The sequence below is a fragment of the Rhizobium sp. BK591 genome, assembly GCF_014195045.1.
Classification (GTDB): domain Bacteria; phylum Pseudomonadota; class Alphaproteobacteria; order Rhizobiales; family Rhizobiaceae; genus Rhizobium; species Rhizobium anhuiense.
This window is the reverse complement of the sequence record NZ_JACIAZ010000011.1, coordinates 1-57,461: the sequence shown is the minus strand read 5'-3', so window position 1 is coordinate 57,461 and position 57,461 is coordinate 1. Positions and strand designations below refer to the sequence as shown.

49 protein-coding genes and 2 pseudogenes are annotated in these 57,461 nt (G+C 58.1%); 32 read left to right on the top strand and 19 right to left on the bottom strand.

Annotation, left to right across the window (positions count from 1 at the left end):
* Window positions 1–640: 640 nt before the first annotated feature.
* Together FHX10_RS33185 and FHX10_RS33180 are read right to left on the bottom strand one after the other, a co-directional pair.
* Window positions 641–1,498: a class I SAM-dependent methyltransferase gene (locus tag FHX10_RS33185; protein ID WP_246781296.1), complete on the bottom strand. Its 858-nt coding sequence runs from the start codon at window positions 1,496–1,498 to the stop codon at window positions 641–643.
* 481 nt (window positions 1,499–1,979) lie between these two features.
* Window positions 1,980–3,989, bottom strand: coding sequence for a ParB/RepB/Spo0J family partition protein (locus tag FHX10_RS33180; protein ID WP_312862942.1), 2,010 nt, complete (start codon window positions 3,987–3,989; stop codon window positions 1,980–1,982).
* Between the two features lie 389 nt (window positions 3,990–4,378).
* Between FHX10_RS33180 and FHX10_RS33175 the strand changes: the two genes are divergently transcribed.
* The 3 genes and pseudogenes from FHX10_RS33175 (at window position 4,379) to FHX10_RS33165 (ending at window position 6,503) form a co-directional block, all read left to right on the top strand.
* On the top strand, window positions 4,379–4,972 hold the full coding sequence (locus FHX10_RS33175; RefSeq protein ID WP_112411173.1) for a DUF6088 family protein: 594 nt from the start codon (window positions 4,379–4,381) through the stop codon (window positions 4,970–4,972).
* Window positions 4,965–5,833: pseudogene (locus tag FHX10_RS33170) on the top strand (nucleotidyl transferase AbiEii/AbiGii toxin family protein). The gene FHX10_RS33175 and the pseudogene FHX10_RS33170 overlap by 8 nt, the downstream one beginning before the upstream one ends.
* Before the next feature lie 253 nt (window positions 5,834–6,086).
* A complete protein-coding gene (locus tag FHX10_RS33165) occupies window positions 6,087–6,503 on the top strand; it encodes a RidA family protein (RefSeq protein ID WP_162701041.1) in 417 nt (138 codons plus the stop codon).
* 196 nt (window positions 6,504–6,699) lie between these two features.
* Here the strand turns inward: FHX10_RS33165 and ligD are convergent, their stop codons facing one another.
* Window positions 6,700–7,743 (bottom strand): non-homologous end-joining DNA ligase, encoded by a 1,044-nt coding sequence (ligD, locus tag FHX10_RS33160; protein ID WP_113231923.1) that lies wholly within the window; start codon window positions 7,741–7,743, stop codon window positions 6,700–6,702.
* Window positions 7,744–8,001: 258 nt separating this feature from the next.
* Here ligD and FHX10_RS33155 point away from each other — a divergent pair, with 258 nt between their 5' ends.
* From FHX10_RS33155 to FHX10_RS33145, 3 genes are all read left to right on the top strand, one after another.
* Window positions 8,002–8,220, top strand: a complete 219-nt coding sequence (locus FHX10_RS33155; RefSeq protein ID WP_112411176.1) for a hypothetical protein — start codon at window positions 8,002–8,004, stop codon at window positions 8,218–8,220.
* Window positions 8,213–8,800 (top strand): hypothetical protein, encoded by a 588-nt coding sequence (locus FHX10_RS33150; protein WP_113231924.1) that lies wholly within the window; start codon window positions 8,213–8,215, stop codon window positions 8,798–8,800. Before FHX10_RS33155 ends, FHX10_RS33150 begins: the two co-directional genes overlap by 8 nt.
* Window positions 8,801–8,936: 136 nt before the next feature.
* The gene (locus FHX10_RS33145) at window positions 8,937–9,140 is read left to right on the top strand and encodes a CsbD family protein (RefSeq protein WP_112411178.1); all 204 of its coding nucleotides are present in this window, start codon (window positions 8,937–8,939) and stop codon (window positions 9,138–9,140) included.
* Between the two features lie 70 nt (window positions 9,141–9,210).
* Here FHX10_RS33145 and FHX10_RS33140 read toward each other — a convergent pair whose 3' ends face one another.
* Genes FHX10_RS33140 through FHX10_RS33130 form a run of 3 tightly spaced genes read right to left on the bottom strand, consistent with a single transcriptional unit; the run spans window position 9,211 to window position 14,655 of the window.
* Complete coding sequence (locus FHX10_RS33140; protein ID WP_113231925.1) at window positions 9,211–12,471, bottom strand: error-prone DNA polymerase; 3,261 nt, start codon at window positions 12,469–12,471, stop codon at window positions 9,211–9,213.
* Complete coding sequence (locus FHX10_RS33135; RefSeq protein ID WP_184390735.1) at window positions 12,468–13,982, bottom strand: Y-family DNA polymerase; 1,515 nt, start codon at window positions 13,980–13,982, stop codon at window positions 12,468–12,470. The genes FHX10_RS33140 and FHX10_RS33135 overlap by 4 nt, the downstream gene beginning before the upstream one ends.
* On the bottom strand, window positions 13,897–14,655 hold the full coding sequence (locus FHX10_RS33130; protein WP_113231988.1) for an ImuA family protein: 759 nt from the start codon (window positions 14,653–14,655) through the stop codon (window positions 13,897–13,899). The genes FHX10_RS33135 and FHX10_RS33130 overlap by 86 nt, the downstream gene beginning before the upstream one ends.
* 293 nt (window positions 14,656–14,948) lie before the next feature.
* Here FHX10_RS33130 and FHX10_RS33125 point away from each other — a divergent pair, with 293 nt between their 5' ends.
* Entirely contained in the window at window positions 14,949–15,722 is a 774-nt protein-coding gene (locus FHX10_RS33125; RefSeq protein ID WP_113231927.1) for an SOS response-associated peptidase, read from the top strand.
* A 263-nt stretch (window positions 15,723–15,985) separates the two neighbouring features.
* Window positions 15,986–17,200 carry an SIR2 family protein gene (locus tag FHX10_RS33120; protein WP_312862941.1) on the top strand — a complete coding sequence of 405 codons (1,215 nt, stop codon included), beginning with the start codon at window positions 15,986–15,988 and terminating at the stop codon, window positions 17,198–17,200.
* 190 nt (window positions 17,201–17,390) lie between these two features.
* Here the strand turns inward: FHX10_RS33120 and FHX10_RS33115 are convergent, their stop codons facing one another.
* Together FHX10_RS33115 and FHX10_RS33110 are read right to left on the bottom strand one after the other, a co-directional pair.
* Window positions 17,391–18,290 carry a hypothetical protein gene (locus FHX10_RS33115; protein WP_113231928.1) on the bottom strand — a complete coding sequence of 300 codons (900 nt, stop codon included), beginning with the start codon at window positions 18,288–18,290 and terminating at the stop codon, window positions 17,391–17,393.
* 99 nt (window positions 18,291–18,389) lie between these two features.
* Complete coding sequence (locus tag FHX10_RS33110) at window positions 18,390–19,640, bottom strand: restriction endonuclease (RefSeq protein WP_113231929.1); 1,251 nt, start codon at window positions 19,638–19,640, stop codon at window positions 18,390–18,392.
* A gap of 170 nt (window positions 19,641–19,810) precedes the next feature.
* On the opposite strand from FHX10_RS33110, the gene FHX10_RS33105 reads away from it, so the two are divergent.
* From FHX10_RS33105 to FHX10_RS33085, 5 genes are read left to right on the top strand one after another with little or no spacing between them, the layout of a single operon-like run.
* A complete protein-coding gene (locus FHX10_RS33105) occupies window positions 19,811–20,890 on the top strand; it encodes a hypothetical protein (RefSeq protein WP_162738154.1) in 1,080 nt (359 codons plus the stop codon).
* Between the two features lie 27 nt (window positions 20,891–20,917).
* Window positions 20,918–22,600: an N-6 DNA methylase gene (locus tag FHX10_RS33100; RefSeq protein WP_113231990.1), complete on the top strand. Its 1,683-nt coding sequence runs from the start codon at window positions 20,918–20,920 to the stop codon at window positions 22,598–22,600.
* Window positions 22,536–24,797, top strand: a complete 2,262-nt coding sequence (locus FHX10_RS33095) for a sensor histidine kinase (protein WP_162738155.1) — start codon at window positions 22,536–22,538, stop codon at window positions 24,795–24,797. Before FHX10_RS33100 ends, FHX10_RS33095 begins: the two co-directional genes overlap by 65 nt.
* The gene (locus FHX10_RS33090; protein WP_113231932.1) at window positions 24,790–25,908 is read left to right on the top strand and encodes a hypothetical protein; all 1,119 of its coding nucleotides are present in this window, start codon (window positions 24,790–24,792) and stop codon (window positions 25,906–25,908) included. Before FHX10_RS33095 ends, FHX10_RS33090 begins: the two co-directional genes overlap by 8 nt.
* A gap of 2 nt (window positions 25,909–25,910) precedes the next feature.
* Window positions 25,911–26,636 (top strand): hypothetical protein, encoded by a 726-nt coding sequence (locus FHX10_RS33085; RefSeq protein ID WP_113231933.1) that lies wholly within the window; start codon window positions 25,911–25,913, stop codon window positions 26,634–26,636.
* Window positions 26,637–26,815: 179 nt separating this feature from the next.
* Here the strand turns inward: FHX10_RS33085 and FHX10_RS33080 are convergent, their stop codons facing one another.
* The gene (locus tag FHX10_RS33080; RefSeq protein ID WP_162738156.1) at window positions 26,816–27,454 is read right to left on the bottom strand and encodes a hypothetical protein; all 639 of its coding nucleotides are present in this window, start codon (window positions 27,452–27,454) and stop codon (window positions 26,816–26,818) included.
* Between the two features lie 224 nt (window positions 27,455–27,678).
* Here FHX10_RS33080 and FHX10_RS33075 point away from each other — a divergent pair, with 224 nt between their 5' ends.
* Window positions 27,679–29,229: a hypothetical protein gene (locus FHX10_RS33075; protein ID WP_184390732.1), complete on the top strand. Its 1,551-nt coding sequence runs from the start codon at window positions 27,679–27,681 to the stop codon at window positions 29,227–29,229.
* Window positions 29,216–29,461 carry a DUF6429 family protein gene (locus FHX10_RS33070; protein ID WP_184390730.1) on the top strand — a complete coding sequence of 82 codons (246 nt, stop codon included), beginning with the start codon at window positions 29,216–29,218 and terminating at the stop codon, window positions 29,459–29,461. The genes FHX10_RS33075 and FHX10_RS33070 overlap by 14 nt, the downstream gene beginning before the upstream one ends.
* Here FHX10_RS33070 and tnpC read toward each other — a convergent pair.
* The 3 genes from tnpC to tnpA are packed head-to-tail and all read right to left on the bottom strand — an operon-like array spanning window position 29,430 to window position 31,896.
* Window positions 29,430–31,073, bottom strand: coding sequence for an IS66 family transposase (gene tnpC, locus FHX10_RS33065; RefSeq protein ID WP_184390728.1), 1,644 nt, complete (start codon window positions 31,071–31,073; stop codon window positions 29,430–29,432). The genes FHX10_RS33070 and tnpC overlap by 32 nt on opposite strands.
* Before the next feature lie 47 nt (window positions 31,074–31,120).
* Complete coding sequence (gene tnpB, locus FHX10_RS33060) at window positions 31,121–31,471, bottom strand: IS66 family insertion sequence element accessory protein TnpB (RefSeq protein ID WP_184390725.1); 351 nt, start codon at window positions 31,469–31,471, stop codon at window positions 31,121–31,123.
* Entirely contained in the window at window positions 31,468–31,896 is a 429-nt protein-coding gene (gene tnpA / locus FHX10_RS33055) for an IS66-like element accessory protein TnpA (RefSeq protein WP_184390723.1), read from the bottom strand. The genes tnpB and tnpA overlap by 4 nt, the downstream gene beginning before the upstream one ends.
* Before the next feature lie 81 nt (window positions 31,897–31,977).
* Here tnpA and FHX10_RS33050 point away from each other — a divergent pair, with 81 nt between their 5' ends.
* The gene (locus tag FHX10_RS33050) at window positions 31,978–32,163 is read left to right on the top strand and encodes a hypothetical protein (RefSeq protein ID WP_184390721.1); all 186 of its coding nucleotides are present in this window, start codon (window positions 31,978–31,980) and stop codon (window positions 32,161–32,163) included.
* Window positions 32,164–32,175: 12 nt separating this feature from the next.
* On the opposite strand, the gene FHX10_RS33045 is transcribed toward FHX10_RS33050, so the two are convergent.
* Entirely contained in the window at window positions 32,176–36,543 is a 4,368-nt protein-coding gene (locus FHX10_RS33045) for an NACHT domain-containing protein (protein ID WP_113231936.1), read from the bottom strand.
* 622 nt (window positions 36,544–37,165) lie between these two features.
* Here FHX10_RS33045 and FHX10_RS33040 point away from each other — a divergent pair.
* Entirely contained in the window at window positions 37,166–37,453 is a 288-nt protein-coding gene (locus FHX10_RS33040; RefSeq protein WP_113231937.1) for a hypothetical protein, read from the top strand.
* Complete coding sequence (locus tag FHX10_RS33035) at window positions 37,453–38,607, top strand: site-specific integrase (protein WP_113231938.1); 1,155 nt, start codon at window positions 37,453–37,455, stop codon at window positions 38,605–38,607. The genes FHX10_RS33040 and FHX10_RS33035 overlap by 1 nt, the downstream gene beginning before the upstream one ends.
* Window positions 38,608–38,682: 75 nt before the next feature.
* Here FHX10_RS33035 and FHX10_RS33030 read toward each other — a convergent pair whose 3' ends face one another.
* Both FHX10_RS33030 and FHX10_RS33025 read right to left on the bottom strand, forming a co-directional pair.
* On the bottom strand, window positions 38,683–39,711 hold the full coding sequence (locus tag FHX10_RS33030; protein WP_162738158.1) for a potassium channel family protein: 1,029 nt from the start codon (window positions 39,709–39,711) through the stop codon (window positions 38,683–38,685).
* Between the two features lie 85 nt (window positions 39,712–39,796).
* Entirely contained in the window at window positions 39,797–40,456 is a 660-nt protein-coding gene (locus tag FHX10_RS33025) for a hypothetical protein (protein WP_162738159.1), read from the bottom strand.
* A 381-nt stretch (window positions 40,457–40,837) separates the two neighbouring features.
* On the opposite strand from FHX10_RS33025, the gene fic reads away from it, so the two are divergent.
* Together fic and FHX10_RS35395 are read left to right on the top strand one after the other, a co-directional pair.
* Complete coding sequence (gene fic, locus FHX10_RS33020) at window positions 40,838–41,929, top strand: protein adenylyltransferase Fic (RefSeq protein ID WP_113231991.1); 1,092 nt, start codon at window positions 40,838–40,840, stop codon at window positions 41,927–41,929.
* 8 nt (window positions 41,930–41,937) lie between these two features.
* Window positions 41,938–42,078: pseudogene (locus FHX10_RS35395) on the top strand (recombinase family protein); the annotation flags it as partial.
* On the opposite strand, the gene repC reads toward FHX10_RS35395, so the two are convergent.
* The 3 genes from repC to repA form a co-directional block, all read right to left on the bottom strand.
* Complete coding sequence (repC, locus tag FHX10_RS33015; protein WP_113231940.1) at window positions 42,079–43,398, bottom strand: plasmid replication protein RepC; 1,320 nt, start codon at window positions 43,396–43,398, stop codon at window positions 42,079–42,081.
* Window positions 43,399–43,609: 211 nt separating this feature from the next.
* On the bottom strand, window positions 43,610–44,623 hold the full coding sequence (gene repB, locus FHX10_RS33010; protein ID WP_113231992.1) for a plasmid partitioning protein RepB: 1,014 nt from the start codon (window positions 44,621–44,623) through the stop codon (window positions 43,610–43,612).
* A gap of 226 nt (window positions 44,624–44,849) precedes the next feature.
* A complete protein-coding gene (gene repA, locus FHX10_RS33005) occupies window positions 44,850–46,049 on the bottom strand; it encodes a plasmid partitioning protein RepA (RefSeq protein WP_210294525.1) in 1,200 nt (399 codons plus the stop codon).
* Between the two features lie 378 nt (window positions 46,050–46,427).
* Between repA and traI the strand changes: the two genes are divergently transcribed.
* Genes traI through trbI form a run of 12 tightly spaced genes read left to right on the top strand, consistent with a single transcriptional unit; the run spans window position 46,428 to window position 56,715 of the window.
* Window positions 46,428–47,063 carry an acyl-homoserine-lactone synthase TraI gene (traI, locus tag FHX10_RS33000; protein WP_113231941.1) on the top strand — a complete coding sequence of 212 codons (636 nt, stop codon included), beginning with the start codon at window positions 46,428–46,430 and terminating at the stop codon, window positions 47,061–47,063.
* Window positions 47,060–48,031 carry a P-type conjugative transfer ATPase TrbB gene (gene trbB / locus FHX10_RS32995; protein ID WP_113231942.1) on the top strand — a complete coding sequence of 324 codons (972 nt, stop codon included), beginning with the start codon at window positions 47,060–47,062 and terminating at the stop codon, window positions 48,029–48,031. Before traI ends, trbB begins: the two co-directional genes overlap by 4 nt.
* Entirely contained in the window at window positions 48,021–48,422 is a 402-nt protein-coding gene (gene trbC, locus FHX10_RS32990; RefSeq protein ID WP_113231943.1) for a conjugal transfer pilin TrbC, read from the top strand. The genes trbB and trbC overlap by 11 nt, the downstream gene beginning before the upstream one ends.
* A complete protein-coding gene (locus FHX10_RS32985) occupies window positions 48,415–48,714 on the top strand; it encodes a conjugal transfer protein TrbD (RefSeq protein WP_113231944.1) in 300 nt (99 codons plus the stop codon). Before trbC ends, FHX10_RS32985 begins: the two co-directional genes overlap by 8 nt.
* A gap of 10 nt (window positions 48,715–48,724) precedes the next feature.
* The gene (locus FHX10_RS32980; RefSeq protein ID WP_184390719.1) at window positions 48,725–51,196 is read left to right on the top strand and encodes a conjugal transfer protein TrbE; all 2,472 of its coding nucleotides are present in this window, start codon (window positions 48,725–48,727) and stop codon (window positions 51,194–51,196) included.
* On the top strand, window positions 51,168–51,977 hold the full coding sequence (gene trbJ / locus FHX10_RS32975) for a P-type conjugative transfer protein TrbJ (RefSeq protein WP_113231946.1): 810 nt from the start codon (window positions 51,168–51,170) through the stop codon (window positions 51,975–51,977). The genes FHX10_RS32980 and trbJ overlap by 29 nt, the downstream gene beginning before the upstream one ends.
* Window positions 51,974–52,198 carry an entry exclusion protein TrbK gene (gene trbK, locus FHX10_RS32970; RefSeq protein WP_112400476.1) on the top strand — a complete coding sequence of 75 codons (225 nt, stop codon included), beginning with the start codon at window positions 51,974–51,976 and terminating at the stop codon, window positions 52,196–52,198. Before trbJ ends, trbK begins: the two co-directional genes overlap by 4 nt.
* A complete protein-coding gene (gene trbL / locus FHX10_RS32965; protein ID WP_112400475.1) occupies window positions 52,192–53,385 on the top strand; it encodes a P-type conjugative transfer protein TrbL in 1,194 nt (397 codons plus the stop codon). Before trbK ends, trbL begins: the two co-directional genes overlap by 7 nt.
* Window positions 53,386–53,402: 17 nt before the next feature.
* Window positions 53,403–54,065 carry a conjugal transfer protein TrbF gene (locus FHX10_RS32960; protein WP_113231947.1) on the top strand — a complete coding sequence of 221 codons (663 nt, stop codon included), beginning with the start codon at window positions 53,403–53,405 and terminating at the stop codon, window positions 54,063–54,065.
* 17 nt (window positions 54,066–54,082) lie between these two features.
* Window positions 54,083–54,937, top strand: a complete 855-nt coding sequence (gene trbG / locus FHX10_RS32955; RefSeq protein ID WP_113231994.1) for a P-type conjugative transfer protein TrbG — start codon at window positions 54,083–54,085, stop codon at window positions 54,935–54,937.
* Window positions 54,937–55,398: a conjugal transfer protein TrbH gene (trbH, locus tag FHX10_RS32950; protein WP_112400473.1), complete on the top strand. Its 462-nt coding sequence runs from the start codon at window positions 54,937–54,939 to the stop codon at window positions 55,396–55,398. Before trbG ends, trbH begins: the two co-directional genes overlap by 1 nt.
* A gap of 12 nt (window positions 55,399–55,410) precedes the next feature.
* Window positions 55,411–56,715: an IncP-type conjugal transfer protein TrbI gene (gene trbI / locus FHX10_RS32945; RefSeq protein ID WP_113231948.1), complete on the top strand. Its 1,305-nt coding sequence runs from the start codon at window positions 55,411–55,413 to the stop codon at window positions 56,713–56,715.
* Window positions 56,716–56,810: 95 nt separating this feature from the next.
* Here the strand turns inward: trbI and FHX10_RS32940 are convergent.
* On the bottom strand, window positions 56,811–57,461 hold a 651-nt coding region (locus FHX10_RS32940), incomplete at its 5' end, for an ABC transporter substrate-binding protein (protein WP_184390716.1).

Sequence of the window (57,461 nt, the reverse complement as noted above, 5' to 3'; positions counted from 1 at the left end):
CTCGGGCGAAGCCTCCCCGGTCTTTCCGGGGAATGGCCTCTGACATTCCCCTGGACAGAGAGGGGAGGGCGAAAGCCTGCCCCACGGCGGCGAACTGGACTGTCAAGCGGCGTGGAGCGGAAGGCGGAGCATCTTCACGGGTCCGCTCCGCGGACTGGTGCGGAAGATGGACCGGCTTCACGGGCCGCTTGACCGACCTGGGCGGCGATGTCATGGGGCGAACGAATGGAAGCGGCCCGGAACGGGCCTCTGATCGGCTGCGCCAGCAGCCCGATAGACGAGCAATCGTCAAATGATCGCTCGCGGGCAAGCGTAATCCTGAAAAATGGAGAGCATCGGAGAAATCAGCATGGCGCCGGCCGTTGGCCGGGATTTCGGGAATTCTCGACGCGCAAGGAGCGGATCAAGGGCAGCCGCAGGAGCTTCAACATCGTGGCCCGAAGGGGAAGCGGGACCGACTGCCTCCGCTCCTTGCGCTCCGTTTTTCATGGGCGGGCGGGGAGTTCCGAGGGGTGGGGCGCCAGGGGCACCCCTCGCCCTGTCCCGCGTCGCTTCGATAGCGGCTCGGGCCAGGCAAGCGGCGGAATCGACATTGACATGGCGAGGGCCGGATATGGCCTCCGCCTCGCAATGGTCCGGATTAGAAAAGCCTGAACTGACTGGTCTTTTCGACATCAAAGGAAGGTGCTTTTGGCTCGGCGGATTGCGCACGATCATATTTGGGTGCTACGGCGTTTGACATCGGTGGAGCCCCCTTCCCTTCCCGCTCGACTCCGCAGAGCTTCGCATTCCAGCCGCCCATGACGTGCGCCAATGTATGCCACTCCTCGTGGAACGTCATTGCCAGGCTGTCGCCGACGAGAACCGTTGCAGGGATATGCAAAAGCGAAAACTGGATATACGCCATGTGAACCGCGCGGCGATCGATATCCACGGCGGTGACATGAAGGTGCCGCTGGTAGTTAAAGCCGGCGTCCCGTATGGCCTCTGCCAGCGCGACGATCATAGCGCCGCTTCCAACGGCGGGCTCCTGCGCGATCAGGAAGCCGCGTCTTTCCATGGCCCTGCTGACCTCCTCCTTGCCGCCAGCAACCATGAGTGCCATCATTCGGCAAACGGTGTAGGGTGTGAAGAACTGCCCGCGCGCCTTGTTGTGTAGCTCGAGCGCATGGAACGTCTCCCCGAGGATATCCTGCGGCGCGCCCTCCATCGCCATCGTGACTTCCGCGAGGATGTGCGCAAAGGTCTCAATGGTCTGGCGGTCATAGTTTCGGAGGATTTCGAGATAGCGCGCTTCGCGCCTCTCGAAATGCATGAGATCGACGGCATTGCTCATCGAAATAGCCGCGCATTCACACCAGTCGGAATAGACCGAATAAAGGTCGTGCTTGTAACGGCAGGTCTCGAAAAGTTTGACGATGGTATTGAGGCGGCAATTGTTCATGGGATGGCCTTGAAAGCTTAAGTTGATCCGTGAAGCGGCTTGCTGGTCCTGCAAAGGCAGGGCGCCGCTCCTGCCTTCCGGGGCCGCGAGAGTGGTGGGTTGGAAGGGGAAAACGGACTTCGCGGGGAACCGCCTGCACGGAGCAATGGCGTTGCGGAGGAAGGTGGGCGGAAGGCTGTTTGGGGGAGAGAAGGGCGAAGCCCTCGGCCCCCTGCCCTTCGAAATTGCGACGGAAGGCGTCCGTCAGCGCCCGCCGAGGCTTGACGCCGCGGCGGGCGCTCTCTGCGCTAACGTTCGCGCTCTGCGATATGCTTGATGAAGCTTGGCGGCAGGTCGAAAGCCTTGAGGGCGGCGTTCAAAGTATCCTGTACATCGCTCCAGCTTCATCACCGGCGAGGTAGGCGCGGATGAGCTTGCAGCAGATTTCAGTGGCAAGCGCCGGGTCAGGAGTTTGATCGAATATCGGATTTATCGATTGCAAGGGAGGAACCGGCCGCGCTAGCGTAGCGCGACCGGCTGGCTGGCAAGGGCGGGACTATTCCGCCGCCACGGGCAGGGATCGCGCATCGGCCTCGACTTCGCCGTTCGGATCGACAGCAATCCGAACCGGCGCCGGGAGCCAACCCGAACCCTTGATCTTCCGTTCTGCGATAAGCACAGCCTCGGCTTTCTTGGATGCCGAAGAGATCGCAAGGACGGCTTCCGGTCCCTTCGCTTCCAGAACAGCCTGCTCGATCCCGCGACGATTGACGTGGTTGAAATAGCTGTCGGCGGTCGTCTCGAACCAGTTCGTCATATCGACCTTGAGGGCACGGCCAAGCTGGTTTGCCTGCTCGATACCGTTCCGCCGGTCGGTGAATTTTACCTGCACCGCGTTGACGGCATGGGCGGCAGCGTAAGCCAACAGCGACAGAAGCTCCTCGCGGCTCTGCCCAAGGCACCAGTCGAATAGATCGGCGGGATTGCCGGGAATTTTGTGCCCGTAGTTCTCCTGCATGCTCTCGAAGGCCACGCATGCCGCGCAATCTTCCGGCTGCTTGATCCATTTGCCCATGCGCTCATGAGTGAGCGACACCTGCAGTGCACTCTGCTCGGACGCGTAGCCGCCGTAGCTGATGCGCAGCAGCATGGCGTGAACCACGGCGGCCAAGGCCACATCGGGATTGTTCGCCAGTTCCACACGCAAGGCGGCGGTCTTCTTCGCGGTCAGAACCTCGATCAAGGATTGGGAGGGCGTGAACGTCGGAATGCTCTCGCCTGCTTCGACGGCTCCAGTATTGGCATCGTCCGTTGCGTTATCGCTGTCGTCGTCCTGTGCTTCCCCAGCTTCATTGCCGTCCCTGACGATGCCAAGCGCGGTTTCCGGTTTGCCATAGCGGTTGATGAACACCACAACGCCGCTGCGCGCCATGTCGTCGGACCGATAAATCTCCTTCTTTGCGGAGATTTCGTCCAGACGTTTGTCGATGTCAGCGATACGCTGATCTGCGCTCTCGTCTGCAGCATCGTTGTCGATCAGTTCGACGAGATCGTCGTGTTCATCAACAAGCGCGTCATATTCGGCCTGATCCTCGGCAGAAAGCTCCACGTCTTCCGGGTAGATGCGTGGTCTGTCGAAAATCCAGTCCGGACGTTCGAAGGCAGTCTCCACCCATTTCCAACCCTGCTCGCGATAAGGCGCTGCAACCTCTTCCAAACGGTCCGAGACGAGCCTGTCGAGCAAGGCAACATCAAGGGTGTAACCGCCGCCCTGCTCATCGAAGAGATCGCGGCGCACCGCTCCGCCCGCCTGTTCATAGGCATCCAGCCCGCCGATCAGCAGGACGCGCCTGTCGGTGCTCGCAACTTCGCCAGTTACCAGATTGGACTTGATCCGGTACGCCTGCCGATCCCATTGAGGCAGGTTTTCCCAGACCTGTTCCTGCCGTTCATGGTCGTCGGAAACTGTGAAGGCGGAAAGCTGCTCAAAGGTCATCTTTCCCTCACGGTGAAGTTCAAGCAGCTTGGGGGATACCTTGGCCAGTGCCAGACGGCGGCGCACGATGATTTCGCTCACGCTGAAATGGGCGGCAATATCGGCGATGGACTTGCCCTCCGCCGCCATGACCGAGAACGCCTCGAACTGGTCGACCGGGTGCATGTCCTCGCGAAAGATGTTTTCCGAAAGGCTGATTTCGGTCGCCTGCGAGCCATCGCGGACCTTGCATTCGACCGGGTGGTCCTTTGCGATCTTCCCCTGCTCCATCAGCATCAGCAGCGCCCGCCGGCGGCGTTCGCCGGCCGTCACAAAATAACGCCCGCGCTTGCCGCCGGCCCGCACGACGAGGTTTTGCAGAACCCCTTCTGCATCAATGTTGGCGGCAAGCTCGGCCAGTTTCGCAGAGCTGTATGTCTTGCGGACGTTCTTGGGGTCGGCGTCCAGCTTGTTCAGTTCAATGATGATAGTCGTCGTCATGGCTTCGATCTCCTGAGTTCGCGTTGCTTCGGGTTGTTTAGAACCCGCTGTGGCGAAGCCTTCTTCCTTTGGTCCGAAGGACGTGCTCACACGTCCTCGGGACGAAGGGAGGGGGCGGAAGCCCGCTCCCGGTAGGGCGAAGATCCGGTCATGGGTCGGACGGGGGAAAAAATCGGAAGGTTCGGCGCGAAGCGGTGAAAGCCTATTTTTTCGACGGCCGACAGCGCCCTCGGGCGCGCTTGCCCATTGGCCTGATCTTCGCCCTATCGTAAGAGCGGCAATGTGATGGAAGAGAAGCGCCTCCGCCTCGAAGCGGATGCTCCCTGCAGATGTGAGCACGCCGGCGTGCTCCCGATCTCTCGCGCAGTCCAGCCTGGGAACCGGGTGTGAGCGGCTGCATAGGTTCTCTTAGGCAGCACTGACTGGCTGACTTGCAGAGTGTCAGAAACTTGCATATATTTCTGACAGGAGAAAAGCCAATGCAACGACTGACATCTCAAATTCTTAGCTATGCCGAGCAATTGCCGGAGGGTACGGCTCTGTCCGCAAAAAGCCTGCTGCATCTCGGAAACCGGGCTGCGGTAGACCAGGCTCTGTCGCGGCTGCATGAGCGGGGAGAACTGGTCAGGGCCGGGCGTGGTATCTACATGAAGGCCATCAAAAGCCGGTTCGGGAGCAGGCCGCCCACTGTCGAGCAGGCTGTCGAGGCAGTCGCACACCAGCGGGGCGAGGTCATCGTTTCGAATGGAGCGGCGGCGGCCAACGCCCTTGGGCTCACGACGCAGGTTCCGGTTCGCTCCATCTATTTGACCTCTGGCCGCAGCCGGACAATGAGTGTCGGAAGCCAAAAGGTTGAGTTCAAGCACGTCCCTCGCTGGCAGTTGTCGCTCGCCGGCCGGCCGGCCGGCGTCGCCGTGCGCGCGCTTGCCTGGCTGGGGCCGGAGAAAGCAGAAGAGGCTCTTTCGAGCATCAAGCGGAAACTGCCGCCCGAGGCGTTCAACGAGCTTGTCGCTGCAGCACCTCAGTTTCCGACTTGGCTCGCACGAAGTGTCGGAAAAGCAGTCCATGGCTGATCAGTTCTTCGAATTATCGATCGACGACAGGCGTGAGGTTCTCGCCATTGCATCAGACCGATCGAGGCGCCCCACCTCACCTACGATATTCGCGCGCTTGCCCCTGATCTTGTTGGGGACAACGAAGAAGCACTCCCGAAAACCCGTAGCGAGGAAAAGCGCTGGTCGAGCGAGGTGCGACGACGACTACCGATCTGGGTAACCGACACGGTTGCACTGATCATCGGCGTTGAACTTGAGAAGCAATCGCTGCCCGCAGAGATTCGGATCGATGGCGACAGGCTTTACATCGACTATCAGGCCATCAGTTCAGGATCTGGTTATGTCGCGCCCAGCGTCATGTTGGAGTTCGGAGCCCGTTCAACTGGAGAGCCAGCCAGCCTTCGAGATATCGCCTTTGACGCGGCCGGTCTCGTTGAGGGGGTCGAGTTCCCGACGGCTAGCCCGAAAGTGATGCATGCCGAACGGACTTTCTGGGAAAAGGCAACTGCGATCCATGTCTTTTGCCTGCAAGAGCGGCTGCGGGGCGATCGCTTTTCGCGTCATTGGCATGACATTGTACGCCTCGACGACATTGGCCTGGCAGACAGCGCAATCTCCGACCGCGAACTCGCAAACGCGGTCGCGAAGCATAAGTCGATGTTTTTCGCGGAGAAAGCCGCCGACCGATCGCCGATTGACTACGAGACAGCGGTAAACGGCAAGCTGCTGCTAACGCCGGCCGGTGAAGGACAGAAAGCCCTCAGGGAGGACTACGCCAGGATGGTGGACGACGGTCTTCTTTTCGATGACGCCGAAACGTTTGACGAGTTGCTCGAGCGATGTGCTGCCATCTGCAAAAAGGCAAACGCCGCAGCCTAGCAAATACTCGAGGAATTTTCGAATGGCAGAGCGGGGGTCGTTTGCGAGAGGGGGCGCAATCCTACGATAGCGATAGCCGTATGCGGAACGTTGATTGCGACATGGATTTTGAAACAGAAACTCCCTCGCCTGAATGGTATTTCCACCTGTATCACAAACCACCGTTTGCGATAAACTGATAGAGATTTCTAGCATTTGCATAAACGTACGATTCTATCCCGTCCCGCAAGTGACCAAAAATTTTGAGGGTTTGATGACTGATAAAGGAAGTGCAATCCAACGTCTAAACCCGCCGGAACTGGGGTCACCACCGGGTTATTCGCAGGTAGTGGATGTCAAGGCGAGCCGGCTAATCTTCATCGCAGGTCAGACTGCACTCGACCGAGACGGCGCATTGGTTGGCAAAGACGACTTCACCGCCCAAGCCGATCAAGTTTTTCACAACCTGAGTGAGGCCCTCAAGGCTGTCGGCTGCGATGCAAGCCACCTTGTGAAAATGACAGTCTTTCTCCGAGACGTAGGTGATCTCGGCGCATATCGCGAGAGCCGCAACCGGTTCTTCACCACGGTAACGCCTCCAGCAGCGCCTGCTGTCACTTTGGTTGAAGTTTCAAAGCTCTATGGGGCAGACTTTTTGATCGAGATCGAAGGCATCGCCGCCGTCGCCTGATCTGCTGGCCATGTTTTTCCGTTTAGATCGAAACACGTAAATCTCTCACCAGCGAATATCATCTGCCAACGCCCTAGCGTAGGATTCCCTCCCGCAAACGCCCCCGAGTGCGCCATGTCGAGAGAAGAGTTCTTCGCATTGGTATGGTGGACAGACCGCCATGCAGCGCTGGCGAACCTCATGTTGATCGCGCGCCTCATCGCGGTAGACGATAGACCTCGGCATTGTCCTGCCGCTCCCGGAGGCCCTTGTACGAAGCGTGACGCAGTTTGCCGTCATCGGTCCAGGCGCGATACTCGATCTCGGCGATCAGTGTTGGCTGAGCCCAGACGACGCCGCGCTGTTTCAGCGCGATCGGGGCCTGTGATGCCTTGAGTTTGTCCAGATTTCTGCGCAGCCTCGTGGCATCGCGCTCATTGAAGCCCGTTCCGACGTTGCCGACGTAGATGAGATCATGACCTCTATAGGCAGCGAGAAACAAATTGCGGATGCCACCGTGCGCAACAGCGAAAGGCTCATAGCCGACGATGAAAAAGCTGTCGCTCAGGACGCATTTCACCTTGATCCAGTCACCGGTACGACCGGAGCGATAAGGCTGCTCACGGTTCTTGGCGATGATGCCCTCCAGACCATAGGCACATGCGGCAGCGAGAAGTTCCTCACCATCGGCTTCGACCGCCTCGGAGAGTTTTATGACGCCGGCATGATCGGGGAGAAGCCCGTCTAGGATCTGCCGGCGCTCGGCGAGATCCAGCTTCATAAGGTCGTGTCCATCGAAATAAAGCAGATCGAAAGCATAGAAGATCGCCTCATCCGCCCGGCGATGCCCGCCCCTTCCCCCAAGGGCACGCTGAAGAGCGCCGAAGCTCGACTTGCCATCGTCGTCCAAGACCACTGCTTCTCCGTCGAGAATCATCGTCGTGGCGAAGTCGGCGGCCTCCTTGGCGATTGTCGGAAAGCGATCGGTCCAATCGTGCCCTCCACGCGTGAGTATGCGCACGCGCCCGGGTTCAACATGGACCGCGAGCCGATAACCATCCCACTTTATCTCATAGAGCCACTGCGGCCCTTTCGGAACTTCCGACTTCAGAAGCGCTAGCGCCGGCTGGATCCGCTCCGGCATTGGATCGAGCGGCAATTGCGGTTGGTCTGGATCACGAGCTTTGCGCGCCCGGCTTCGCAGCGGCATTTCCGAGGCGGTGAGAAGGGGTTTGGATGACTTACGCGGGGACTTCGTCATGGAAAACAGTGCAACAGAGAAAGCTTGGCGAGTCGAGTCTTTCCTCACTCTGGCAACTCAGCCACTGCGGCTGGTAAGCCGGAATCGCAGGCGTTCCTCTCCAGCTCCCAACGGAATGGATGGGCTCTTGACTCAATCCAAAATGAGAACATAATAAGAACATACTGACAGAAGCGATCGCCGGTCGCGCAGTTCCATATCGACAACTCAGCAGTTCGAACCCCCGTGATTTCAGGGGTGCAGGAGACGTATTGCCTCATGATAGCCGCAGCCACTCAAACAGATGAACCGCAATTCGATCAGGTCGCATCGGCGCTCGACCTATTCGATGGCGACGCCCGCGCCACGATCGGCGCTCTGCTCGCCGAGCTGCAGTTCGTCCGCAAACAACTGGCCCTCTGCGAGGCTGGAATGAGCGTCGGCTTTACCCGCGGCTGGGTTCCAAGTTTCGAAAGCGAAGGAGGAAGCAATGTTTGAATATTCGAGAGATCCACGACCGAGAGACGGCGTTCTCACCATAAGCCAGGACGAAGCGCAGGCGCTTTATGATTTCGTCGGCTATTTGGGCCGGCATGCCTTCGATACGTTCGGAGACGATCGGCCCGGCTTCCGTGGCAAGTCGCCAGACATGCTTCGCCATCTCGACCGAATGCGCGATCTGCTGGCAAACGTCATGGACTACCCGACCTTGGACGAAGAACTTTGCTGGGATGAGCCGAAGCCGCTCGCGACGGACGAGGTTCATGGCTTGCTGCTGACGGAGATCGGCAATCGGCCCGGCATACGGTTTCTCGAGATCGCGGTTTACTGGAATGACGACCACAGATGCTTCGGGACGCTTCAGCTTGCCGTCGATGACGAGGCCGGCGAAACCTGCGGTCTGTTCGAGGTCGAGGATCTTGCCGGCGAGCAGGTCAGTTGCGGTCCCGGCTGGTCCCAATCCGGCGCCGATCTCGACGAGACGATCCGCATGTTCATCAATGCCTTTCCCATGCAGCAACTGGAAGCGCGCAACGAAGATTGCATCAACGAAATGCTCGCCGCGAAAGTCGCCTGACTGTTAGCCATAGATGACGCAGGTACATCCGAAATCCATCTGGAAGATACGACGTGGTGCGGTGACCGACGCTTGGAACTGAACAATTCGCATCTTTGAGCATTGATCCTTGGTAATCCAAAAAGGAGAAATTGCCATGGATTGGAATCGCGTCGAAGGCAACTGGAAGCAGGTTAAGGGCAAGGTCAAGGAGCAGTGGGGTAAGCTTACCGACGACGACCTTGATCAAATCGCCGGCAAGCGAGATCAGCTCGAAGGTAAGATCCAGGAGCGCTACGGCCTTGCAAGGGACCGCGCCAAATCCGACGTGGACGATTGGTATGGCCGTCAGACCTGGTAAGAAGTTGAACGGGCCGGCCTAGCCGGTCCTTTCGCGAGGATCGCGACTTAGCTCAAAGGCCATCTCGTGATCACTGAAAATTCCGACTTCTCACCTTCAACCTATCAATAAGCCGATCCGGCTCATAAATCTCCCGCACCTTCATCACAGCCCTCTCCCGAGAGTCTGGACTGCCAGGCGTCCCATGGGCAAACTCATCGCCACGACCGGTCGGTAGCCTGAAGGCCTCATCGCGATCGGCAAGGCCGGAAAGATTGGATGTGAGATCGAAGAGCTGCTGAGCAACGAGATGCACGACGTCCCCTTCCCGCTGGATGCGGCCATTGATCGCCATCATCGAGGATCCGAGCACGACGCGCCGGCGGCGCTCGAACAGGCTGGGCCAGACGACGACATTGGCCGGCCCGGTCTCATCCTCGACGGTCAGGAACATGACGCCCTTGGCCGAGCCAGGCTTCTGGCGCACGAGCACGAGACCTGCCGTCATCAGCCAACGGCCGTCACGAGATGACATCGCCTCCTCGCAGGTGACGATGTTGCGGGCGGTGAGATCCTTGCGCAGGAAGGCGAGCGGATGTTGGCGAAGGGTCAGGCCGGTATGACTGTAGTCCTGGATGACGTTGTGGCCTTCGGTCATCTGGCGAAGGCGAACTTGCGGTTCCTGCTGCTCGGCGATCGTCTTCTGCTCGCGTTCGGCTGCCGCGGCGAAGAGCGGCAAGGGCTCGTCACGGAGCGCCTTGATCGCCCAGAGCGCATCGCGGCGCTGCAAATCGAGGGAGGGCAGAAACGCATCCGCCTCGGCAAGCTCGACCAGGGATGCGGCCGGCACGCCGGATCGCCGCCAGAGATCATCGACGCTATCGAATGGCTGGTCGGCCCGCGCGGCAATGATGCGAGCGGCATCGATCTCAGCCAAACCATAGACCATGCGCATGCCAAGGCGAACGGCATGCCGGTCGCTGCCTTCGACCGGCTCCAACGTACAGTCCCAGCGCGAGCGATTGATGCAGACGGGCCGCACCTCGACGCCATGCTTGCGGGCATCGCCGACGATCTGGGCTGGGGCGTAAAAGCCCATCGGCTGGGAGTTCAGGAGTGCCGCACAGAAGGCATCGGGATAGTGGCATTTCACGTAAGCTGATGCATAGGCGATCAGGGCGAAGCTGGCGGCATGGCTTTCGGGAAAGCCATAGGAGCCAAAACCTTCGAGCTGCGAGAAGGTCTTTTCGGCGAAGTCCGGCGTATAGCCGTTGCGGACCATGCCGGAGACGAGCTTGGCCTTGAACTTCGAGACACCACCGGTGAACTTGAAGGTCGCCATCGACTTGCGCAGCTGATCGGCCTCACCGCCCGTAAAGCCGGCGCAGACCATCGCCACCTTCATGGCGCTCTCCTGAAAGAGCGGCACGCCGAGCGTCTTGCCGAGCACGGCCTCAAGCTCCGGGGTCGGATAGTCCACAGCCTCCTTGCCCTCGCGCCGGCGCAGATAGGGATGGACCATGTCGCCCTGGATCGGGCCGGGGCGGACGATCGCAACCTGGATGACGAGGTCATAGAAGGTGCGCGGCTTCATGCGCGGGAGCATGGACATCTGGGCGCGGCTTTCGATCTGGAAGGTGCCGAGCGTATCGGCCTTGCGGATCATCGCATAGGTCGCGGGATCCTCCTGCTCGATGCCGGCAAGATCGATCGGCCTGCCCTTATGCTCTTCGATCAGCCGGAAGGCTTTGCTCATGCAGGTCAGCATGCCGAGCGCCAAGACGTCGACCTTCATGAACTTCAATGCCTCGACATCGTCCTTGTCCCATTCGATCACCTGCCGGTCGGCCATGGATGCCGGCTCGATCGGCACGAGATCGTCGAGGCGGTCGTGGGTGAGCACGAAGCCGCCGGGATGCTGGCCGAGATGGCGCGGCGCGCCCATCAGCTGCTGCGCCAGCTTCAAGGTCAGAGCAAGCCTGCGATCCCCAGGATTGAGGTTGAGCTCGCGCAAGCCGCGATCGGTTACCAGTTCCTCAGACCACGACCACATGCCCGACGACAGCGACTTGATCACGTCCTCTGGCAGGCCGAGCGCCTTGCCGACATCGCGGATCGCCCCCTTGGCACGGTAGCGCGTCACCGTCGCGCAGAGGGCCGCCTTGTCATGGCCGTAGGTCTTATAGATCCATTGGATCACCTCCTCGCGCCGCTCGTGCTCGAAGTCGACATCGATATCAGGCGGCTCGTCGCGCTCCTGGCTGACGAAACGCTCGAAGAGCAGGTTGTTGGTCTCGGGGTCGATGGAGGTAATGCCAAGAATATAGCAGACGGCGGAATTGGCGGCGGACCCCCGTCCCTGGCATAAGATGCCCTGGCTGCGGGCATAGCGGACGATCGAAAACACCGTCAGGAAATAGGGGGCGTAGTTCATGGTGCGGATGAGGTCGAGCTCGTGCCGGATCACCTTCAGCACCGATGGCGGCAAGCCCTCGGGATAGCGGTTCGGAATGCATTCCCACACATAATGCTCGAGCGATTCCTGCGCGTTCTTGCCGGGAACGATCGCTTCCTCCGGATATTGGTAGGTCAGCTCCTCCAGCGAGAACTTGCAGCGCTCGACGATCTCCAGCGTACGGGCGAATGCTTCGGGATAACGCGGAAAGAGACGCGCCATTTCTTCCGGAGGTTTGAGATAGCGGTCGGCATGCCGCTCGCGTTCGAAGCCGATATCGTCGATCGTGGTGTTGTTGCGAATGCAGGTGACGATATCCTGCAGCTGCCGGCGCGACGGCTCGTGGAAGAGAACGTCATTGGTGAGGACCGTCTTCACCTTGAAGCGGGCGGCAAGATTGGAGAGCTCGTGCAGCCGCAGCTGGTCGTTCGGCCGCCGGCGCAGGCAGAGCGACAGATAGGCACGATCGCAAAAAATCTCCGCCATTTTCCGGAGCTGAAGAGCACAAGTCTCGTCGGCAAGATCCGGCACCAGGATGCCGATCAGGCCCTCGGCATAAAGAGCGACGTCGTCGAGATGCAGGATACAGTTCGCCTTGCCGCCACGGCTCTTGCCGAGCGTGAGCAGCCGGGTCAGGCGGGAATAGGCGGCACGATCCGTAGGATAGACGAGGATCGACATGCCGTCGGCAAGATCGAGACGGCAGCCGACGACAAGGCGAAGCCCGGTTGCGCGCGAGGCTTCGAGCGCCCGGACGATACCAGCCAGCGAATTGCGGTCGACGATCCCGAGCGCGCTGATGCCGAGTTCCTTGGCCGTCGCGAACAGCTCATCGGCTGATGACGCGCCGCGCAGGAAGGAAAAATGGGTGGTAACCTGCAGCTCGGCGTAGCTCATGCGAAGATCCCGTGGCAGAACCAGCGATGCGAGCCGGTGGCGGCATAAACGCCGTCACCACTGCGATAGATCCACAAGCGCTCGCCGCTCTCGTCCTCGATCACGAAATAATCCCGGACCGCATCGAATTCGGAATTTTTGGTCCACCATTCCCCGAAGATGCGCTCCGGCCCATCGGCGCGTTTGATCCGCCGGCGCTTGCCGCGCCAGGTGACGGAGACGGGCGGATGATCCGGCAGAAGTGCGATGACGTCGATGGGTTCCGGCCGCGCCATGAGCCGCACCGGACGCGGCCAGTGATGCACCCAGCTTTCCGTGACGTCCGGGGCCGCGGCGGCAATCCGCCGGACGCTGCGTTCGGGGACATCGGAGGCGACTGGCGCGATGCGATAAACGCGCTGTCCGCGATTGCCGAAGGTATCGATCAAAGGCGTGATGTCCTGATCTTTCCCGTCGACCAGCGACGATCGCTGCTCCTCACCAAGCGGTTCGGTCATGACGGCAACGAGCGTCAGCTTCTCGATGCCAAAGCCGGGCTCGATCTTTTCCGTTCGATCGCGAAACAGTTTGGTGAGCCAGGCGACATCGCGGGCCGGCTTGGCGGTGCCGGCGCGGATCGCCTGCCTGCTGCCGTCGACCTTTTCGACGATCAGGTCGGTCCGACGAACACCAAGCCCCTTGCGCTGGAGTTCGGCGACCAGCCGGACGATGAGCCGGCCGACATATTTGTCGATCGTCTCGGCAGCACCAATCGGTTCGGCGAATGCCCTGACGACCTCGATCCAGTCCGGCGCCCGGATCGGATCGATCGGCTCGGATTTTTGACCGAACATCTGGTCGAGACGCCGGCCGATCTCGGGACCGAAGCGCAACGCCAATGGCGCCCGCGGCGTTGCAGACAACTCGCCGATGGTTTTGAAACCGAGTGTACGAAGACTGGCGACGATCTCCGCCGATAGCCGCAACCGCGAGATCGGCAGCCGCTCGACGGCACGGGCGGTCTCTCCCGGCGGAATGATGACGACCTCGCGACGAGTGGCGCGAGCACAGGCATGGGCCGCACCCCAGGTGTCGGTGATCGCCGCATGGACGGTCAGCCCCCTCGCCCGGAAACGGTTGACGATCCCGGTGAGCATTGGAAGCTCGCCGCCCTGCAGATGATCGGCTCCTTCCGTATCCATGACGATGCCATCCGTGCCGTCGACGGCGACGATCGGGGAATATTGCGTCAAAGCCCAGAGAGCGATCCGTTCGAGTGCCTCGGCATCGGCTGAGGGATCGGCATCGACGAACTGCAGACCGTGGACTATGGCCTGCGCCTTGGCGGCCGGCATGCCCACGCGAATGCCCGCTTCCCTGGCCTTTGTATCGGCCGCTTCAATCCAGCGCTTGGAGCCGCTCCTGGCGATCAGGACCAGCGGCCTGTCAGGCGATAATTCTGCTTTTTGGTCCATCCGCCTGACCCGCTCGATCGGCAGGTCCGGCAGATAGATGGATACGACCCGTGGCATCGCACGCTCCCACGATAAACTCAGCGCACTCACCCGCCTTCACTCTCATCAGCTCCAGCAGCCATCGCGGCCGCCCGACACCTGGAACCGGCAAGTCCTCCGATGGCAGGACGCTCACCCGCCACCGCGTCGTCGACGCCGTCGGCTGCCCGAAATCCGAGGCCTCGACCTGTCGGCGCCAGCGCCGGACCACCAGACCCATGGTTCCGGTCTGTTCCGCCGCCAGCTGCAGACGGCGGGAGGAAACCATCGGCAGCCGGACGATCTCGCCGATAACGGCGCCAAGGCGGCCAAAGGCTAGCGCCTCTTCCATCGAGGCGAGAACGTCCTCTTCGCGGTCAGCCTCGACGAAGATGACCCGATCGGAATGCAGACCAGCCTGCGCCAATGCCGGAAAGAACAGGTCCGGCCGTGTCAGGCACCAGACGATCCTGCCCCTGGTCCGTGCCGCAATGCCGGCGGCAAAGAGCGCAGCCGCTGCCCCATCGACGACCCCTGCTCCGCCGCTCGCGAACTCGTGCACGGCGCCATAGGCAAGTCCTCCACCCGGCAACGCGGCGTCGATCTCGGGCACGCCAAAGGCCAGGCAGCCGCTCTTCCTGCCTGCGCTGCCTTCCAGCAACGCGATGCGGTCTTTCAGATCGGAGATCACCCTGTTACGGGCAGCAGTCATCATTCACGGGTCCTTGCAAGGCCATGTTGGTGTCGACGTGATGTCGGTCAAGTGTATATGTTCACTAAATGTTCCATCTCGATTTGCAAGTCAAGCAACCCAAAATAGGAATATTATCCCTCTATTTTAGTGGACTTTAAGATTCGCATTGGGAATCATGGACATGACTTCGGCGGGGCACGGACGAAGCTTTGGAAAAAGTTTCGAAGCCGATCCGCCGGCAGCCACCGATTGGCACTCCGGCGCTTCATCGGCTACCATGTTGGCTTGCTTCAAGGGGAGATGGAGCGTCTATGTGCAATCTTTACCGCATGGAAGACAAGGACTGGGTGAACAAGTGGGCTCAGGATGCCGAGAGCCTGATCAACCTCATGCCCGCCTATCAGATGAACCCGGATCAGATGGGGCCGATCGTCCGCAACACCGCTGATGGAGGCAAGCAGCTCGTCCATGCCCGCTGGGGTCTTCCCTCCCCGCGGTTTGCGCTGGAGAAAGCGGCCAAAGCCAGGGCGGAGAAGCTTGCGGCCAAGGGCAAACCCTTCGATCTTGAAGAACTGATCCGCATGGAGCCCGACCGCGGCACAACCAATGTCCGCAATCTCAAGCTTCCGCACTGGCGGCGCTGGTTCGGTGTCGAGAACCGCTGTCTCGTTCCCGTCACCAGCTTTGCCGAACCGGATCCGGCAAGCCAGGAGGCAGGCGGCAATGTGCCGAACGCCTGGTTCGCGCGCGATGGCAGCAAGCCGCTGATGTTCTTTGCCGGCATCCATGTGCCGCAATGGACCTCGGTCCGCAAGGTCAAGGACGGGTTCACGACCGACGATCTCTACGGGTTTCTGACCACCGATCCGAACAATCTCGTCAAACCCATTCATGGCAAGGCTATGCCGGTGCTCTTGCTGACAAAGGAAGAGACCGATGCCTGGATGAGAGCGCCTTGGGATGAGGCCAAGGATCTTGCACGGCCATTGCCGGATGATGCGTTGATCGTCACGGCGCGCGAACCCTATGGGTCGACCATCGTCACCAACGAAGGTGAGCTGGTCAGCCAGCCGCAGCTATTCTAATTCGCTCGGCAAGTGCATCTGGCATTACGGATGGCCTGCCGCATGATTCCACGAAGACATCGCTCGTTACCACGAGCTATCCCTCGCGCCGATTTTGCTCCGACGGAGATCCTGGGCTTGGATGTGGGAAAGCGTTGGCAATGAAGGCTAAAGCCGAACCATCCGCAAATCTTTGAAAGCCGCCGCATTTCAATTTCGTTGTAAGTTACCTTGCATTGAAACAGCCTCACGAGCGACAATAGTGAACACAAGGAGAGTTGCGCGTGGCACGCAAGAAACGGCTGCTGATGATTTTGGGCGCTGGCAGTTCGGTGGCTTGCGGAATGCCCAGCGTCGCTGAGATCAACACGTTGATGGCTAGTTGGGCACGCGAATTTGCCGAGACTTGGCAATTTACCAATTTTTATGATCGAGTTTGGCGTGCGCTCGAGCGTCATCTCGCGTCCGGCTTCCAATCCGCCCGGCAATCGCCCAATTTCGAGCGAGCGCTTGGCGATCTACTCGCACTCATGCACTGGGTCCGGCCCTCGCCCGAAGGCAGCGCGCTCGCGACGCTGTTTGAGCAGACCCAGCCGCCGCCTAACCTGTCGTTCATCAATTCCGATCGCTATGGTCCCTATATCGAGGTCAAGACCATGATCGCCCATCTCGCGGCAAGGCTCGCGTGCGAGATGCGTAAGCGTTGCATAGCGATGCCAACAGATCTGCGAGCGTTGGAACAATGGCGTGCGATGCTGCGAGCGTTGCGAGGTCGCTTCGATGTTGCTATCTACAACCTCAACTACGACACGGTAGCTCTATCCGGCTGGCCCGACGCATTCACGGGGTTTGATATCGATGGACGGTTCGATCCGGCCGCCGTCTATCGCCGGGACTGGGAAGGTATTTTTCACCTTCATGGTAGCGTCCATTTTTCGCTCGCCAACTCATTGGGCGACCACATCGTCTGGCGCAACGATCTGAAGGGCGCTTTTCTCGATAGTAACGATCGCTTTGCCGACTACGGCAGCGACGGCAAGGACTTCCTCCCGACGACATTAATTGCGGGTGGATTCAAGCTCGATCAGCTCCTGACCGAGCCCTTCCAGGCCTATCGGGCAGCGCTGACCCGCGACATCGCCCTTGCCGACGCCATCATGATCGGCGGTTATGGCTTTGGCGATACCCATGTGAACCGTGCACTGTGCTGTGCACTCGCTCTCTCCCGCGCGCGTCCGCCAGTGCTCGTACTCGACTGGGCTGGTCCGCAGACTGAGCCAATGGACGTCCGGCAGGACGCTTGGGCTCGTGAACTGAGGCAAGCGCTCTTTGCATCGAGCCCTTTTGTTGGCGCAGGTACGAGCGTGATCGAAATGCCCGCCGTACTCGCTGAGCAGGGTCGGTGCGAGGTCTCCAGTGCGCATCGCGTCGCGATCTGGTATGGAGGGTTTGGTGATGCGGCACCGCTAATCGATCGGCTAACTCATTGGTTGCATTAGGGCGGTGGTGAGGATCAACGGTGTTGTCTCGGCGAACCGCCGCTCTGATCCGTTGAATGGAAGTCCCGGTACCGGTCGCGTGCGGACAAAAAATCTGCCGAGAAGCAGAAATAGCCAGAACGACTGCATTCTCAACCGGCAAGCGACAGCCAGATATACCACTGGCGCGGGGTTTCCTTATGCGCCACGGTTATAAACCCTTGTCGTGCTGAGCCTCCAAATCTTCAAAAAACCGCTTCACCTCGGCATCGCGCATTGAACTCTCGAGTGATTGCGCCATCCTTTCGAACAGCGTCCCCATCTTGCGAAGATAGTCCTGATCAATGTCGGTATGTTTGTTCCCGTCCTTGTCATTGCCGTTTCGGTGGACGCAATCGTGACGCTTATTGACCGACTTCATAAGTAAGGAGCGGTCGATCTTGTCGTGCGGGAGGATCGCCCTTCCAAAGGCTGTTTCACAGATCCAGTTCACGAGAGTTAGGCTGTGGAACGACAGTCCTTGTAGCGTGGTCTTGACCATCTCTCGCACGATGTCCGGCTTGTCGAGGACGGTCTCGAGGCTGATCTGCTTGTCCTTCAGGCCATCGAGCTTCAACATGCGTCGCTGCACTTCCGGGTCGCCAAGCGCGGCCCCGATGATCGCGTCGGAGAAGTAGGCCTCCCCGATCGAGTAGAGCGTGCCGAAAAGCATGCGATTCCGGCTGCTGGCGCCGCTAGCTTCACCTATCGCGCTTACATTGGCTCGCCACTCTTGCATCGCATCCAGGAAGATGCCATACGCTCCCGGTTCTGGTAGCGGCTCATCCCAGTCATCGTCAGAAATGTCAAGCATGCTCACTGAAACTTTGACATCGTGATGCTGTTCGAGCTGACCGGAATAAAATCCACCCTTCTTCCGAAGCCGGACTGTCCATTCGTGGTCTGTCTCGGGGTTGAGGCACGATACCTCCTCGATATGGTCATCCTCGTCCCCGGGAAATTCAAGAAAAGCTGCGGACGGATGACCGCACACGGGACAAAGAAAACCGACCTCGACGTGAACTGGCTCCGCGGACCACCTCTCAATCATCAGCTCGCTCATCGATCCCATGCTGCACTCCGATTTCTGACTCCGGTTCAGCCATTAACACGCATGGCCCCAAACATGAATTCCTGCCGGCGGTTGCGCCGCGCGGGAAATCGGCGAGCATCACTCGTAAAACGACTGCGTGTCCACTGTGAAATCGATGATACAAATCCCGTACGGGTCGATGTATCCCTGCACCTCTCCGCGAAACGACATGGACGTGGGTGCAGTTTCCTTGTCATAGGAGAGCTCGACCGAAGTCTCCAGTGAAGCCAGAAAATCGATTTTTGTCCGGTCTTCACTAGGTCGCACAGACAGATCGTAGGGATGCACGCCTTCCAACCTTGTCTGGGATGACAACGAATCGAGATCACCCCAAGCGCGGTACTTTTCGGGCGACGTCGTGAGCTCCTCTTCGATGAAGGCACGAATCTCCTCTCCATAGAGTTCAACCAAGTCTTCCGCCGCCAACTCGACCGCCAACTGTATCTGCTCCTCATTGGTCGGCTCGTACCGTTCCGCGTAGAACCTGAACGCAAACAATGACGGGCCCTCACCGTTCCTGACCTTAATTAATTCGCGGCATAGCTGCGCAGTTTGGACCGGCTTCAATGCCGCAAGCGTCTTAAGCGCTTCTTCGAATGCATCGAACTCAATTTCTCCATACGCAAGCTCTTGTGCCGCCTGGCCTGGATCGTTTCTTTCGAGTAGTTGGGCGAGTGCGCGATCTATCGTCCTCGAGCTGGCTTGGTCGTCAGGCCAAATTCGCTCTCCGCTTATCCAGCGATCATCGACATGGTATGCCTCGATGACGGTTTGGATCTTCTTGTAAATCGCCGGCGGAACTAAAATTCTCAGCGACTCCAACGCCTGCGGCAAGCTGCTTAAGCGTTGGTAGGCGGTATAGCTAGCGGGCAAAAAGCGCTTCACGAGGCCGACGTTAGAACCATTTAGCAGGAGATGTTCCAGTTCATGTCGATCCCAGATCTTAGTCTCCATCTCACCTTGCTCATTTAATGTATCAAGCAAAGATTTGAGGCCGGTGCTTACCGTCGTTGTTGTTACAAGAAGAAAAGCATCTGCTTTGTGTTGGGCAATTTTGTCTGATACAGAGCCGACCTCCGCCTCAGATACTGATCTTCCTGACCTTGCAAAGTCCTTGCAGCTAACAAGCCATCGCAAGCTCCGCGAACCGATCGCACCCTTCCGGCTTTCCGTAAAAAATAAATCTCGCCCCTGGTCTGCTCCGCGACCGGACCACTCGGGGTTAAGACCGAGCAGCTTTCCAAGCTCTCGAACAAGAGCTTCGAGATCCTCCCCAGCTGGCGAACTGGATTTGGAAGCGGAAAGCTCTGTAAAATCTAAAATGGGCATCAGATCTCCCAGTAATTATGCCAGTCTGCTAATCCTTTATTTCATAAGTGGAACATGCAAGCGTTTCATAGTGTCCTACGGATTGTACTCGGTAGATATCCACGGCAGCGTTTCGCATTTCCTCAAATTGAGATAGATGTAGCCATTTACAACCGAGCCGATTACCAGACATGGATGATCCAACTCCTGCATCAAAACCGAACTCGTCACTTGTGCCGGCGGATTTGACCGATAGCTTGCCGCCTGATCGATTGCTGCTCTACAGCCTGCTTTGGCACATTGAAATCTGGATGAGGGAGATGGTGTACGTTGAGCTATCTGCTCGGTATGGCGTGACTTGGCCAACGTACATCCAGGGAAATGAAGCAAGGGCAAAGGCCAGCGACAGTCGGTTAACGCATATGCCGACGAGGGAGAAACTAAAGCTAAGCTACGTCCTCTTCTCAAATTTGCAGCGGACGATCAGCAAACACTGGCGGCTGTTTCACCAGTACCTTCCTCCAAAAGATATTTGGAAGGCAAGATTGAGCGAAGTCGATCAGATCAGGAACAGGGTCGCCCATTTCCGAATTGGGCATGAGGGGGATCTGCACCGTGTTCGCCAGTTGGTGAACGACATGGACGCCGGATTTTGGCACTTTTGCACCTCTTATAACAATCCGATTCCCATCCTTGATCCCAGCAAGGATCCCGTCGCGAAGCGCTTTGCTGCTCTTGATCCTTTTCCTTGGGCTGAAGTTGAGCCGAACACGTTCGCGCAAATCGGACACGCGCCCCACGATCTTTCCATGGCCGTGACTGTTGGCGTGTTAAGGAGGCCATGGCTGCGTGCCAAACAGCCGCAATCGATAATGGGACGACCCGGCTTTCTATATGATGTCAGCCTTGTGGCCCGAAATAATAGAATATTTGATTACCCTGAATTTCTACGGTCGACGCGCCGCCTGCACACGCGTGTCTGCCACATATGCCTCGACACGACCCGTGGCAGGATCCGTCTCACGGTACCGAGTATCTCTGGTAAAGCGGTCGTACTGCCTCTACTGGAGGAGCTTGTCGAAACAGCTCTGCGCTGCCTCCGCCCTGATTTCGGTCGTCGAGACTTTGCGAATTTTGATACTGATGTGTCGGCAATTCGTTCAGCGGTCGACAAGATCGCGCTGGAATGGCCGGAGTATGTCCTCGGACCAACCAATCCGCTCACGTTTCTCGACCCGTCGATGCCCTGCAAGTTTTTCCCACAGGTTTGACAACGTCCGAACAAGGGGTTGGCGGCAATGAGCATCTACTCTATCACAAAGGGAGCGCATCAGTTGCACTCGGCAATGCGATCGCCTAGCGAGCGGGGTGCGCTGGCTGGCTGCGAAGTGAATGGGGTGAAAATGGGGATACAGGAACCGACAGGTCGTAAGCTGCTAGGTCAGTTTTTCACCCCCGCTTTCGAAGCGAATTCCATCGTTTCCTGGGCTATTCGTTCCGGACATGAATACATCCTCGAGCCGAGCGTCGGAGAAGGAGGGCTCCTACTCCCTGCGCTGACACATGCACGTACACTACATCTTACGCCCGGCATCCGGGCCATAGCATGTGACCTAGACAAGTCAGTCATCGACGGGCTCCGTACGACGGTTGGCCCTGAAGTCGATTTGATTCATTCGGACTTCTTCGCGCTCGACCCCGAAACGATTGCGCAAGTCGATGTGGTCTTGGCCAATCCCCCGTTTACGCGAAACCACCAGCTCAGTGCCGAGGATCGAGCACAGCTCAAGAAGCGATACCCAATTAAAGGAGCAGCAGGCCTCTGGGTATATTTCGCCTTACATGCACGTAAATTCCTGCGGCCGGGCGGCAGGATGGCGTTTCTCGTGCCCGCCGCCGCGAGCTTTAGTCGGTATGGCGAAGATCTTCTGCTCCAACTGAAAGACGAATTTCGTGAGCTCTCACTGCAGGAACTTCCGAAAAAACCTTCGTGGATTGGATCGGCGGATGAAAGGGGTGTGCTGGTTCTAGCCGATGGCTATCGGGCTGGACCCGCCCCGGCGATCACTCGTGGTGTCTGGCGCTATGACGGAGTCGCGCGTGGCGGACTAAGTCGAGCCTACGCTAAGACACCGGCATTCGAAGCACTGAAGAAGGCCTCTAGACCTCTAGGGGAGATCGCCGACCTTGCTATTGGTCTGGTGACAGGCAGGAACACTGTCTTTCTCCTAAATCAGCAAGACATTGCAAGATATCGGATTGATCAAAACGACCTCACTCCTGTTATCACACGCGCCAAGCACGTCCGGGGGATTGTTATCGACAAGACCGATCTCTGCGGCCTCGGTGACCAGGGGGAGAAAACGTGGATGCTTACTCCCCAGGAGTTAGGTGAGCGCGGTGGCGGTGTTCGTTCAAGATTGGCTTTGATTAGTGCAAGCACAAGGCGAGAAACGTTGTGGCTCAATAAGAGGTCACCTTGGTGGAAGGTCGGCAAAACCGGGCGCTGTGATGCCGTTTTCACCTATATGAATGACAAGGGACCTCGCTTAGCCTTGGTTGAGGACGGTATTTTCTGCACCAACACCCTGCATCAGGTCACCTTCAAACAAGCAACTAGGGAATGCGACCGGCTATCGGCAGTCGTTTCCATCCTGTCGACTTTTGGTCAGTTGTGCGCCGAAGGGATCGGGAGAGGATATGGCGGCGGCTTGCTGAAGTTCGAACTGCAGGAGGCGCGACTGATGCCTATCCTCATACATGCCGACGGTGTGGCGTCCGAGGCGATTTTCGCTATCGACAAGAAACTTCGCTGCGGCCAACCGGACGAGGCTCGGCGCCTTGCCGACGCTGCGATACTTCCAGCGATCCTTGGTGCCGAATGGCGCCGCGCCGCGCGTGAGCTCGAGGAAATGCTTGAATACGTCCGAGGCGCAAGGCGGCGCGGAGAAGCTCGCCAATTTGAGTATGGCCATGACTGAGAACGTCACTTTTCATGCCGATGCCGCGATCATAAACCGGCTTGGGCGCGAGCTTGTCGCGAAGCAGGAAACAGCCTTGGTAGAGTTGGTGAAGAACGCCTACGACGCCGATGCTACCTCTGTTATCGTCTCGTTCGACGGTCGAGGGGGGCCGGGCGCCGTCCTATCGATTCAGGACAATGGCATCGGTATGTCGCGAGATGATATTGTGAATGGCTTTCTGCGGCTCGCTTCTGATCTAAAGGTCCTCGAGCCCAAGTCCCCATTATACAAGCGCACTAGGGCCGGTCGAAAAGGAATTGGCAGGTTTTCAGCGCAGCGCCTTGGGAACCGCCTTGTGCTAACCACACAGGTCGAGGGTCAACCGTCGTCGTGGCAGCTCATCGCCGACTGGAGCCAGTTTACTTCCGGCAAGCGCCTCGATGACATATCCGTCATTCTCAAGGAGTTGCCGGCCACTGCGCCAGGGACAACGTTGAGGATCGAAGGGCTTCACGACGACTGGACACCCGGCCAGATTCGAAGCTGCTGGCGCAGCGTCCTCGCCTTGCAGCAACCCTTCCCGGTAAAACCTGTAATGGACTCAGCGATCGATCCCGGATTTTCAGTCGAGTTTCGTGACGGAGGCGGCCTGTTCCAAGACGAAACGGTTGTGGCCAACATGCAGACTGAGATCCTTGATCATCTGCCCGTTATCATAGAGATGAGGGTGGATCATGAAGGCAAGGCTTCATGGAGAATAACAAAAAACGCGTTCGGCGAATTGCGTTCCTGGCGTCCCATCCATCACGATGCTCGCGACAACTCCGATCCGCCAGCTTATTCGTCTCTTCGTGATGTAGCGATGAAAGCCTACCATGTTATTCTTGAGCCAAGCCTCCTTCCGAGTGTGGTCTTCACGCGCGTCAGAGATATCCTTTCTCGTGAGGGCGGTATCAGGCTTTACAGAAACGGCTTCAGGGTGACGCCCTATGGCGAGCGCGATGACGATTGGCTTGGGCTCGACGAAATCTACAGTCGTCGAAACTACCTTGCAAACCTTGCAAATCGACATTTTTTCGGCGTTGTGGAAGTTTCTGATCCGGAGGGTGTTTCCTTTGAAGAGCATACCTCAAGGGAAGGATTGATCGAAACTCCGGCGTTTCGTGAGCTCCGAGATCTCACCTCATCGGTCTTGATCACTGCTGCCACCGAAATTCATGCTGACCGCGGCCGCAAAACCAAGACCAACGCTCCTTCACCAAGGCCAGAAGTCACGACCGCACTTTCCGAAGCGCGCGCGGCGATGCGCGCGGCGCGCGAGGCGGCCGAGGTAATTGCAAACTCTTCACCTGATCCTGCACCTGCAATGCTCCTCGTCGAAAGTGCCGCAGCTGCTGAAAAGATATTCGAGCAGCAAGAGATTATCATAGCGACTGAGCAACGCCGCGTTGCCGATGAGATCGCAATGATGAGGCTTCTCTCTTCCCTAGGTATGACAACTGCCGAGTTTAGCCATGAGACGGGAATGGCGTTCGAGGCCTTCCGATTGGACCTAGAGCGCGTGTTCGACGTGGCAATCGCAACAAAGCGGGAGGACGATAAGTTCCTTGCCTTGGCATCCCGGGCACGAGAAGCCTTGGTTCGTCTGGACACGTTGACAGGCTACCTAAACGCTACTGTCGCTAGCCGGGCTCTTCGCGAAATTCATCCTGTAAGCCTTAGCAAAGCGGTTGAGGACTTCGCACGTGGTATACGGGCACACGCTGAAACCCAGTCCACAACGATCGAGATAGAAACGCCACCATTGGATCCCCTGTATACCGTTCCAATGCATGAGGCCGAGCTCGCATCGGTTCTTCTAAATTTTCATACCAACGCATTGAAGGCGATGAAGCGCACCAGCAACAAGCGGAAGATACTCGTTACGGCGGATCGAGACGCAGAGGACAAGCAGGTTCGCCTACGGTTCTGTGACACCGGGGATGGCATTCCTACAGAGATGCGGGAACGGATATTTGACGCTTTCGTGACACGACAGAGCGCGCCAACTTCGAGCGCATCCGACAATGAACACGCTCAAGGCACTGGCTTAGGTCTCTGGATAGTAGAGCAAATCGCGGCCAACGCCGGTGGCAGCGTGGCGGTCGTCGATCCACCTAAAGGGTATTCAACATGCTTTGAGCTTCTTCTGCCCGAGGAGAGCGACAATGCTTGATAGAGACCAGGTCGAAGGAAAGTGGCTCTTTGTCGACGATGAGGAGGCGAGTGCTGCCTCGTACCGCGATGCATTTGCGCAGGCATCTGAGCCACTTGAAATCGTCGTCACTCGGCCATCGATGGGCCGCGAACTGCTCTTAACCGGCGCGCATCCGAAGGGCGTTCTAATGGACGTTGAGCTCTCTGGGGAGGCCGGTGAGCACGGCACTGGCCTGGGCTTAGCACAAGACATCCGGGCTCTGCAAAAATCTGGCGGGATACCAGAATACCCGGTTATTCGGTTTGCCAACGCTCAGCCGATACAGAAGAATGTTTCAGGAGATCCAGCTAGCGACGACCTTTTCGACGACAAGATCAACAAGGCCGAGGTCAGCGAGCGCCGAGACGAATTCGCCCGTAGGATTGTCGGTGTGCGAACTGTCTATGAAGGCCTGCTCGCGTTTGAAAAGGGTAAACTCGATTTCAAGCAGCTCTTCAACGTTGACGATCAGCGCATTGAGGAATGGCTTCACCCAGGTTTGCTCGCTCGATTGGAGGACGGACATTCGCACGCTACACACGTCGCTGCTGGAGCGTTCATTCGCTCATTTCTTGGACCGCCGGGCCTCCTTGTAAATAAACACCTGCTGACAACGCGGCTAGGTGTTGATTCGGAGAGTGCTGCGAAAAACTGGGATGCTATTGCTTCGTTTGCTGACGAATTCACTTATACTGGTTTAGGATACCGATTCTCGCCGCGCTGGTGGGCGCGCGGCCTTGAGCTCGCGTGGATGTCGCTAAAGAGTGCAGCGAGTCCTTTAGCATCCACCCCTTCGGAAGAGCGTGCCGCAATTCTTTCGAAGGAGCTGGGTGTTGAACTGACCGCTCTTAAGATGCCTCCTATGAGCCCTGGTGATCGTCCATGGCGGTGGTGTCAACTGAGCGTCGAGCGAAATCCGCCTGAGTTTATGCCAGTCGATCCGAAATACGGTGTGCGCATCACGCCGCGGGCAGATTTGGCACCATGGGTTGATCCACTGTATGCGTCCATTGGGGTTGCGCTCCGAAACAAGGACGATCGACGGTTAAACCGGCGTGATCTCGATCGGTTAGCGGCGGAGCTGCGATAACCGTGCTGGATTCGATTATTGAAGATTTCATCGAGCTTCAAAACCCACTTCGTCGGGTTCCTGAAACAGAGACGATCGCGGACGCAATTGCTGTTCTGGACGGCTCTTTTCGAGCGGCATCTCGCAACGGGAAAATGCTTACGGGTATCGTGCCGATGGTCCCTCCTCGGCAAGGTATTCATCCTCCCAATACCAAGTTGATCGACGCCAGTGTTTCGTTTCGCTTCGGAAGCTCCATCTCAAAAGACAGCAAGATCGAAGACGTGTTTTCCGAAATGCAGGTTTGCGTTCGCGGTAAATTGCCAATCGATGGCGGATTTGCGATATTGGAGGATCACTGGAGAATTGATACCCAGGCCAACGAAAGTGGCAATCCTCCGAAGGAATCCCATCCTCTATTTCATTTTCAAAGAGGGGGACATGCGCAAGACGCTTTTGCCGCTGTACCTGGGTTTGCGCCGGGACCGGACCTGAAAAACGCGGGTCTCGAATGGAGGGGCCTAATGCAAAACCCTGGCCCAAGAATACCCGTTGTCCCAATGTGCCCTTCTGCAGCAATCAACTTTGCGCTGGCTCAACACGATGGCACCGTTTGGCGAAGGCTTATGAACGATCCGGACTACTTCAATCTTATCGAGCGTTGCCAGAACCGCCTGTGGACGATGTATGCCGATGCGCTACTAGATGAGAAGCGGAGACGAATGCTTCTGGGACATTTCATACACTAGTGAAATTGGCAGGTCAGCAGGCAACCTATAGTATTCTCCGTAGCCGAAACCTTTTCCTCCCTTCATCTCGTTGGCCTTAAGATCTTAGAACCGCCAATAAGATCCGGCGCTCTCAGTCGCTATCCGGCCATCAGTGAGTCGACTCGCCCCCTCGGCCAGAAGGCTGAGGAAGAAGGGCGTCACTTCTCGTGCTCGATATGATCGGTAGTGCGAAACTTTACCGCATCGATGGATTTCAAGCTTGGACCTTTGGTGTCCACCAGCGGAGTGAGGGACTCCGTCAACATCTGTTCGAACCTCCGATGAAACTCCGGATTTTCGATCCTCTGGAGTGCCTTTAACCCCTCCTGGTAGTTCTTGATGGCCATCGCTAGCGCTTTTTGCTCTTCCTGAGATGCTTCCGCATGCTTCTTCCTATTAATCGCGTCTCGACACATTACGAATTCGAGCGCACCTAGTGCCGCTTTGAACGTTTTCTCGGAAATAGAGGACGCGACTCTGACAACGACTTCCACGGGGCTGTTGTACTTAAAACTGATCACGTCGTTTTCGAAAGTGGGCATTTTCAAACCGCGCTGCAATGAAGCGGAGGACAAAGCGACTAGGGTTAAGCCGAGGTCTCCGGTCGGCAGTTTCATGGCACCCAACTCGTCGTCCAAATCGACCATGGCCTGCATAATTTGCAATTCGATCGCAAATTTCTCGAGGTTCGTAAAAAGCTCTCCGACATTGAGTGCTCTCCACTTCGAGGGGGGTTCCGAGAAAGAGAATCTAAGTATCGTCGCCACTTCATCGTGTTTGTGCTCAAGCAGTTCCATCTGTGTCCCCTTGCGATACTGAGAATCCATAGCAAAGTTAGAAACCCATCCATACAGATTTTGCGGCCGTCCACAGCGGAGACACGATGCGAGCCTTATATGGGCCGCAACCGCTAGGCGAGTTCGGTAGAGGCCGCAATATCGGAGTGGACGCAATAGAGCTCGATGCGGTCACACTGGTTTGCTCATTTCATTGCTATAGATTGCGTGCTAATTGAATAGTCATGCGCCTACAACCTGACTTGCTGCCCAGCCTGCGCTCGTACACGCACGAGGGGAAATATGCCGCGACCCTTAGAGGGCACGGGCTCTATGATGCGTTTCGGTTCGTACTGCGGCTATCGCCCGAGGTTCATCGAAAGATTGCTGAATTGCCGGGCGGTATCGTAAAAAGCCGCGAGGCGGGTTTTGAGCGAACGCAGGCCTTTTCGACCTTTCTGCACGAGACGATTCACTGGTGGCAGCATATAGGCTCCACCTATGGGTTGATGATTAGCCTTACATATCCGACCCAGGCCCATGCGAACTACACGCACCTCAAAGAGCTGCTTCAGAGGAATGGCTTTCAAAAATCGGTTCGCGAATTGTCTTTCTCTCTGCCGGGGCCAAGCACAATCGACAATCTCAGCGGCCTTACGAACCGTATCGTGAACAACCACTTCGATTTCGGCGCTTTCCGTGCGCTGACGCACAGCGTGGACTCTGCAAAGGCCGTCATTCACGACCCCATGTTCGAATCCATCGGGCACGCGCATGAAATTGCCTATGGCAACAACGTCCTTGTGCTGGCCGCCACCGCCGATCCTGATTTCAAGGTTTTGCAGCATCCGAGAGAATGGGAAGAACCTTTTCGTGCCCTTAGCGATGAAAAGGAAACCGGCTTTTATTTCGGATCGCCCGTCGCGCTCTGGGGGATCGGCGCCAGAGAAATATTCGAAGGGCAGGCCTGCTTCGCGCAGATGCAGTACCTTTCGTTCGCTTCGGGAGGCAACCTCGAACTGGACGATTTCAAGGCGATGGGCATGCTTCACGGCGTTTATGAAGCTGCCTTCGAGCTGTTTCTGCAGACCACGCAACTCGACCGGCCAGCATCTGTCATCCACCCGATAGTGGGGCTCTTCCTGCTGGTCTGCGATATGGCGATTAATCCCGGATCAGGATTCCCTTACCCTATATGGCCGCACTACCGCAGCTTCATAACGGACACTGATCCGGGCGCTCGTTTCCTGATGCTGGCGACCCTGGTCCGATTGAAATGCCCCGCGACAGCAACGGCGATCCAGAACTACTCCCGCGAAGAATACGTAGCGGTTACGGAGGAGCTGTCGCTTCATGCATTGAACGCATCTCCTCTGGCTATTGCGGCGACATGCTCGGATTGGGTGAAGGAGGGCGCGCCGCTTCATGGCCTGATGGAGGAGCATCGCAGCTTTAATTTCGAGCCGCGCAATATGCCGGTTCGGTTGCTGTTTTCCCATTTCCTCGCATTCATGCAGGACAAGCGAAAAACACCCGAGTTTTTCTGCTGGCCCGGCGCCTGGATGGCAGGCGACCGGGTGTCGGAACAGTCGGCGGAACTGTTTGACCGCCACGGTGCGCTCTTTGTGGATAAGAAGGATGACGACGGCATTTTCCCACGCCTTGTCTCAGGTCGCGATGAGTCGCTTGTTCAGCAGGTGTTCGAGAGTTTTTACGCGATCAATCGTATGCATCCGAGGTGGGCCGCAGGACTCAATGGGGCTCGCGTGGTAACGTCGGTTCATGGAGATCGATGAGGACAAAATCGACGATACCGTCCTAGCACTGCTGTGGCTGACACTTCACAACGAGCGTTGCGCCTGGAAGGGGTTTGACTGGGCGACCACGGATCGCTTGCATCAGAAAGGCCTGATCGGAGATCCGGTGAACAAGTCGAAGTCGTTGGTGCTGACGGACGAGGGTCTGCGCCGATCCGAGGAGCTGTTTCGCAAGCTGTTTATGCGGCAGCCGATAATGCCGCCGCCTTGATCTTCTTCCACTCCCAGGGCAAGAGCTGATGCAGGCGCGAAACTGGAAGATCAGCGATGCGCGTCAGCACATCTGCAAGCCAGGCTTTCGGGTCGATGTCGTTGAGGCGGGCCGTCGTAATAAGGGTCAGCATGATGGCCGCCCGGTCGGCGCCGCGATCGGATCCGGCGAAGCTCCAATTTTTTCTGCCGCAAGCCACGCCGCGCAGGGCTCTTTCCGCCGCGTTATTCGTCATGCAAATCCTGCCGTCATCGGCGTATCTGGCAAAGTCGGCCCAGCGCGACAGCATGTAGTTGATCGGTTCGATGACCGGTGAGGAGCGTGAGAGGCCCTCCTGTTCCTGGCGCAACCAGGCCTCCAACTCGATGAGCAGCGGCTTGCTCTTTTCCTGGCGCACGGCAAGCCGTTCCTCGGCGCTTCTGCCGTTGATATCGCGCTCGATGGCAAACAACGCATCGATGCGTTTAACCGCCTCCAAAGCCGTCGCCGAGACAGGCCGTGCGCCTTTACCGCGGCGAGCACTGCGAGAGACGTCGGCCAGCTCGAAGAACTTCCGGCGCGCGTGGGCAAAACAGAAAGCCGGCGTCACCGGTATTTGTTTCTTTGTCCGATCGAACAGCGGATTGAAGCCATTATAGCAGTCAGCCTGCAGAATGCCTTTGAACTCGGCCAGATGCTTTTGTGGATGTTCGCCACGCCGGTCGCTGGAGGCGTAGAAGACGGCGGCCGGTGGCGACTGTCCCCCAAAGGGCCTATCGTCGCAAACGTAGGTCCAGATCCGGCCGGTGATGCACTGCCCTTTAGCGAGAATCGGGATAGTGGTGTCGTCGCCATGCAATCGCTCGGCCGCAAACACGTGGGTCTCGATGAGATCGAAGAGTGGCTTGACGGCGGCGCTGACGTAGCCAACCTGGTCGGCAAGCGTCTGGGTGGACAGATCAATTCCCTCGCTGCGGAAACGCCGGCTCTGGCGGTTGAGCGGCTGATGCTCGGAGAATTTGTCGAAGACTATAGTGGCGAGAAGGTTGGGGCCGAGAAAGCCGCGCGGTGTGGCATGGAACGGCGCCGGCGCCTGGCTGATGCAGCCGCACTCCCGGCAAGTAAACTTATCCCGGACGGTCTCGACCACCTTGAAGCGGCGTGGGATCTCCTCCAGCGTCTCGGTAGTATCCTCGCCCAGCTTCGACAGCCGTTCGCTACCGCAATGGGTGCAGGCGCCAGGAGCTTCGATGACGACACGTTCCCGCTCGATATTGTCCGGCCAGGGTTTGCGCACCGGCCGCTTGCGAGTGAAGGCCCGAACGGTCTGGCTTTTGGCAGAGGCCGCTTCGGACGCAAGCTCGTCCTCGGTCGCATCGGCGACCAGCTCTTCGAGCTGCAATTCCATCTGGTCGATCAGCCGCTGGGTGCGCTCCCGGCTCGGACCGTGTTTGTCGCGTTCCAACTTGGCGATCAGCAATTGCAGATGGGCGTTGAGCGCCTCGATGCTGGAAAGCTCTGCCTTGGCTTTGGTCGCTTCGGCCTCCGCCTGCAACCGCGCCTCGCGTTCCGCCAGCAGCGCGGCGTGGGCGCTGGCAAGATCGTCCGGAAGGGAAAGCGGTGGCAATGACATGCAAATTTTAGAGCATATTTCCTGAACAAATTCAATGACGAAGGCGCTCAAACCCGTGTCGGACGCCAGGTTTCCTGCGGCGCCCGCCAGTCGATTCCCGACAGCAAATAAGAAAGCTGTGCGGCCGAGATCGCGACGGCGCCGCCTTCAACATTGGGCCAGATAAACCGCCCGCGCTCCAATTTTTTCGTGAACAGGCAGGCGCCTTGGCCGTCATGCCAAATTAATTTTACCAGATCACCTCGTCGACCCCTGAAGCAGAACAGATGACCGCCCAGAGGGTCATGCTTCAACACCTCCTGCACCCGAAGGGCCAGCGAAGGAAAGCCGCACCGCATGTCTGTATGTCCCGTCGCCAGCCACACCTTGCCCCCCGTTCCCATCGGAAACGGGTTCATCGCAACGTCTCCAGACCACCAATGAGCCGCAGCAGGACGTCCATGTCGACATCCCGACCGACGATCACACGCCGGCCGTTCGCACTCACCACCTCCATGCGACCGGGCGCGGTGACAGAAGGCGGCACAGCGACAGTCGCCGCAGGTGGCGTACTCGCAACATCAGGCTCGGCAACAACGATCGCTGGAACAAATCCGTTCGCCGAGCGGGGGACAAGGCGTCCTTCCCGCGCGGCCCTGCGCCAGGCATTCAACTGCCAGCGCGTGATCCCATGACGCTGCGCCGTGACCGTCACCTGTCGCGGGCCGTTATAACTCTCAGCCACGATCGCCAGCTTCGCTTCATCCGTGAAACGCCGGCGACGCCCGCTATCGACAATCTCCATCCGGCTGAAATGCCCGGTGAGATCATTCGTCAAGTCCATGTGTGAAGCACCGTCTATATTGCCGTCTATATAGACAGAGCATCCACACTCTCACTCACTGCACAATGCGGCCCAACTCGGATGCGTACGATCAATCTTACCTACGACATGACGGATCAATGGATCAGGCGTCCTGGCCCCTTTACCTATAACTATCGATGGCTCAGCCAGAACGGCAGCCATGAGGACATAAAGGGCTTTGCTGACCGGCACTTTGAAATGATCTACGGCGTGAAGCCGGACAGCGTGGTCAATCTGTCTATGTGAAACGAGAGCTATTCAGGCGTGGGAATGAGCACCCTTCTTGTCACGTTTGGTTAGATCTATTCCGATCACAGTGATGTCGTCGATGCCCGGATAGCGCGGCGATAGGTCAACCCATTTCTGTTGGAGAGCCGCGACCAAGCCGTCAAAGTTTACCCGGCCAAGTCCGCCGGGAAGATCCCATTTGGCCTGCTCGCCCCTCTGGACCAGGACAAAAATGCCCCGGTTTGATCTGTTGTCTCGCAGATAGGCGCCACAGAGCTGATTTTCGAGCCGCTCAAAAAGATCGGGTCCGCTCCATTTGTCGGCAAGCTTGAGTTCACCCGGCACTGGGCCATCAAATCCTATACCATGAAAGCGGAGATCGGGCTTCTTGGCATCGGCAAGCTCTTCTTCCTGCGGGATCGCATAGCGGCCAAACGCTTTGTCGCGAAGTTCCTTTCCGATATATTTTCGCATGTCGGTTTCGAGCTTAACGGTTCGCAAGATCGCAGCGATGCTGCTGTCCCCGTTTTCAAGATCGTCTTTCAGATCGTTGAGCCGAAGCACAGCAAGGTCAGCGAGTTCCCGATGGTTGGTCGGGGTTCTCTCCAGCTTGTCGTTAAGCTCTCGCACCCCAGCAGGAGGGATCGCATCCAGATCGCCGTCTTTTTCAGCCCTCTCCTTCGCGAAGCGAGCGAGCCAGGGACGTTCGGGGAACGCTTCCGCAATCTCGTGGATTGCCAGGAATGTCTCCTTCCCTGAGGTCTTCAAAAGGACGTCGACGAGGTAATTACGCGCATCCTGCGCGTTGTCCCTGAGACCGGGCGAGTACACCCCGCTCCCGGCTCGCTCAATATCATCCTCGCGCTTCACGTGTTGACTGATGAGCAAATAGAGGGATTTCAAATAGGAAGGCGTGTGGAAGGCACCTCGGGCCGCACCGTCCTCGCCCCTTCGCCCGCTAAACAAGTGCGTGACATAGTTCATAGCGAATTCGATACGCTTTCGGGTATCAGTGATCGCATCAAGCCGGACGGTGACCGCAGGAATGGCGTCTTGCGGCGCTACACCTGTCCACGCCGCAAACCAAAATGCAGCATTCGTGGAATCGCCGAGAGCGGCGCATTTTGTTGCAGCGAGCCCACCGAGATCGGCATCCGAGATGGACGAGTCCTGCAGGATTTTCAGAAGCTTACCGAGATTGCTGAGATTGGCGGGCTCGACCGTTTGCAGAAGGCCGTAGAGCTGAGGGGCGAGTTGCTCCCAGCACCAATGTCCCGACCAGCTGACATCACCGAGTATGTAGTTTCCGTCGACATCGGCTTTCTCGCTGGAAAGTTCATATCTGATTTCGCCCATCAAAAACGCCACCACTGTAGCGGGATAGGCTTCGAACAATTTTGGAAACCATGTCGGGAATCCGTTGAGCTCAAACGAGGCATAACGGCAGGCTCGTTCGACTTCGGAGGGGCTTAGCCCTGAAGGCCATCCGGCGGTTTCGTGGAACTCTATCTCAAGGCCGACGAGACCGAAAATCGTGGCATAAGACGTCTGATTGTTGGGCGCGCCTTCGGATTGTAGCGTCGGCGCATGGTGCCGCCAGAATTCGACGGCGGAGTCCCGGTAAAAACGAGCAATCGGCTCGCCAAACTTCGCGATTAGCTTACGCCAGTTGTACTCCGTCCATTTTCCGCCGATGTTCCGGTCGTCACGGGTGCAATCAAACAGATAGAGCATGGCGTTAAGCATCTCTCCCGGCTTGGCTTTCTGGGACGCCCGGAGACTTTCCAACTCCTTTTCGAGATAGGCCTTCCACCCCTCGTGGTATTTGGCGCGCGTGGCTTTATGGGCTTCCCGCTGCTTCTTCCACTTCCGCTCCTGGGCCTTCCAACGACGAATTTCAGGTTGGGCGGGCGGCTTCAAAAATGTATTGAGCCTCACCACGAGTTCATCGTTACCTGCCACCAGTTTTTTGAGCTTTTCTCGCCAGACGCGGGGCCGGCCGAAACGGCGGTACAGATCAAATGCCAACGAGAGCGCGACGAGTTTGTTGTCCTGCTCGTTCTGATTTGCGATCTCGCCGCTCACATAGTCGAAATCGGATTCGCCGAAAGCCCAAAAAGTCCCGAAAATTGAGGCGTGCCAAAAATCTGTCAGGCGCTCGCCTTTCTGCAGTGTACTTTCTCGTGTCTGCTGCACCTCGAACCAGAAGAAAGCCCGATTGAGTTCCGCCCAAGACAAAACAAGCTCAGCAAAGTTGGTTTTCTCATCGGAAATTTCGTCGCTCTGATAAGCGCGAGCACCTGAGATCATGCGCATGATGTCGAAGCAGGCAGGCTCAAACGCGCTCGGATGACGCGCCGAGATCAGGCGCTCGACGGCTTTTGAGGCTGAGGGCAGCAGCCACTCAAAGCGCTGCGAAACGTCATTGAGCGGGCGCTTGATCACGGGCGGCTGGCTTAATATTGGTATAAGGCCGACGGTCAGTGCATGAACTACATCGAGAGGAGCACGCTGGACGAAGTTTTTCAGCTGCTCGCTCAAGCCATCTACGCTATAAGGTTCCTTGGGTTGGCTCCTGGCAATGGCGCGCAGGAACCATTCGAGGTTCTCAAGATTCGGGTCGAGATCTTCGACAAGCTCTGCCAAAAGAGTCCTGTTAAGTTCATTTTCCTCTAAGATAAATTCGTCGCGGACTCGTCTCTGATCCGCCTCAGACCCGATAGCTTTGAGCGCTCGAAATGCATTCTGGCGGCTATACTCCTCCGCCCCGTTCGAAAGAGCGATCTCCAATACCTCTGGAAGCGCGCCTTGCAATTGACCCAGCCAAACCATGCGCAAGAGGAAGGACGAAAGATCATCATTGCTCGCGTGCGATCTAATGAGCGCGCGAATGTCATCCGTGAGATCGGCATTTGCGAAGCGCTGAACCGCCGCGTAATCATGGATCGATCGGCTCGACGTCCCAGCGGCAACTTGCGCGCATACATCATGAAGGATTTGTCGGCGGTCTGCGATGGGAAGTTGGCTCGGATCACCACCTTCCAGAGCAATTTCTGGCGCGATTTGCTTGATACGATGTCTGATTTTGTCATCAAGCAGGGCAAGCCACGGCAAAATCGGGCGCAGGGTCGGGGTTACGATTAAAGTCCCATATTGCTCACGGAAGAACATTGCCTCAATTGATCGCCGCGAGGTTTCGCGGGCGAGTAATTTTGCGAACCATTCGGCCGCCAGGTATTCGCGAACCGACCGGTGGTGAAACCTTACCGCACCATAAATTGCCTCATCAAAGATGGGGCGCGCGAGGAGAGCCGCCTGTTGCGCCTCGTCCCAATCGGGAAGTACGGATTTGACTGGAATTCCCTTCGTATTATCCGCCCCATCCGGCACTCGAATTGCCGGATCTTTCGAAAGCGTGGTGGCGGCGGCGAGCAGCATCGCGCCCTCCCGCGCTCGCTCCATTGCAAGGGGACGCACTTCGGCCCGCCCTTGGTCACGTTCGCTAAGCCGGCGTTCAATGCTGTTGCGCATGATCTCCAGCCGGCTGCCAATACGCTCGTTGGTAAGCCAAAATGCTGTCAGGTCTTCGAGATCTTGTGGACGGGTGGTAAAGGACCATGCATCGGCTCTTTCCACAGCATCGAGAAAAGCTTTGGTATTGGTCACGCCACGAGCCGCAATGAAGAGGGCGATCTGCTCTGCGCTGAGATCGCTAAGCGTGACGATCTTGAAGCCAGAAGCGCCGTCATTGCCGTTGTCATGCGTCTCGGTCTTTATCGCTTCTTCAAGGTCGTCGAATTCGGCATCATCTTGTTTCTGGGTCTCCTGTACAGTAACCGGCGGCGCATATGGCAGATGAGCGATGCAGTGCATGAGGTCCGTCTTGGGTCGCCAAGCCGTTGTGCGCCCCGTGATTATAATGTGAACGCGATCCTTCGCCGTTCCAATAAGTGCGCCAAGCTTGGTAATCGCAAGTTCGAAGTCGCGAGGGTTGCGAAGACGCGCTTCGTCTACTGAATCAAGTAAGAGCCAACCTTCATCATTGCCCTCCAACCATGCCGCGAACGCCGCATGCGTTCCCACTTCGAATGCGAATTCAAAGTCGCGGGGAATGTTCTCTAGGCGCAAAAAGAATGCACGCTTACCTTCGTTCCGAAGCGTTTGCGCGATGCTTCGTATCTCTGCGGTCTTGCCAGACCCGGCCTCGGCAAGGATGACCAAACGATATTCGTTGACAAGATTACCCCAGGAAAGGCGATCACCAACGCGGAAGGCGCGGCCCGCGTCGATGCTGTCATCCTCGCTCGCGTATTTTGAAAGCTCGTGAAACGTTCTTCCGAGCTGCACGAAACCGAACGCGAGCGTTTCAGCGGGGAAAATAGATTTCAGCTGGTTCATGACGCTGCAACCTATCATAGGCTGCGACATGAACAGTGGAGAACATTTAAATCACAGGAATGCCAATAGAAGAACGTCGTCGTGAGGGCAGTCGGCTGTCGGGCAGCCGACCGAATTATTTCATCGGAATGGCAGTCTTCAGGGAGCAAATCCCGGCGGTGGATGCGGGTGCCCCTTCTGATAAGTTCAACAAGCTGTAGTTCAGAAGCAGCTCGGCCATGCAGCGTGGAAATGACCGGCAAATTGCAACGCCGGCATGACCGGTTCCGCTTCAATCTCGCAAAGACGCGTGGCTTTAGGAGGCCCCTTCCCCGCACGAGTCCGAGCCCGAAATCAAAATTGCAGGTCAGATTTTCAGCTTACCGTTTCGATTGCCGATTTTACCCCACGCACCACTCGCCCCACTCGCGAGTCGAAGATTCCCATTTTCCACATCATTAACCATATGAATTAACGACGTTCTTTTGCCTTGATGAAGCGAATTCGCCTTTTGCTTCCGTTGCTCGGACGGTGGTTTGCTGGGGCGTTTACTATCGATAACTACCTCTTATCGATGGTAGATTGACAGGGCTCGCGAATCCACCGAATCTGGGCCTAATCCCGCTCCGCAAAGGCCTGTTTCATGGAAGACCGTGTCCGCTTCGCCCTCGAAAAGCTGCTCAACGTCGCCCATGGCGACACCGGTCAGAGCCGACGGGTCGCCAGCTTCCTGCTCGCCTGGTGGAACGCCGATGTGCATGGCGGTTTCGACCTCACAGACCTGGCCGACCTCGATCCAGAGATCTGCGAGGACATGATCACCGTCTTCACCTATATCGCCCGCGAGGAAACGCTTTCCTATCCGGATGCCTACAAGCCGGAGATCGTTCAGATCATTCGCCGCTGGCGGCCGCATGTCGAGGTCGACTAATGGCGGCCCCAAAGAAATCCGCCACCTTGTCCGCCGTCGAGCGCCGCGCCGAAGAACTCGACACCATTGCCGCCGTCTTGCCATTGGAGCGCCGCGACGAGCTCGCGGAGCTGCTGACTGACCAGGATGTCGAGACACTCAAGCATCTCGTCGAACGCGGCATGGGCGACAATTCCCTGAGGGCTCTCACCTCCGATCTCGCCTATCTCGAAGCCTGGGGTCTCGCTGCCACCGGACAGTCCCTGCCCTGGCCGGCGCCCGAAGCGCTGCTGCTCAAATTCGTCGCACACCACCTCTGGGATCCGGAGAAACGTGCGGCCGATCCGGATCACGGCATGCCTGATGACGTCGCCGACAATCTCCGTCGCCAAGGTTTTTTGAAATCCACTGGCCCGCATGCGCCGGCGACCGTGCGCCGGCGGCTGGCGAACTGGTCGACGCTGACCAGATGGCGCGGCCTCGATGGCGCCTTCACCTCTGCTGCCCTCAAATCCGCCATTCGTCTGGCCGTGCGTGCCGTCCCACGGACCCGTCGGCGCAAGAGCGCCAAGGCCGTCACCGGCGACGTGCTGGCAAACCTGCTGGCGACCTGCGCGACCGACAGCCTGCGCGATCTCCGTGACCGGGCGATCCTAATGGTCGCCTTTGCCTCCGGCGGCCGGAGGCGCAGCGAGATCGCCGCGCTACGCGTCGAGCAGCTGACAGTCGAGCCGCCGATCGCGGTGGCCGATGGCCCTCCCCTCCCCTCTTTGGCCATTCATCTCGGCCGCACCAAAACTACGACCGGCGAGCAGGACGACGTCGTTTATCTCACAGGCCGGCCCGTCGAGGCGTTGAATGCCTGGCTGGCGGCCGCCAAGATCGACAAGGGCAGTGTGTTTCGGGGCATCGGAAGATGGGGCACCGTCTCACGGCGGGCGCTGGATCCGCAGTCGGTCAACGCGATCCTGAAGCAGCGGGCGGAGATGGCGGGGCTGGAGCCGGGAGAGTTTTCCGCGCACGGGTTGAGAGCGGGCTATCTGACAGAGGCCGCCAATCGCAGCATTCCACTGGCCGAAGCAATGGATCAATCCCGCCACCGATCGGTGCAGCAGGCGTCGAGCTATTATAACAATGCTACCCGGCGAAGTGGACGAGCCGCGCGCCTGCTATGAAAGGTCGAGACATCCTATCCTGGAACGCATCGGCCCCGAAAGCTATAGTGGCTTGGAAAATGTCCAGCCCGTGCGCTAGTACTTTGGAAGCCTACCATTGTTTTTGAGCTCAGTGATGCACTTTGTCGCGGTCGACGGGGAAATTTTCAGAGCAGCAGCAACCTCTTTGTGTATCCCGGTCGGCCATTGATTTCCCGACGGCATAGCCTTGAAAACCCGCTCAACCTGTAGGGCATGAAACGCTTTATCTCTCCATTCCATGGAAGATTGGAGAGCACCAAACATCTCCGATCTCAACTTCTGGGCCTTTTCGCCTGCCGCGACTTGCGATCTGCCACGTCTGGTACCCCGGATTTTTTTCCATGAACTTGCCTCGCGTTCGCTCTGGTGATGTAGACGGCTCATGAGATTAATAAGCCGTTCAATAGTTCGTCCACAGGCAAGCGCGCGGTTCATCGTCTCAGCGTTCTCGCCATCTTTGAACGCGGCCATGCACGCTTCAAAGGTTTCATTCAGGGCATCGTAGAGCATTGTTAGCGCGGTGAAATTTCCGAAGCTCAGTATTCCCGCCTGGAATGCGTTGAAGGAAAGATAGCTGGAAACCGCCTGTAAAAGTTCGCCCGTGGATTTCAGCTTACGAGCGCGCATTGGACCAGCCTGAGAGATTTCGTCAGCTGCGTCGTGAAGCTGCTGCGTAAAGCTCGACAGGCGTCGCTGCACGTCGCTGCTGTGCAAAAGAAGCAAGAGTGAGGATTGGCGTTCCGACGCCACCCTTCCAATGAGGAGAGCAGTTACCGATATTCCAACCAGGACAAGGACCGAGGCCACGGCCCGACCAACGCCGTGCGGTTGGAGGTCGCCGTATCCAAGTGAAGTAAAGGTGACAATCGAGAAATAGAGAGCATCGCCCACATCATTTGTCTCGATCCCTTGGCCTTTCGGTGCAATTGCGAAATATGTGGTCGATAGAGTCAGAGCGCCAGAGGCGACAAGTGATAGCGCTCCATACCCGAGGCGATCGATGAGCCGGCCGATCGGCGTTTGCATGTTGGGTACGGCATGTGGTCGAAGGCTTCGATCATCTTCAGCGCGGGCGTCGTTCATTTCTGTTCCTTGGATTTTGGCGGACGACATCAAAGCGAAAGGTCTCGCAGATAGCTTGCCTTCGGAAGGACGCCGATTTCCGCTGCTAACGCCGTCCATGCTTGATAGGCTTTGGGCACAGTGCGTGAAGTTCGGAAAGCAACGCAGAGACATCTTGGCGTGGCAAATCAGAGATCGCAAAGAATTTTCGCCCGAAGCCCCCGAACGACGTGCCGATGAATTTCCCTTCCGTTCGATTCTTGATAACAAAACGATCATGAAGGCCGTGCGAGCTGAAATGTCGAGCTTGGCGACCATCTTTGAGAGGACGCATGATCGCCGGCTTTACCTGGCTCATGTATCCGTTGCTGTAGAGGTCGATCCGCTTCGCCGACGCGGGAAAGAGCGATAGGAGGACCTGCGCATAGCTGGTGACATCCGGATAGAGATCAGTTGCGGAGAAGTGCATAAGGTAAGGATCGCAAACCACAATTTCCTCCGAACCCCGGAGCCAGTTTTTCAAATGACTGAGGCCATCTTTCGCGCTATTCAGATTAGCCTTTACGATCAGTTCTAAGACGAAGCGCCCTTCGCCCTCGGTCGCGTCTTCTTCCGCCGGCTCTTTCCGAAGTCTTTCCAGCAGATTGCTCAGCGCACCCGCGAAGTCGCGAGATGTGAGCATACTTGGTCCGGGTTTGCCGCTCTCAATCTGAGCCAGACACGCCTCAAAAAGACTTATGCAATCACGCCGCAAAATCTCATCCATGGTGCCTCGCTCACACCACCGCAACGTAGCCAGTGTTTCCACTACACAGTTCAATCAAAAGGCTAATATCAATTTAACGAGAGGCTCAGGCGAACCTGCGAACCAGGTCACCGGGCTAGCATGGCAAAAATCGCGTAAAATCGGCTCTCAGTGAAGCGGCAGCTCGGCACCGGCATTTTCGGATAGTACTCTAGGCTCTAGGTTTTGATCATCTACGCGCTTGCAAACTACCGTTTATTCATGCCTTCTCCATTTTGGAAAATCGACTTGCAGCCCAAATAATATGTCGATAGAATCGAGTTTCATCGACATAAATTACTGACGTGTCGATGCCATCGACATATCCAATGCGACATGTCGGCAAAATGGGGATTGACCGACATGACGTTCCGCCCTGATCGCCCCTATAACGATCTTCCGTCTCTACCGCCCCGAGAGGACGTCGAAACAAAGGCCGTGCTCAAGGCATGCATCGCAGCAAGGGCCTCGCTGGCTGAACTCCGCGTCTCAGGGCAGCTCATACCCAACCAGTCTGTTCTTATCAACTCGATCCCACTGCTTGAGGCGCAGGCAAGCTCGGAAATAGAGAATATTGTCACCACGACTGACCGGCTTTTCCGCTTCGCCAACGAGCCAGGAGGTCAGGCCGATCCTGCAACGAAGGAAGCGCTTCGTTATCGCACGGCTCTAAGCGAGGGGTTTCAGTCGCTCAGAGAGCGCCCGGTATCAACGTCAACGGCTGTCGCTGTCTGCCGCAGGATCAAGGGGGTTGATCTCGACATCCGCTCAACGCCTGGCACAGCACTGATGAACGAGGCTACTGGCACGGTCATCTACACCCCGCCGGAAGGACAGGAATTGCTCCGGAGCAAGCTTGCAAACTGGGAACGCTACATTCACGAGGCCGAAGAAATAGACCCTTTGGTCCGACTGGCTGTCATGCACTACCAGTTTGAGGCTATCCACCCCTTCATAGATGGCAACGGCCGCACAGGTCGCGTCCTCAACCTCCTCTATCTGGTCGATAAAGGCCTGCTGGACATCCCCGTCCTCTACCTCAGCCGATATATCATCGGCAACAAGCGCGCCTATTATGATCGGCTTCTTGCCGTCACCACGCAAGGCTCCTGGGAGGAGTGGATTCTCTACATGCTCGAGGCTGTACGAGAGACAGCGGACTGGTCAACAGCACGTATTCGCGCCATTCGCGATCTGCTCGATCAAACCGCTGAACGAATTCGCCGCGATCTCCCGAAACTCTACACACGGGAGCTGGCTGAAGTGATTTTCGTCAACCCGTACTGCCGCATTAGCGATCTTGTGCAGGCCAGCATCGCAAAACGTCAGGCGGCATCCGTCTACCTGAAGGCACTCACCGATAACGGCTTGCTTCAGGAAGTGAAGGCGGGACGCGAGAACCTTTACATCAATCCGGCCCTGCTGACGCTTCTCCGCGACCGCCGCCCTGCTTAGGCTGGTCGATGACCCGAGCGACCAAAAAAGCCAGTCTGATCGGCTACACGCGTTTATCGACGGACGAACAAGCGACGGAAGCGCAGGAGACTGGACTGCGCTCGGCTGGCCGCGACACCATCATTCGGGAACGGAGCCAGAAGCAGTCCTCATAGCGGTCTCGCCCTGTTGAGGCTTCTCAGCAGGGCGTCCGACGCTCGCAGACCCGAACCGCTCCCCGCCGGATCATCCAGGCTGGCCCCCCGATCGTTACCCCTCACCTTCTGCGCCTCAAGCTTGGTCCGCAATAGCGCCATGACCATCGGCCAGGTCGAGAATTTACCCTCCCGGGCTCGGTCTGTCAGGCTGCGCAAGTATCCTCCGGCGGAACCAATCTGGTTAGCCCGCTGGTAGATTGCGGCCAGTGTGATCGCGGCGTGCTGCTCGCCCAGAACCTCGCAGGCATCTCGCCAAGCGCTCGGGCTGATTCCCAGCATCGGCCGCGCAAGCTCCGTCGCTGCCCGAAAATCGCGCCAATGGCGGATTTCGCCACCCTGGGCAAGTTCCCTTACTCCCGGGCAGGCATCCAGAACGATCCCCAAAGGCAATTCCCGTTTCGGCAAGCTCCGTACGTTATCGGTTTCCTCCACCGTGCTGCCAGCTTCTTCTTTTTTTCCAATGCTATGTTCAAATTCAGAAATAGAGTCTGGTTTTGAATTCTGTATGTGGCGACCGGAATGGGACTCATTGGAGACCGGAATCTGTGTTTTTGCGAAGGATTCCAATACGTCACGGATTTCCGTGTAGAGCGCGTGGAGATCGATGCAGATATCGTCAACGAGCTGGCGAGGCGCAGAGCGCGGCAGTCTGTTCATGATCGACTGATACGTCTGTTGCACCCTGCCCCAATTGCCGGGAACCCGTTCTTCTATCCCCGCGTCGATCAGCTTTACAATATCGCGACGCAGCAGCGTCAGCCGCTCCTTTGCAACACGAAAGGCCTTCTTTTCGGCCTGCATCGTCTCAGCCATGCCCTTGAATTCTTCAGCCCTGGCCACGATTGGCGACAGATCGAAGCCATAAGCTTGTTCGATCTCGCCTCCCCTGCCCTTGCGGGCGAAGCGTTTGCCGTTTGGGCTATCGCGTCGGATGACCAGGCCGCAATCCACGAGCACCGCGATGTGTCGGCGCAATGTCGTTGCCGGCATGCCATTGGCACGCGCTGCAAGCTGCTCGTTCGAGGGCCATACAATGAGTTCGGCATCGCCGGTGAAGGTGGTTTCCGGATGGAAGGTCAGCAAGGCATTGAGGATCGCAAGCGAGCGATCCGTGGCGCCGAGGAGTTCCCTCACCTCCCGGATATTCTGGAATACATGCCATTTGTTCGCGTTCGCGCTAGGCTCCACAGCCTTTGCCGACATCTGACTTGAAATTTGGCCGAGCGACACCGGCCGCCGCCCAAAGGGCGTCGTTGAGACGTGTGCTTGCATTTCCCTTTACCTTTCGTTAGGCAAAAGAAATCCGCTCGCCAACACGACGTTTTTCCCTCACGGGACTCTTGACTGAGATTCCTGGAAATGCGATTCTCTTAGCTGCGATACTACAGAGAAGGTCTTCCGGAACGCCGTTTTGGAGGGCCTTTTTCTTTTGCGGCTACCTGTGGCCCAGCTCGATCGAGCACGCTCAGAAGCGATAGGGCCGTTACTGCCTGTCAGATCTTTCTCCTCCGTTTGTTTCAAGGAATTGCGTGTAGAGACGATCTAATTGGTCGGCGACGTACTCGCCGAAAGCGGGCACCAGCTTCTCGTCAAAAATCAAAGCTGTTTGCCGCGCGTCCTTTTGGATTTTTGCGGCCTTTCTTCCCTTTGGGGTACTCCAAGCCCGCACTCTCTTAGAAACTTTGTTACTGGGCTTCGACGCTGCCTTGAACACAAGTAAGAAGCGGGCGTCGCTGTCTGAATTCCTGAACTGTTCCGACGCAATAATCTGGTCGATTGCGTCCATGGAAGAAACCTTCCCGAGGCTCTCAGCAAGTGCGACCCAGCGCGACCGACCAGCCTTGGACGCCGGGCCGATCTGGGTGGCGAGCGTCATTGGTATGCTTCTGGCGACGGCTATGTAGCGGCTCAGGTCAGCCTTGTCGGTGGAGAGCGCCGCGATGATCGTTGCACGATCAAAGCCCGCGTCTTCGAGTCGAAGAGCAAATAGTGCTTTCTCGATGAACGAGAGGTCCGCTCTGTCAAGATTTTCTCGCCCCTGCGCCACCACCAATTCTCGATCGGTAAGATTCCGGACGATAGCAGAGACATTACGCCCAAGTTTTGCGGCAACGCGCAATCGCCGCCTTCCATATACAATTTGGTATCGGCCCGTCGCCTCAGGATGAGGACGAACAAGAATCGGAACTTGTTGACCATCCTCCATAATACTGGCCTCGAGCTGGTCAAATTTCGGATCGATGTCCGTCGGTAGCCGGTCGGTGATTGGCGAGCCTTCGATTGTGGACGGATCCAGAGATACGACGGCCTCGCCCGAAGCCAGTTGATCCTGCAGCCTCGCGGCGGCCTTTGCCCCTTCCGCCATCTCCTGCAGCGACGAACCCATTGCGGAGATGGCTCCAGAGCGCACGCGCGTTGGCGGTTTATCCGTTACGGGCTTTTCGCTGACCGCCATCTTCTTGAGGAACAATGAGTCGATTGCGTCTTTGCGGCTCATGACAAAGGCCTCCATAGACCGCGGCCGTGGTATTGCGCTTCAACTACCAAATGCGGTTGGTTGGGAGCTCCCAACACGGCGCCGTTATAGGCGCCACGCCAAAAATCCACGGGGTGCCGGCGATCCCGATCGAAAGGAGGACATCTGGCTGCAAGATGAGATCGAGCAAGCACTGGACTGTTGGGAGCTCCCAACAGAGTCGCTGAAAGTATGGTGTGGTGGCCCATCACGCGCGGCCCCATGCTGACTTGATCAGGGATTCGATTTCCGAGTTAACTGCGTCAAGAGCCTCCATCGCCCGATCATAGGTCGAACGGGTCAAGTTCTCTCGCCCAATCTCGTAAAGCGTCTGCTTCGTCAAACCCGCATCCGATACGGCTGCCGATTTCACCATCGGATTGGTGAGAACATGGTCGTCAAACATGTTGCGCAACAGCGCAGCAACTTTCGTCTGCGGCGCGTCCTGGGGCTCAAACCGCGTCAAAAGATAACGGATGAAATCATACTGAAGGTTGCCCCCGGCGTCCCGAACCACACCAAGGAGATCGCGCGTCATGAGCAGGAACTGACTCATCGAGGCGATGTCGAGCATCTGGGGATGCACAGTAACGACCATCGATGTGGCCGCGCATAAGCCGCTCAGCGTCAAGAAACCCAGCTGGGGAGGGCAGTCAATAACGACCACATCATAATCGTCAGCGACCTCATCAAAGGCCTGCGCTACACGTGTGAAGAAAAGTCCGTCGCGGCTGCCGCGATCAGTCAGGGCTTTTGGAGTGGTGTGCTCGAACTCCATAAGCTCAAGGTTACCAGGAACAAGATCGAGACCGTCAAAGTACGTCGGGCGGATAACCTCTTTCAGTGGCCGCCTTGCTTCATCGTAGCGAATTGCCGCGTACAATGTTTCGTTCGTACCCACATCAGTCTCTGGAAGAACCCCGAGGAGGGCTGAGAGGCTCGCCTGCGGATCAAGATCGACAGCAAGGATTCGATAACCCTGGAGCGCGAGATATTGTGCAAGATGGGCGGAGGTGGTCGTCTTGCCAGAGCCACCCTTGAAATTGGTTACGGCGATGACCTGTAAGTGCTCAGCGCCCCGCCTATGAGGCACGAAGTCAATGCTCTCGCGCCCGCGAGTAGAGCCAGCGAGCATATGTCGAATTTCGTTGATCTGGCGAAGCGTATAGAAACGTCGCCCGTTGCTGGCAAGCTCAGGCTGTGGACCTTCTCCCGCCAACGTCATCTTTCGAAGCGTCGAGTCGGATATCTTCATCAGACGGGCAGCTTCACCCGACGTGAATTTTCGCAAACTCTTGTGCGACGTCGGCGGGAAAAGGGCCTCGCTCATAGCCTGAAGCTGAGAACTTAGCAGTTCCGCGTGCTCGCCAATGGTAACGTCTACCGACGGGCGATCATTTCTGGACATTGCAGCTGCTTTGCTCACGGTGAAATCTCTTGTCACGGTTAATTGGCACGTAACGCCATTTTTCCGTGACGATTACCGAATGCCGTCACGGTTGCAAGACGTTTTTGGTTAACAAGAGGTTAACGCGCATTCCGCGGAATCTCCCACGACAACGATTCCCTAATGACTTTCCGCAAGTTAGGCCGATTCTTCCAGAGTTGGCCAGTCGCGACCGACTGCAGATTTGCACATGAAATCGCACCGTTTGCGCTGCTCGCAACGTCCATAGATGCTGGACTCCACCCCGACTCGGTAGAATCAGCGGATGCAAATCTGCACATAGCCATCCGCAAAACGAGGTGATTTTCCTTCGCTTGACCAGTTCATGCGGAGATCACAATGCGGATTCTAAGCGTCTCGGCCGACCATTACGGAAGCCACCGCAACTACTTGAACCAGATGCACCATCTTCGAGCCTCGGTGTTTGGCAAACGCTTGGAATGGGATGTTGTCCTCACCTCAGCCGGCGAACGGGATCAATATGACGATCTCCGCCCAACCTACATTCTGGCGATCGCGTTTGACCGGAAAGTAGTGGGATGTGCGCGCCTTCTGCCCGCTTCCGGCCCGACCATGCTGGAACGGACATTCCCCCAATTGCTAGCGAACGGCCTCGGTGCCCATGCAGCAATGATCGAGAGCTCCCGCTTTTGCGTCGACACGTCATTGCCGGCGGGAAGGGGAGGGGGACAACTGCACCTCGCCACACTGACGATGTTCGCCGGCATCATCGAATGGTCGATCGTGAACGGATTCCGTGAGATCGTCACGGCAACCGATCTTCGCTTTGAGCGGATCCTGAAACGGGCTGGGTGGCCAATGCGGCGACTTGGATCTCCGGTTTCGATCGGTGACACCGTCGCAGTTGGGGGCGTCCTGCCGGCCGATCCTACGAGCTTCGATCGGGTTTGCCCGCCGGGATATGACCCGATCACGACGAACGGTGCCGGCAACCGGATCAGGAGCGCGGCATGACCGAGCTCCGTTCTCGTTCCCGTCTCGTCCGCAAACTCCAGGACGCGCTCGGTGACCAGCTCTGCGTCGCACTTGACGATGCAACGGTCGTCGAGATCATGCTCAATCCTGACGGCAGATTGTTCATCGAACGGCTCGGCCACGGAATTGCCGCAGCGGGCGTGATGAGCCCGGCGGCCGCCGAAGTCGTCATCGGCAGCGTCGCCCATGCATCGCAATCGGAAGCCGACGACGAGCAACCGATCATTTCGGGCGAACTGCCGATTGGAGGACATCGGTTCGAGGGCTTGCTGCCGCCAGTGGTGTCGGCGCCCACATTCACGATCCGGAGGCGAGCCTCCCGGCTCATCCCACTCGACGATTACGTGAAGTCGAACGTAATGACCCAAGCACAAGCTTCTGTGTTGCGTAGCGCGATCGACTCCCGGATGAACATCGTCATTTCCGGGGGAACTGGGTCAGGCAAAACGACGCTTGCGAATGCGGTCATCGCCGAAATCGTTGCGGCGGCGCCGGACGATCGCATGGTCGTTCTTGAGGACACGGCCGAGATTCAGTGTGCGGCGGATAACGCACTGAGCCTGCATACCAGTGACACGGTCGATATGGCACGTCTTCTGAAGAGCACAATGCGTCTCAGACCCGACCGTATCATCGTTGGCGAGGTACGCGACGGCGCCGCCCTTACGCTGCTGAAGGCATGGAACACCGGACATCCGGGCGGAGTCACCACCATTCACTCCAACACTGCGATGTCTGCCTTGCGTCGGCTCGAGCAACTGACCGCGGAAGCGAGCCATCAGCCCATGCAGGATGTGATTGGCGAGGCAGTTGATCTCGTCGTCTCCATCGAGCGGGCGGGCAAGGGGAGGCGGGTCCGCGAGATCATCCACGTCGAGGGCTTCAGCAACTCACATTATCGGACCGAACATTACGCACAAATCGACGAGGACAGTCATGTCGCGTAGGACACAGATTATTTCCGCCAACGCTGCGCTCGCTGCCATTTCTCTAGCCCTGGCGGAGCCGGCGCTTGCATCATCCGGCGGGGGTGGACTGCCGTGGGAAACGCCGCTGCAGCAGATCCAGCAGTCGATCACCGGCCCTGTCGCCGGCTTCATCGCCTTGGCGGCCGTGGCGATCGCCGGCGCCATGCTCATCTTCGGGGGCGAATTGAACGATTTCGCGAGAAGGCTTTGCTATGTCGCCCTCGTAGGCGGTGTTCTTCTGGGCGCAACGCAGATCGTTGCCCTGTATGGTGCGACAGGGGCATCGATTGGTGAGGCGGCACGATCCAATGCTGACATCTCCAAGCCGGAGGTAGTGCTTTGCGCGCAAGGGGAGGGGATTCATGGCTGAAGTCGGCTCCAACCTATCCCGCGCGCGCGTCCACCGGGCATTGTCCCGTCCGAACCTTCTGATCGGCGCTGACCGCGAGCTGGTGCTGCTCACGGCCCTTGCCGCGATCATCCTGATCTTCGTGGTGCTGACCTGGTATGCCGCGCTGTTCGGCACCGCCATCTGGCTTATAGCCGTGGCCACCCTTCGTATGATGGCGAAGGCCGATCCCCTCATGCGGCGGGTCTATGTCCGGCACATCTCCTACAAGGCGTTCTATCGCGCCACGTCGTCGCCCTGGCGCAGATTCTGAGGATCGTGCGATGGTAGCGCTCAAATCACTCCGCCACACGGAACCGTCTTTTGCCGATCTCGTGCCCTATGCCGGCCTGGTCGACAACAGCGTGATCCTGCTCAAGGATGGTTCGCTAATGGCAGGCTGGTATTTTGCCGGCCCGGACAGCGAAAGTTCGACCGACGCCGAGCGCAACGAAGTGTCACGGCAGATCAACGCGATCCTCTCGCGCCTCGGTTCAGGCTGGATGATACAAGTCGAAGCTGCCAGGGTTCCGACTGACGATTATCCGGCCAATGATGATTGCCACTTCCCTGATCCGATCACGCGGGCGATCGACGCTGAACGGCGAGCGCATTTCCAGAAGGAGAGCGGCCATTTCGAGAGCCGGCACGCGCTGATCCTGACCTGGCGGCCGCCGGAGCCGCGGCGCTCCGGCCTAACACGCTATGTGTACTCCGATAAAGCCAGCCGCTCGACCACCTATGCCGACAGGGCGTTGGAGACGTTTCTAGCTTCTATCCGCGAGCTCGAACAGTATCTCATGAACGTCGTGTCGATCCGCCGGATGCTGACGCGAGAAACGCCAGAGCACGGCGGATTCCGTGCCGCCCACTATAACGAGCTTTTCCAGTTCATCCGCTTCTGCATCACCGGCGAGAACCATCCGGTGCGTCTGCCCGAGATCCCTATGTATCTTGACTGGCTGGTGACGGCCGAGCTACGGCACGGCTTGACCCCTTTGGTCGAGAACCGATTTCTCGGTGTCGTCGCGGTCGACGGGCTACCAGCCGAAAGCTGGCCGGGAATCCTTAACAGCCTCGACCTGATGCCGCTTGCCTATCGATGGTCGTCACGCTTCATCTTCCTCGATGCGGAGGAAGCAAGGGCGAGGCTGGAGCGCACGCGCAAGAAGTGGCAGCAGAAGGTCAGACCCTTCCTCGATCAGCTCTTCCAGACGCAATCCCGATCGCTCGACCAGGATGCCATGATGATGGTCGCCGAAACCGAGGACGCAATTGCCGAGGCCTCATCGCAGCTCGTCGCCTACGGTTATTATACACCGGTCATCGTCATCTTCGACGAGGATCAAAACCGCCTACGAGAAAAGTGCGAGGCCGTCCGCCGCCTGATCCAGGCCGAAGGGTTCGGTGCACGGATCGAGACGCTGAATGCGACCGACGCTTTTCTCGGCAGCCTACCCGGCGTTTCCTATGCCAATATCCGCGAACCGCTGATCAACACTCGCAATCTGGCAGACTTGATTCCTCTCAATTCGGTCTGGTCGGGCAGCCCGACCGCACCGTGCCCGTACTATCCGCCGGCCTCGCCGCCGCTGATGCAGGTCGCCAGCGGTTCGACGCCGTTCCGGCTGAACCTGCATGTCGACGATGTCGGCCACACACTGATATTTGGTCCCACCGGGTCGGGTAAGTCGACGCTGCTGGCGCTGATCGCAGCGCAATTCCGCCGCTACGCCGGCGCGCAAGTGTTCGCCTTCGACAAGGGCGGTTCGATACTGCCGCTGACGCTTAGCATTGGTGGCCACCATTACGAGATCGGCGGCGACGCCAATAGGCCAGCAACGAAGGAGGAAAGTGCCGGTCTCGCATTCTGCCCGCTCGCCGAACTTTCTGCCGATGGCGATCGCGCCTGGGCCGCCGAGTGGATCGAGACACTGGTTGCGCTGCAGGGCGTGACGATCACGCCGGATTATCGCAACGCCATCTCCCGCCAGATCGCTCTGATGGCGGAATCGCGTGGTCGCTCGCTCTCGGATTTCGTATCCGGTGTGCAGATGCGCGAGATCAAGGACGCGCTCCACCACTATACCGTCGACGGTCCGATGGGACAGATGCTCGATGCCGAGGAGGACGGTCTGGCGCTCGGTGCCTTCCAATGCTTCGAGATCGAAGAGTTGATGAACATGGGTGAGCGCAATCTCGTCCCCGTCCTTACCTATCTTTTCCGCCGCATCGAAAAGCGTCTTACCGGCGCCCCCAGCCTGATCATTCTCGACGAGGCCTGGCTGATGCTTGGTCATCGGGTCTTTCGCGATAAGATCCGCGAATGGCTGAAGGTGCTGCGCAAGGCAAATTGCGCAGTGGTGCTCGCCACGCAGTCGATCTCGGATGCTGAGCGCTCCGGCATCATCGACGTGCTGAAGGAATCCTGCCCGACGAAAATCTGCCTGCCGAATGGCGCGGCCCGCGAGTCCGGGACGCGCGAGTTCTACGAGCGGATCGGTTTCAACGAGCGGCAGATCGAGATCGTCGCGACCGCCATTCCCAAGCGCGAATATTACGTCGCCTCACCCGAGGGCCGCCGCTTGTTCGATATGGCGCTCGGTCCTGTCGCTCTCTCATTCGTCGGCGCATCAGGCAAGGAAGACCTGAAGCGCATCCGTTCGCTCCACCTCGAGTATGGGGCCACGTGGCCTCTCCACTGGCTCCAGCAAAGGGGGATCGCCCATGCCGATTCATTCTTCCAGACCTCTTGAAACAGTCCGCACGGCAGTCATCGCGGCGACCGCCTTTTCGACCGCATTCCCCATTCCCGTTCAGGCCGGCGGCGTTACAGGGCAGGCGACCGAATGGACGCAGCTCGCCAATAACGCCGAACTGGTTTCGCTCGTCGGCAAATCAGCCGAGCAGGTGAACAATCAGATCACCCAGATCTCCCAGCTTGCCGAGCAAATCCAAACCCAGCTCAATATCTACAAAAACCTGCTGCAAAACACAGCGCAACTACCCGACCACGTCTGGGGTCAAGTCGAGAGCGACCTGAAGAACCTGCAGAACGTCGTCGCGCAGGGTCAAGGGGTTGCGTTCTCCATGGGCAATATCGACGACCTCCTCAAGCAGCGCTTTCAAAGCTTCTCCGAGATGAAGAGCAGTCTGCCAAATGGGGCGAGCTTTTCGACGATATATCAGAGTTGGTCCGACACGAACCGCGACACGATCGCCGGGACATTGAAGGCCGCAAATCTGACCGCCGACCAGTTTTCCAGTGAGGAACGCACGATGTCCTCGCTGCGCTCGATGTCGGAATCAGCCGATGGACAAATGAAAGCACTGCAGGTCGGGCACGAGATCGCCGCCCAACAGGTCGCACAGATGCAAAAGTTGCGGGGTCTCGTCTCCCAGCAAATGACCATGATGGGAGCGTGGTTCCAATCGGAACAGGCGCAAAAGGATCTGGCGCAGGCCCGCCGCGAGCAGTTCTTCAGCGCAACGGAGCGTGACATCCGCGGTGGTCAAACGATGGAGCCCCGCTGGTGAGCCTGCGCCTGCCCATCGCCATCGCCGGGGCCACAATTATCGGCGCCGGCATCGTCACTTGGATTTTGGTTCAACCCAATCCGGCACCTCGGTCCGGATCGGATGTGGGCGTCTCGCGGCCTGCTTCAGATACCGAGCATCGGGGATATCGGGAAAAGTTCTTCGGTGGTGATCCGGATCGGAATGTCCGTGGCGGGCAAGAAATGAAACCACGATGGTAATTGTTCGCTCCTTCCAGAAGATCCAGCTCGCCTTCATTGCGGTCGGCGTCGTCTTGTTGGCAAGTACTCCTGCCTTCGCGCAACAGGGCGAAGTACTCACGACGCTGGAGAACTCCGTTGTCACCGCCGCGAAAGGCTGGGAAACGACGGTGATGGATGCAGCGCGATCGTTGTTCTGGATCCTGGCCGGCATCGAGGTCAGCATCGCTGCCGTGTGGCTGGCGATCAATGCCGCCTCGCTGGATAGCTGGTTTGCCGAACTCGTCCGGCGAATCATGTTCATTGGTCTCTTCGCCTTCATCCTCGATCAGGGTCCCTCCTTCGCCAAGGCGGTGGTCGACAGTCTGTTTCAGATTGGCGCTGGCGGCGGCTCTGCGTCCCCTGCCAACATCTTCGACGCCGGTATCCGTGTCGCAACCAAGATGTCCGAACAGGCGAAGTTCGGCCTGTTCGAGGATAATGCGCTCGCGATCGCCGCCGTTTTCGCCATGGTCGTGGTGGTGATTTCCTTCAGTCTCGTCGCCGCGATCTTCGTTGCCGTCATGGTGGAGATGTATGTCGGCCTGCTCGCCGGCATGATCATGCTCGGCCTCGGCGGTTCTTCCTTCACAAAGGACTTTGCCATCAAATATCTGGTCTACGCCTTCTCCGTCGGGATGAAGCTGATGGCGCTGGTGATGATCGCCAAAATCGGCTCCGACATTTTGCTGAGCCTCGCCGAAGCGCCGACGGCCACCTCCGAGCAGTTCATCACCACACTCGCGATCGCCGGCATCTCGGTCGTGGTCTTCGTGATCGCGATGTATGTGCCGCCAATCCTGCAGGGCGTCGTGCAGGGTGCATCGGTGAGTGGTGGCATGGAAGCGATCCGCCACGGCAGCCAAGCCGCTACCTTCGCCGCAGGCGGCGCATTCCTTGGCGCGAACGCCGCATCTAAGGGCGTTCAGACCGCGAGCGCGGCGCGGGTAGGGGGATCATCGATGGCAGGCGCTGCATTAAGAGGCATGGCATCCGGCATCGGCAGTGCAGGTTGGGCAGCTGGCTCGGCCGCAAAAGATAAGGTGATCGGTTCACCGGGAGCCTATGCCGGTTCGCTGCTTGGTCTTGCCAACGCGAAGCTCGATCAGACGCGGACAAGCGCCACACCCTCACCGCCGCCGCCTCCACCGATCAATGAAAACAAGTAGCCGGAGGCAGAGTTCTTATGGCCGGACGTAATGCGCCCGACAATCCCTATATCGCCGCACGAAACGAGTGGAACGAACGTTATGGCTCCTATGTCAGGGCTGCCGCGGCGTGGCGTATCGTTGGCGTCACCAGCATGCTCATGGCGGTGATCGGTTTTTCCTATGCGCTATACCAGAGCACGCAGGTTAAGCTCGTTCCCTATATCGTCGAAATCGACAGGCTCGGCACTGCTTCCAACGCCGGTTTGCCGCAGCAGATAGACTATGCAGATCCGCGGGTCGTGCGCGCGACCCTTGGCAGCTTCGTCTCAAACTTCAGATCCGTCACGCCGGATGCGGTCGTGCAGAAACAGTATATCGACCGGACCTACGCCCTTCTCCGGATGTCCGATCCCGCGACGGAAAAGATCAATGCCTGGTTCCGCTCGAACTCGCCGTTCGAAAAGGCGACGACCGCGACGGTCGCGGTCGAGGTCAACAACATCGTCGCCCTTTCCACCCAGTCCTACCAGGTCGACTGGACGGAGTTCGAGCGAGACCGGCGCGGCAAGGAAACTGCAGTGCGCCGTTTTCGCGGCGTCGCCACCGTGACGCTCACGCCGCCCCAGGACGAAGGCGTAATCCGCCTGAACCCTATCGGTCTTTATCTCCGCGATTTCGACTGGACCGCACAGCTTTGAAAGGCATGGCCTCCCACATGAACATCCCACGCAGAACTCTACGGGCCACGCTGACGGCCGGCGCCATCATTTTCGCCGTCGGGCCATCTTCGATCCTCGTCTCTTCCCGCGCGCTGGCCGCCGACGGCGCCACCGCCAATGAGTCGAAAGGTTTGGGACTTTCCACCCAGTGGCGCGGATCGCGGGGCCTCGTCACCAAGGGAGCGGATGGGAAGGTGATCTTCCTCTATGGGGAGGTGCAGCCCTCCGTCGTCTGCTCGCCGCTTCAGGTCTGCGATATCGAGCTGCAGGGCGGCGAGGTCGTCCGCGACGTATTGGTCGGCGACACGGTTCGCTGGAAAGTCGAACCCGCCACATCGGGAGCGGCAGGCGGACAGGCCATACACCTGATCATCAAGCCTTCGGAACCCGGCTTGGTGACGTCGATGGTCGTGACGACGTCCAGGCGCACGTATCACATCCAGCTCAAGTCGCATGCGATGCAATATATGGCCCGTGTTGGCTTCGAATATCCCGAAGATGTTTCGACAAAACTCGCCGAGGTCAACGCTCGGCTCGACGCAAGCACCATGCCCGGCGCCGGCGTTCCAGCCGAACAGCTGAGTTTCGCCTATTCCGTCTCGGGAAAAGCCGGCTGGCGGCCGACGAGGATCTATTCCGATGGGCTCAAGACCTACATCCAGTTTCCGCGTTCGATTTCCGGGCAGGATGCGCCAGTGCTCTTCGTCGTTTCTGGAGGACAGAACCGGATCGTCAACTATCGCCTGAAGAACAATATGATGGTGGTCGATTACAATATCGATCGCGCCGTCCTCGTCTCCGGCGTGGGGTGGAAGCAAGAAAAAGTGACGATCAGAAGAGGAGGGCGATGATGCGAACTCCTGGGCTCCGCTTCGTCTTCAGTCTTGCCTCAGCCTGCATCCTGGTCACTCTTCTTTCCGGATGCCAGTCGACGGACACCGACGGCCTCGCCGCCAGCACAGCGCCGGTGGAAATCTCACCCCCGGCCGCAGGCGCCCTCGCAGGTGATATGGTCAGCCGCCTCGCCGAGCAAATCGGACCAGGGAAAGCGACAATCGCTCTTAAGCAGGATAGCTCATCCTTTGGGCAGGCGCTCGAGGCGGCGCTCAAGGGATGGGGCTATGCCGTTATCACCGACCAGAAGACGGATGGCGAGACAAAAGTCGTCACGCTCGCCTATGTAATCACACCGTTCGATGGTCAAGTTCTGGTGCGTCTTTCGACAAATAGTGTCGAACTTGGTCGGGCCTATACCGTCACGGCGAACGGGGCGACGGCGGCGAGCGCGTTGTCGCTGATGCGACGCCCTTGAGGGAGGAGAAGAATGGCTCAATCTCTCAAGCTCGGCGGCACCGCAAACGAAGGAATCGATAAAGGCATCAAGCGGATCAACCGTCTGCCGATCGTCGTGGTCATCGTGCTGCTGGTCGCCTTTCTCGCCGTCATTTTCTACGGCCTTGCTTCCCGCGGACTCTATTCGGGTAAGGACCGAGGCCCGGAAGGGAATTCGGGCAATCCCGCCTCGACCTTCGCCGACCAGATCAAGCGTGGCGTGACCGACGGAATTATCGGTGAGCCGCAGCAGCAGACAACGTTCCAGCCAACACCTGTCTCGACAAAGCAGGACGAGCATAAGGCGCCCAATCCCTTCACGCCGCAGCCCGAACAAGGCGATCGGCGCTGGCAGGAACTGGAGCCGGAAGATGCATGGCGGGCACGTCTCGAACGCGAGAACCAGGAACAATATTTGCGTGAACGGCATCGCCAGCGCATGGCCCGACTGCAGGCGAGGGATACCGCCTATGACGCGCCGCTCGCCATCGATCGCGGCAAGCTCGACGCGCGCTCGCGAGCGGACGACGCGAGCGCGGCAACCACGGCGCCGACCGCAGGAACGCCGTCCGACCTCTATAGTGCTGCCCTGCGAGCCGGTCTCGTCGGTCAGAACGTCGATCCGAATGGGCAGCGCTCGAAGGAGGATTTCTTCAACGCCGATCTCAAGGATCTCGGATACCTCCCCAATCGCGTCGTGCCACAGCAATCACCCTTTGAGCTGAAACGCGGCTCCGTCATTCCGGCGACGCTCATATCAGGCATTAATTCGGATCTTCCCGGCCGCATCACTGCGCAGGTGAGTCAGAACGTCTATGACAGCGCAACCGGTCATCGCCTGCTCATTCCGCAGGGAACAAAGCTCTTCGGCCGTTATGACAGCAAGATCTCGTTCGGCCAGAGACGTGTTCTTGTCGTCTGGACCGACATCATCTTCCCGAACGGCTCGACGCTGCAAATTGGCGGCATGGCGGGTACGGACGCCCAGGGCTATGGCGGTTTCACCGATAAAGTGAACAATCACTATCTCAGGACGTTCGGGTCGGCTGTGCTGATTGCCCTGATCGGAACGGGCATCGATATGGCCGTGCCGCAGAGTTCGACTCTGGCGACGCAGGATACTGCCTCAGACGCAGCGCGGCGGAATTTCGCCGAAACCTTCGGGCGCGTTGCCGATCGGACGATCCAGCGCAATATGGACGTGCAGCCGACACTGGAGATCCGGCCAGGGTACAAGTTCAATGTGCTCGTCGATCAGGATATCGTGTTTCCGGATGCATACCGAAACAAAAACTGACGCCTAGCCAATCGGATCGAAGTGCACTGCTGAGTGAAATCTGCCTCACCTCAGTGAAGGGGTGCCGGGTTACCGGCACCCGAACGGAGGGAGAACTATTCGTGTGTTTTGCCTTCAAAATCCAAAACTCCACCGAGCGGCACGTATTCCTGGCCGTCGAACTGGTAGAGCTGGAGCGCCTCGACAGGGTAAATGTCGGATCCTTCCTTGGTCGTCATCGCGATACCCTCTTGAAGCAATGGGTTCTTCCATCCGTTCATGTTGTGAACGACTTTCATCAGCTCTTCGCGGGTGGGGTCCTTGAGCTTTTCGAGGGACTGGATGAGCGCATCGCCGATGGCGTATCCGGTCTGGCCAATCGTATTGGCGAAGACGAAGTTCACCTTGGCTGCTTTTATGGCGTCGAGATAGTGATCGACGCCTTCGTCACCGGACTTCTGATCGCTGGTGATCGGCTTCAGGAAGTCGGAGGTGATGATACCCTTGGCATTTTCCAGGCCGACCGACTGGAGAACCGGATACGCTGACGACAAGTTCGTGACCAGGGTCAAAGGCTTCCAACCGCTTTCGGATTGGAAGCGGATGGCTTCGCCGCCCTGGCGCGGCGCGGCGATAATCACCAATGTATCGGCGCCGGAAGCTTTCAGAGTGTTTAGCTGGGTCTCGACAGTGGGGTCCTGCGATGTCACCGGCTGGCGTTCGATCACCTTGATGTTCGTTCCGTCGATTGCGCTATCGAAGGCCTT

What these genes read in the sequence shown, in the direction of transcription:
- FHX10_RS32960 (WP_113231947.1), top strand. Translation starts at nt 53,403, where the DNA reads ATGGCCGGACGTAATGCGCCCGACAATCCCTATATCGCCGCACGAAAC.
- FHX10_RS33070 (WP_184390730.1), top strand. Translation starts at nt 29,216, where the DNA reads ATGGAGATCGATGAGGACAAAATCGACGATACCGTCCTAGCACTGCTG.
- FHX10_RS33125 (WP_113231927.1), top strand. Translation starts at nt 14,949, where the DNA reads ATGTGCAATCTTTACCGCATGGAAGACAAGGACTGGGTGAACAAGTGG.
- FHX10_RS33080 (WP_162738156.1), bottom strand. Translation starts at nt 27,454, where the DNA reads ATGGAACTGCTTGAGCACAAACACGATGAAGTGGCGACGATACTTAGA.
- FHX10_RS33155 (WP_112411176.1), top strand. Translation starts at nt 8,002, where the DNA reads ATGATAGCCGCAGCCACTCAAACAGATGAACCGCAATTCGATCAGGTC.
- FHX10_RS33045 (WP_113231936.1), bottom strand. Translation starts at nt 36,543, where the DNA reads ATGAACCAGCTGAAATCTATTTTCCCCGCTGAAACGCTCGCGTTCGGT.
- FHX10_RS33150 (WP_113231924.1), top strand. Translation starts at nt 8,213, where the DNA reads ATGTTTGAATATTCGAGAGATCCACGACCGAGAGACGGCGTTCTCACC.
- FHX10_RS32985 (WP_113231944.1), top strand. Translation starts at nt 48,415, where the DNA reads ATGGCTGAAGTCGGCTCCAACCTATCCCGCGCGCGCGTCCACCGGGCA.
- FHX10_RS33175 (WP_112411173.1), top strand. Translation starts at nt 4,379, where the DNA reads ATGCAACGACTGACATCTCAAATTCTTAGCTATGCCGAGCAATTGCCG.
- trbC (WP_113231943.1), top strand. Translation starts at nt 48,021, where the DNA reads ATGTCGCGTAGGACACAGATTATTTCCGCCAACGCTGCGCTCGCTGCC.
- trbH (WP_112400473.1), top strand. Translation starts at nt 54,937, where the DNA reads ATGCGAACTCCTGGGCTCCGCTTCGTCTTCAGTCTTGCCTCAGCCTGC.
- FHX10_RS33075 (WP_184390732.1), top strand. Translation starts at nt 27,679, where the DNA reads ATGCGCCTACAACCTGACTTGCTGCCCAGCCTGCGCTCGTACACGCAC.
- FHX10_RS33165 (WP_162701041.1), top strand. Translation starts at nt 6,087, where the DNA reads ATGACTGATAAAGGAAGTGCAATCCAACGTCTAAACCCGCCGGAACTG.
- FHX10_RS33140 (WP_113231925.1), bottom strand. Translation starts at nt 12,471, where the DNA reads ATGAGCTACGCCGAGCTGCAGGTTACCACCCATTTTTCCTTCCTGCGC.
- FHX10_RS33025 (WP_162738159.1), bottom strand. Translation starts at nt 40,456, where the DNA reads ATGGATGAGATTTTGCGGCGTGATTGCATAAGTCTTTTTGAGGCGTGT.
- FHX10_RS33030 (WP_162738158.1), bottom strand. Translation starts at nt 39,711, where the DNA reads ATGAACGACGCCCGCGCTGAAGATGATCGAAGCCTTCGACCACATGCC.
- FHX10_RS33100 (WP_113231990.1), top strand. Translation starts at nt 20,918, where the DNA reads ATGAGCATCTACTCTATCACAAAGGGAGCGCATCAGTTGCACTCGGCA.
- trbB (WP_113231942.1), top strand. Translation starts at nt 47,060, where the DNA reads ATGACCGAGCTCCGTTCTCGTTCCCGTCTCGTCCGCAAACTCCAGGAC.
- tnpC (WP_184390728.1), bottom strand. Translation starts at nt 31,073, where the DNA reads ATGTCATTGCCACCGCTTTCCCTTCCGGACGATCTTGCCAGCGCCCAC.
- FHX10_RS33090 (WP_113231932.1), top strand. Translation starts at nt 24,790, where the DNA reads ATGCTTGATAGAGACCAGGTCGAAGGAAAGTGGCTCTTTGTCGACGAT.
- tnpA (WP_184390723.1), bottom strand. Translation starts at nt 31,896, where the DNA reads ATGGACTTGACGAATGATCTCACCGGGCATTTCAGCCGGATGGAGATT.
- FHX10_RS33105 (WP_162738154.1), top strand. Translation starts at nt 19,811, where the DNA reads ATGGATGATCCAACTCCTGCATCAAAACCGAACTCGTCACTTGTGCCG.
- FHX10_RS33115 (WP_113231928.1), bottom strand. Translation starts at nt 18,290, where the DNA reads ATGGGATCGATGAGCGAGCTGATGATTGAGAGGTGGTCCGCGGAGCCA.
- repA (WP_210294525.1), bottom strand. Translation starts at nt 46,049, where the DNA reads ATGTCCAGAAATGATCGCCCGTCGGTAGACGTTACCATTGGCGAGCAC.
- traI (WP_113231941.1), top strand. Translation starts at nt 46,428, where the DNA reads ATGCGGATTCTAAGCGTCTCGGCCGACCATTACGGAAGCCACCGCAAC.
- FHX10_RS33145 (WP_112411178.1), top strand. Translation starts at nt 8,937, where the DNA reads ATGGATTGGAATCGCGTCGAAGGCAACTGGAAGCAGGTTAAGGGCAAG.
- repC (WP_113231940.1), bottom strand. Translation starts at nt 43,398, where the DNA reads ATGCAAGCACACGTCTCAACGACGCCCTTTGGGCGGCGGCCGGTGTCG.
- FHX10_RS33035 (WP_113231938.1), top strand. Translation starts at nt 37,453, where the DNA reads ATGGCGGCCCCAAAGAAATCCGCCACCTTGTCCGCCGTCGAGCGCCGC.
- FHX10_RS33110 (WP_113231929.1), bottom strand. Translation starts at nt 19,640, where the DNA reads ATGCCCATTTTAGATTTTACAGAGCTTTCCGCTTCCAAATCCAGTTCG.
- FHX10_RS33130 (WP_113231988.1), bottom strand. Translation starts at nt 14,655, where the DNA reads ATGACTGCTGCCCGTAACAGGGTGATCTCCGATCTGAAAGACCGCATC.
- FHX10_RS33050 (WP_184390721.1), top strand. Translation starts at nt 31,978, where the DNA reads ATGCGTACGATCAATCTTACCTACGACATGACGGATCAATGGATCAGG.
- trbL (WP_112400475.1), top strand. Translation starts at nt 52,192, where the DNA reads ATGGTAATTGTTCGCTCCTTCCAGAAGATCCAGCTCGCCTTCATTGCG.
- ligD (WP_113231923.1), bottom strand. Translation starts at nt 7,743, where the DNA reads ATGACGAAGTCCCCGCGTAAGTCATCCAAACCCCTTCTCACCGCCTCG.
- FHX10_RS33135 (WP_184390735.1), bottom strand. Translation starts at nt 13,982, where the DNA reads ATGCCACGGGTCGTATCCATCTATCTGCCGGACCTGCCGATCGAGCGG.
- trbG (WP_113231994.1), top strand. Translation starts at nt 54,083, where the DNA reads ATGAACATCCCACGCAGAACTCTACGGGCCACGCTGACGGCCGGCGCC.
- tnpB (WP_184390725.1), bottom strand. Translation starts at nt 31,471, where the DNA reads ATGAACCCGTTTCCGATGGGAACGGGGGGCAAGGTGTGGCTGGCGACG.
- fic (WP_113231991.1), top strand. Translation starts at nt 40,838, where the DNA reads ATGACGTTCCGCCCTGATCGCCCCTATAACGATCTTCCGTCTCTACCG.
- trbI (WP_113231948.1), top strand. Translation starts at nt 55,411, where the DNA reads ATGGCTCAATCTCTCAAGCTCGGCGGCACCGCAAACGAAGGAATCGAT.
- trbJ (WP_113231946.1), top strand. Translation starts at nt 51,168, where the DNA reads ATGCCGATTCATTCTTCCAGACCTCTTGAAACAGTCCGCACGGCAGTC.
- FHX10_RS32980 (WP_184390719.1), top strand. Translation starts at nt 48,725, where the DNA reads ATGGTAGCGCTCAAATCACTCCGCCACACGGAACCGTCTTTTGCCGAT.
- repB (WP_113231992.1), bottom strand. Translation starts at nt 44,623, where the DNA reads ATGAGCCGCAAAGACGCAATCGACTCATTGTTCCTCAAGAAGATGGCG.
- FHX10_RS33040 (WP_113231937.1), top strand. Translation starts at nt 37,166, where the DNA reads ATGGAAGACCGTGTCCGCTTCGCCCTCGAAAAGCTGCTCAACGTCGCC.